We start from the raw sequence: 50,328 nt of genomic DNA, 5'->3' as shown, positions 1-50,328 counted from the left end.
GCAGGGGGGCAGAGAGAAACGGGGAAAGTTCTTTCCCCCTGCAAAGAACCCCAATTCTTCTTTTCCAATCCCCAATCAAGAGTCAAGAGTCCCCATTCCCGAATTTTGAATGAGAGAATTTTGAATTGATGTGTCCATCTAGGCCATAAAATTCTACACGGGGAGTATGTTCCCCATACACACTTAGATACCCAAAAGATTTTTATGGACTTATCCCGTATTCCAGCCCAGCCAAAACCCGGTGTAATCAACGTTCTGATTGAAATTGCCGGCGGAAGTAAAAATAAATACGAGTTTGACAAAGACTTACAAGCCTTTGCTCTAGACCGGGTACTGTATTCTTCGGTAAAATATCCCTATGATTATGGTTTCATCCCTAACACCCTGGCTGATGATGGTGATCCTCTAGATGGTATGGTTATCATGGATGAGCCAACTTTCCCCGGTTGTATCATTCCTGCAAGACCGATTGGCTTCTTGGAAATGGTTGACGGTGGCGATCGCGATGAAAAAATTCTGTGTGTACCAGACAAAGATCCACGCTACGCTCACGTAAAATCCTTGAAAGACATAGCACCACACCGTTTAGACGAAATTGCTGAGTTTTTCCGTAGTTATAAAAATTTGGAAAAAAAAGTTACTGAAATTCTCGGTTGGCAGGATGCTGACAAGGTAGCTCCTCTAGTCGAAACGTCGATCAAAGCTTATAAAGGATAGTGGGCAATTGGTAATGGGTAAGACTAAAGTAAAAAGTGAACCAGTAAAACACAAAATCCAGATAAATTTTACTGTTGACTTTTACTTTTGACTTTCCCAATTACCAGTATCTCAACTGATCATGAGTTGAGTTGAACAAGCCGAAACAGAACTCACTCCAGTCACATAACAGCAAACACACTTGTGCTGGTTGCGAATTCCACAAATTGCCACATAACCTCAAACCGAAATGCAGCGTACTATCCTTTTAGCAAAAATTCACAATTGCACCCTCACCGGAGCAAACATCAATTATGTAGGTAGTATTAGCATCGATAAAATTTTGTTAGAAAAAGCTGGCATCTTACCATACGAGCAAGTGCAAGTAGTGAATAGTGCTAATGGTGAGCGGTTCATTACTTATGCTATACCAGCACCAGCCCATTCAGGAATTATTGAATTAAATGGGGCTGCTGCCCGTCTAGGCATGATCGGCGATCGCGTGATTATAATGACTTACGGGCAGTTCACACCAGAAGAGTTAAAAAATTACACTCCTACAGTAGTCATTGTGGACGAACACAACCGACTTTTAGAAGTGCGACACTATGACGACCTGCTCACTAAGGTCTAAATTGAAAGAAAATGTCAAATCTTGAGCTGTCAGGTTCCCAGGTCTACCTATCTGAACAGTCTACTAAATCACCAAGTAACTTAGCGGGTGATTTTGTAGTCAAATTTTGGGGTGTCAGGGGTTTGATTCCCACCCCAGGTAGCAACACCGGCCGTTATGGCGGTAACACTGCTTGTGTAGAAATCCACGTAGCTGGTAAAAACTTAATTTTTGATGGTGGTACTGGTTTACGCATCCTGGGGAAAACTTGGCAGCACTTGCAACAGCCAATACAAGCCCATTTATTTTTTACCAATTCCCAGACAAATCGCATTCAGGGGTTTCCCTTTTTTGCACCCGCCTTTATTGCAGAAAATTCGTTTCATATTTACGGTGCGGCTGCTTCCAATGGAGCCTCTATTAAACAATGTCTGTATGACCAAATGCTGCAACCATATTTTCCCTATCCCCTACAGGTAATGCAGTCGGAATTACAGTTTTACTATCTCACTCCCAGTAGTGAAGTTAAGTTAGATGATGTCACAATTACCACAAAATTAATTAATCAGACTCACCGTTCCATTGGCTATCGGGTAAGCTGGCAAAACTATCATGTTGCTTATGTGACAGATTTAAGTAACCGCATAGAGCAAATAGAACGAGAGAATATTTTACAACTTGTTCAAGATGTGGATTTACTCATTGCTAATGCCACTTACACCCCACCAACATCCCATGATCATGACTGTGCGGATACCCTTTGGCAAGTTGCCGTAGAAATAGCTCAGAAGGCAAATGCGAAACAGTTAATTATTTCTCATCATCACCCAGATGACGATGATGATTTTCTCGACAAGGTACAAAAGGAAGTAAATCTAGCTTTCCCCAATACACTATTAGGCTCTGAAGGCTTAGTATTACCTATCGCTAAGTAATTCGCATCACAGCATCCTCACTGCTACCAGAAAACCGTTTCTCCTATATCTCTCCCCAATGACTTTTTGAATTATTCTGAAAGATAGAGGTTAACTTTTGTCAGGGTTATCTTTTTTTAATAAATTTTTTCTAAAAAAGTGTGTACCCTGTTACAATATTGTTAAGAAAAGTTGCCCGTTGCATTTTGGGAACTCGCAACCGGGTTTTAACTCTATTGAGAAGACAACGCGAATTAATTTTTTAAGACCAGCTGTGGGAAGCTGGTCTTTTTTTGTGTTATTTGGGAAAATTAGAAACTAAAGGTAGTTCTCAGCGCACCAATCACCACATTATCATTGTTATCGTTATGGTCTGGTGCTGTCAGCCAGATAACTCCGGGTGTGATAGTGATATTGTCACTGACCTTATATTGATAGAATGCCTCAATATGGTAGGAAGTATCTCTATCTTCTGGGACTGCGGCAACGTTGGAACTTGTGACTTTTGGCTCCATACCGACGATAATACCGCCTAAGTTACCTCTTTTACCCAGGTCGGGGAAGCCTAGAGTAACGGCATAGTTCCAGATGTCAATATCTCCACGTTGTCCTGTTAAGGTGCGGCTTGTTGTATAGCCAGCCCAACCACCTAGTACCAATTTATCACTGAGGCCGATGGATGCTTGAACACCGTAAGAATTGCTGGAATATGCTACATCTGTTAGTCCTTGGGCTGTTGCTAAATCTTGGAAGGTTGCAGCATTACTACCTGTGAGTAGTGGCTGTTTGTAGGAGTTGATATATGTTAATCCTACGGTGAAGCGATCGCTCGGTTTAACTGTCAGCTGTGCCAATGCACCATAAGCACCATCAAATAACCCATTCTTCGGTGTTGGGTCATTAGCTGTAGGAGTCAAATAACCTAAACTTAATGCCAATCTATCACCAAATTGATGGGTAACACCTAATCCTGTCCCACCGATCTGACTATAAATTGGGTTACGTGTACCAAAGGTAGATATAGCACCAAAACCACCATCTCCATCAAACAAGTTGACGGTGCTGGTGAGGTCGTCTGCTGCACCTGCGTTAGCAATTAATTTTACTTCCGTGTTCTGGCTTAAAGGAAATCCGTACCATAAGGCATCTATAGCAGCGTTATTATTGGGTTGAGCACTAGCAAAAAACAGGTTGCCTTCTGGGGTGTTAATGGTAGGAGTAAAGATATTATTCGCTTGGATTCTGGTGAACAGAGTATCTTTACCTGTAAAGCTGGTGACAAATTCTACCCTTGCCCTGTATCCCAGAGTCGTATTATTGTCTGTAATTTCCGCATTGTTAACGCGATCGCCTGACAATACATCACTCACCACGCCGACAACTTGTCCTTGTAGTTTGGTGGTGGTGGAAAATTGATTGGCTTCTAACTCAGAAGTTCTAGCTTCTAGCGCGTCTACTCTTCCTCTAAGTGTCGCCAGTTCTGCGGAAAATTCTTCTTGTAGCTTTTGCAGTCTCGCTAAATCTTCTCTTGTTACCAGATCAGCTGTAGCGGTAGCAATTAATTCATTCACCCGGTCAAGACAAGCGTTCAAACCAGCCGCGAACTCGTATCTTGTTAAGGCACGATTACCACGATATGTCTGATTCGGATAACCTGCTATACAACCATATCTTTCTACCAATGATTGCAATGCTTGGAAAGCCCAGTCTGTGGGCTGGACATCTGATAGTTGCGATACTGATGTCACTTGCGCCAAGTCTTGCTGTTGAGAGTTACTTTCAGACTTAATCTCTGGATTGGCAACGCTGGAGGTTGGATTTATTTCTGTATTAACAGATACTTCTTCGGCAAAAGATTGATTACCAAACAGCAGTATCATACTGCAAAATACTGGGCTAGCCAGCAAATATTTCCATGAAGTTTGCATTTTTCTCCTCACACCTATTTCAAACTTCTTTTAGCTTGGTTATACCTTTACCAAGCTATTGACAGCATCTATTTTTTTACAACTATTTTTCAAATATTACCAGCACTGAGCAAATTTTGTCACAAGAAAAATCAATAATTCATCATTTATTAAAAATATATAACTTAATATTTATTAATATTTTTTGGGGCAAATAGTCCAGTAGTCACCACCTACCAACCTTGTTGGTGGTAACAAACTTTTATGAGAATGAGAATTATTATAATTTACAGTATAATCAGTGTTGGCATTTTTGCGGGGGAAAACTGTGATTCGGAATCATGTCGGACTGAGAAAAGGTAGACTACAAAATGGGCTTCTATCCTTAATGACTTTGCTAATGTTGTCATTGGCAGTTGGCTGTAACCAATCAAATACCAATCAGGGAACAGCTACCGAACAGTCACCAACAGCCCAATCAGCCGCCCAGCCATCAGTACAACAGCCGAAGACTAAAGTAGTAGCGACAATTTTACCCATGTATTTGTTTACCAAAGCGGTGGCTGGGGATGCCGCAGATGTAGAACTTTTAATACCGCCAAATGTGGATGTACATGAGTATCAAGGGACACCAGCAAATGTCCAGGCGATCGCTCAAGCTGATATATTAGTCAAAAATGGGTTAGGATTAGAAGAATTTCTTACAGATATAGTCAAAAATGCCCAAAATAGCAAATTAAAAGAAATTAACGCCAGTGCTGCCATTAAACCGGTAAATGAAATCTCACCAGTTGTCAAAGCTACAAAAAGCGAACACAGCCATGACCATAACCATGCGGAAGGTAATCCCCATGTTTGGCTAGATCCGGTTTTAGCAAAACAGCAAGTCACAAATATTCGTGATGGATTAATTACTGCTGACCCAGCTAATCAAGCTACTTATGAAGCTAATGCGGCGGCTTATATTCAAGAATTAGAAAATCTGAATAACGAATTTCAGCAGACATTACAAAAAACGCCTAACTGTACATTTGTCACCTTTCATGATGCCTATCCATATCTAGCACAAAGGTATAACCTCAAACAAGTAGCTGTAGTAGAAATTCCTGAAGATCAGCTTTCTCCTGCCGATGTGCAGAATACCATCAATGCAGTTAGAAAGTACAATGTTAAAGCCTTGTTTGGCGAACCAGGAATAGACAATAAATTACTCAAGAGTTTATCCCAAGATTTGAAGTTAACTTTGCGATCGCTCAACACTTTGGAATCTGGCGAACAAAACCCACAATATTATTTCGAGGCGATGAGAAGCAACTTACAAAATCTAGCAGCAGCTTGTCAGTAACTATTAGTTCTTAATTATCCATCATCACAACCACGTCGCAGCAATTTGCATCTCAAAACGGCGTAAGCTAAGTTACCAACTAATCACCCAGGAAGATGACATCGCCAATTCTCAAAGTTGAGGGATTAACTGTATATCAAGGTAGTTATTTAGCTATTCGGGATGTTTCTTTTGAAATCATGCCAGGTACGGATACAGCTATAGTAGGGCCTAATGGTGCTGGTAAAAGCACTTTGGTAAAAGCAGTTTTAGATTTAATTCCCCGCAGTAGCGGTAGGATTGAAATTTTTGGTCGTCCCATAGCTAGGCTAGGAAGTTTACGCCATCTTTTAGGTTACATGGCGCAAAATTTGATTTTTGATCGCAGTTTTCCCATTTCTGTGAAGGAGTTGGTAGGGCTAGGATGGGTATCTCAAGACCAAAATCAGCATAATTATTTCTTTTTATCTAGACTAGGTACCCAAAACCGAGAGAAATCAATAGCAGTTACGGAAGCTTTAAGGCGAACTGATACTTACCATTTGCAAAATCAAGCTATTGGGACTCTCAGTGGTGGACAACTGAAGCGGGTGTTGCTAGCTTATTGTTTGGTGATGCCGAGAAAACTCTTGATATTAGATGAAGCCTTTGCTGGCGTTGATATGCAAGGTGCAGCAGATTTTTATGCTTTACTGCATGAATTAAAGCAACAAGAGGGTTGGACTGTATTACAAGTTTCCCATGATATTGATATGGTCAGTCGGCACTGCGATCGCGTCCTGTGCTTAAACCAAACCGTTGTTTGTACTGGGCAGCCAGAAGTTGCGCTTTCCCCACAAAACCTGTTAGCAACTTATGGGCCTGGATTTAGCCGTTACCAGCATCATCACTAAAGATTCTTCCCAGACTCTTGTAGGATGCGTCAGAGTAGATTATTTGCTAACTCTCGACAGATTTGTGACATCTGACGCACCCTACTAATGTACCAGTAGCGTCAGTCCTGATTCTGCAAACTTGATTATTCATCTTTTTCATCTAAGTGTTCAGCTACCGCCTGATAAAGATGAAAAATATGATTATCGTGCAGACGATAAAACACATTTCGTCCTTGTTTGCGGTAACTCACTAAACGCATAGCCCGTAAGTTGCGTAGCTGATGCGAAACAGCAGATTCACTCATTTCTAGTAATGCGGCTAAATCGCCTACACACAGTTCTTTTTTCGCTAAAAAAGACAGAATTCTCAGGCGATTTGCATCTCCCAAAAAGCTAAAAAAATCTGCCATGCGCTGGGCTTTGTCAGTAGTGAGAACCTCATCTGCTAATTTTTGCTCAATACTACTATCGATATCTATACTCCACCTGACTTTCGATTGAATCATTATGGTTAATTGAACTCAAATCATTTATATGAAAAAATGTGAAGAATAATTTGATTTTTTGTTGAGAAATTTGTGCTTAATCCTATAAACATAAATAATTATATACTCTATATTGACTATTAAAAATTGTAAAAATATAACTTGATGTATCGAATTTATGATTACCAGATGAATTGGTTAGCTGTAACCAGTGGGTCTGACTTGATGAGTTTGTTACAGTTTCCCTTTATGCAGCGTGCGATCGCCGGTGCGGTGTTGATGGGTGTGCTGGGGGGTTTGCTAGGCGGTTTTGTGATTTTACGACAGTTATCATTTTTCAGTCATGCTGTTAGCCATGCAGCCTTGGTAGGTGTAGCCTTGGGAGTGCTGCTACAGTTAAATCCAACTTGGATGCTGTTGCCCTTTACGTTGGTTTTTGGTGTGATAGTCCTGTACGTAATTGATAAAACCGATTTAGCCAGCGATAGCGTACTCAGTATCATTCTCTCAGGAGCATTAGCGATCGGTGTGATTCTCACCACTCTTATTCAAGGGTATCGCGGTAACTTAATGAGTGTGTTGTTTGGCGATATTCTGGCTATAGATACCACAGACTTGATTTTGACGCTGCTTGTGCTGGTAGCCAGTAGTATCTTCTTACTATCAACCCTCAGACAGCAAATTTTGTTAACCCTCAACCTAGATGTAGCAAAAGTCCAAGGTATTCCCGTCCAACTTTACCGCTATGGGTTTGTAGTCTTGCTGTCATTAGCTGTAGCTGTAGCGATTAAAGCTGTGGGGGTTTTGCTAGTCAACGCCTTTTTAGTCATACCTGCTTCCACAGCCAAATTAATGAGTCACCACTTTAGCCGCTTTCTCTGGATATCAATGATAGTCGGTTCGAGTAGCAGCATTGCGGGTATAGTCGTATCCGGTGCTTTTAACCTCGCATCAGGCCCTAGTATAGTGCTTGTCCAGTTTCTTTTATTCGTGGCTGTTTTCACCTGGGTTAAGTGGCGTTGGAAATCAGCATAATTTTTTTCCGCAACCCCTTGTCAAATCATTTTTAGTTCGCTAAGATTAGTAATCGTGGCAAGCAAATAACGCAAACAAAAAGCCCTCGCCGGGATAGCTCAGTTGGTAGAGCAGAGGACTGAAAATCCTCGTGTCACCGGTTCAAGTCCGGTTCCTGGCACTCCTCAAAACCCCTTGAAAATAAAGGTTTCAAGGGGTTTTTGATTTATAGTTAGTGGGGTTGGAAACCAAAATTGGGTGTAAATTGGGTGTAAATTGGGTGTAAAAGACTGAGATTTAGAGAACAGATGTAGTGTTTAGGCTGGCTGGAAAGCAAAATTGGGTGTAAATTGGGTGTAAATTTGGGTGTAAAAGAGTTAGAGTAGAAGCATAATTACACCTTTTAAAGCGATGTTCTCTCAGACTTCTACAGATCGGGCATCTAGGGGTTCTGTCTCCATCATTAACTCTCATGAGCGGTTGCAGTTAAGGTTCAGATATGAGGGGAAGCGTTATTACATATCTACGGGTTTAACTGATACACCAAGTAACCGAAAATTAGCTGAAACTAAGGCATCTGAGATTGAGCAAGATATACTCTGCAAGGAATTGGACTTAACTCTACAGAAGTACCAACCTCATTCTGTTCTGAGTACGATTACATCCATTACACCCATCAAGAAGCTCAAACCGGATTTAGACGAACTTTGGGAGAAGTATAGCGAGTTCAAAAAACCTCAAGTTAGTCCTAGTACCTTCGCTAAAGATTTTACCAAGAAACTGGGTCTAAAGCCTCGTCCTTCTAGGACGGCTTTTCTTCCTGAAGTCTATCAATCCAGTCTTCAATTAACTGAGTCATTGTTTTGCGTTTTTGCTTGGCAACCCTTCTGAGTTTTTCAAGCCTTTCTGGATTAACTCGAATACTTAATCTTTCTTTCATTGAATATATCTACCCAATGGCTATCCAGTTGTGCTATAAGGATAGCATGAAAACACTAAAGTTTAAGCTGTACGAACACAAAAGGAATAGATACCTCAAACGGATGATTAACACCGCAGGGGTAATCTACAACCATTGCATCGCTCTACATAAACGGTACTACCGGATGTGGGGTAAACACTTAAACTGTGCAAAATTTCAGTCACATATTGCCAAATTAAGAAAACATAATTCTTTTTGGCAATCAGTAGGTTCTCAAGCAGTACAAGATATTTGCCAGAGAATTGAAAAAGCATACCAATTATTCTTTAAACACAACAAAAAAGGAGTTAGACCACCGGGATTTAAAAAGGTCAAAAAGTACAAATCATTCACCCTTAAACAGGCTGGTTATAAATTTCTGGGTGGGAATAGAGTAAAAATTGGAAACCGGATATATCAATTTTGGAAGTCTAGAGAAATAGAAGGGAAAATTAAAACACTGACCATTAAACGGACTGCATTAGGTGAAATGTTTATGGTTATTGTAGTCGATAATGAGCCAGAACCAGAAATCAAATCAATGACTGGTAAAATAGCGGGGTTTGATTTTGGACTTAAAACTTTCCTAAACTGCTCTGACGGAACTAAGATTGATTCACCGGAATTTTTAAAACAATCTCTAAACACCATCAAGAAAGCCAGCAAAAATCACTCCAAAAAGATGAAAGGTTCAAACAACAGAGAAAGAGCTAGAAAGAATTTAGTTCGTAGACACGAAGATGTTTGTAACCGCAGACGTGATTGGTTTTGGAAGTTAGCTCACATCTTAACTAATAAGTTTGATATTTTGTGTTTTGAAACCCTGAACCTCAAGGGAATGCAACGACTTTGGGGTAGAAAAATATCAGACTTGGCTTTTGGGGAATTTCTGAAAATACTAGAATGGGTTGCCAAGAAGAAAAATAAACAAGTAGTTTATATAGACCAGTGGTATCCATCAAGTAAAACTTGTTCTTGTTGTGGCTATGTTCTAGAAAATCTAGATTTATCTGTTAGACAGTGGCGTTGTCCATCATGTAATTCCGTGAATGGACGTGATGAAAATGCTGCTAAAAATATTCAAATGGTTGGGGCATCAACCATTGGGTTAGGTGATGTGAGACTGGCTATGCCAGCAATCGCTGTTTGACCCCAGAATCCCCACCCTTTTAGGGTGGGGAGTATGTCAACAGTCCAAAAGGAAAATTTCTCGACCAACACAACTTTTCTAATCGTGCATGGAAGACAATCTTAGCTAAATGTGGGATTTCCTATCGTAAGAGCTACCAGACACGACATACTTTTATCAGTTTGTGCGTAGAGTCACATATTAACAGCACAGCAATCGGGCGATGGACTGGAACATCCACAAAGATGATAGACAAGCACTATGCTGCTACTAACTTTACAAATTTGAGACCACCTGAACTTTCCTGAAGTACCCCGACCTGTTTAGCTAAACTCGCTAACCTCAAGCAGCAGTATCAAGGCGATCGCTTTCACTTCGCACCACTCCACTAGAATAGATATATATTGCGAATTGTATAGTTAGGGATTAGCTGTGATGGCTCCCGCCGTTTTAATTCAAAATCTACAAAAACGCTACGGCACTGTTGAAGCTGTCAAAGACGTATCCTTTCAAGTAGAGTCAGGAGAAATCTTTGGTTTACTAGGCCCTAACGGTGCTGGTAAAACAACCACTCTGCGTGCTTTGTGTACCCTCACAACTCCAGATGCAGGTAAAATCGAAGTATCTGGGATTTCTGTATTGGATAACCCCAGAGTAGCCAGACAACGGCTAGGCTATGTAGCTCAAGAAGTCGCCTTAGATAAAGTGCTGACTGGAAGAGAACTGCTGCAATTGCAAGCCGCCCTTTATCATCTCCCAGGCGCAGTAGCCAAACAGCGAATTGAGACAGTTTTAGACTTACTCGGTTTACAAGAATACGCCGATAAAAAAACCGGAACTTACTCAGGCGGTTTACGCAAGCGTCTAGACTTGGCGGCTGGGTTACTTCATGCACCGGATGTTTTGGTGCTAGATGAGCCGACTGTGGGACTTGACATAGAAAGCCGTTTTGTGGTATGGGAATTCCTGCGGAAGTTGCGGGCGGCTGGGACAACAGTAGTGATTACCAGTCATTATCTCGAAGAGATTGACGCATTAGCCGATCGCGTCGCCATTATTGACCGTGGTGTTGTCATCGCCAATGGTACACCCTCACAGTTAAAAGACAAAGTAGGGGGCGATCGCATCACCTTACGTATCCGCGAATTTTCCCCCACCCAAGAAGCAGAAACAGCCAAAGCCCTGCTGCAAACCTTGCCATTTGTGCAAGAAATCATCATCAACACGGCTCAAGGTAATTCCCTCAACTTGGTAGTCCAACCGCAAAATGATGCCTTGATTACCATTCAGCAATCGCTCAATGATGCAGGTTTACCCATTTTTGGCATTGCTCAATCCCGTCCCAGCCTAGATGATGTTTATCTGGCAGCTACAGGACGCACCCTTTTAGATGCAGAACTAGCAGCAGTCGCCAACCGTGATCCTAAAGCTGAGAAAAAGCAGAATATGAGATAGGGATTGGGGACTGGGGACTGGGGACTGGGTGATCAATACCCTATTCCCTATTCTCTATTCCCAATGCCCAATGCCCTATTCCCAATGCCCTATTCCCAAAATCATTATGAGTGTAACCCCTAAATCTGATATCAATTGGCAACAAATTACAGCACCTCAAGACTACTCACCTGCTGCACCTAACTTTTTGGGTGAAATAGTCCAAGAAACCCTGGCTTTAACTCGTCGTTTATTTATTCAATTACAACGCCGCCCCTCTACTTTGTTGGCTGGAATTGTTCAGCCTGTAATGTGGTTGGTGTTGTTTGGTGCGTTGTTCCAAAATGCACCTAAAGGTTTATTTGGCAGTACGACAAATTACGGACAGTTTTTAGCGGCTGGTGTCATCGTATTTACCGCCTTTGCTGGGGCTTTAAATGCTGGCTTACCTGTGATGTTTGACCGGGAATTCGGCTTTTTGAATCGCTTGTTAGTCGCTCCTTTAGCTTCCCGGTTTTCCATTGTCTTCGCTTCGGCAATCTTTATTGTCAGCCAAAGCTTACTGCAAGCAGCCGTAATAGTTGGTGCAGCAGCATTTCTCGGCGCAGGACTACCCGATGTAGCCGGATTGGGTGCGATCGCACTCATCGTATTTCTGTTAGCCTTGGGTGTAACAGCAATTTCTTTGGGTTTGGCTTTTGCCCTACCTGGACACATTGAATTAATTGCTGTAATTTTCGTCACTAACCTGCCCTTACTGTTTGCCAGCACAGCCTTAGCACCTTTATCTTTCATGCCCAAGTGGTTGCAAGTTGTCGCTACCCTCAACCCTCTGAGTTACGCCATTGAACCAATTCGCTATCTCTACACTCACAGTGAGTGGAGTTTAGGAAACGTAGTCATGCAAGCTCCTTGGGGTGATATTACCTTTGGTGGCGCATTATTAATCTTGTTCGGCTTTGCTGTAGTAGCTTTGTTGAGCATTCAGCCCCAACTTCGCCGAACTCTTGCATAAGATAAAAGCAGGATGGTGTGAAAGGAATCTATGCAAAAATCAATTTCAACAGTTACTAAACTTTTCTTAGCCAGCATCGCTGGTATTACCTTTGCTTCCCAGCCTAGCTTTGCTCAACTAGGCACTGTCGATGCTGGTGGCAATAATTCAGAGCAACAAAATAATCTCGACTTTAGCTCTGGCAATTTCAATATGTTTAACCTGATACATCAAGCCACCTTCGGCACTAGCTCATGGAATGCTAGTCAGCAAGGTGAACAACTTGATGAAGCAGCAAAAGCATTCCGAGAGAGGCAAAATCAAGCCATTGGCAATAATCAGCAGCAGGGACAGACACCCGCTATTTTGCCCATCATTATCAAGCCCAGCGTTACCCAACCAGTCGTTACACCCCCAGCCCAGTGATGAGTAATGAGTGCTGAGTCAGAAGTAAAAATACTACTCAGCACTCACCACTAATTAATTCAATCCCAAAGCAGCTAACACATCGCTAGCATGGGTGGATGTATTGACACTGGCATCAACATGAATGATTTTGCCATCAGGCCCGATAACGTAGGTGACACGCTTGGCATAGCCACCACCATCAACATCATAAGCTTTGATGAGAGTTTGGTTGGTGTCAGCCAATAGGGGGAAATTCAGATTATATTTTTGAGTGAATGCCTGATGAGAAGCTTCATCATCAGCACTGACTCCAAACACAACTACATCTTTATTTTGATAATCTGCTTTGGCATCCCGGAAGCTACAAGCTTGCTTAGTGCAACCAGGGGTGTCATCTTTCGGGTAGAAATATAAAACAACAGTCTTTCCAGCAAAATCAGATAACGAGACGGTGTTACCGTTGGTATCTTTGACGGTAAATGCAGGTGCATCTGTACCAACCGCTAGAGGCATAATGAACCTTTCCTGTTTTAAATGTTTGATGACTCTGAAATTTTACAATAATTTACAATAATTAAATAACTTTATGAAACAACTAGAGGCGGGAGAGGAAGCAGAGGAAACAGAGGAAGAAATTCTTTCCCAGTCCCTTCCAGTCCCCAATACCCAAAACTATGTCTATTGTTGACTCTCAAAATTCCAAAATCCTCACCTATCCACCCAGCAGCGTAGCTAGAGCCGAGCGATCGCTGATTTGTTCTCCGTTCAAGCTAGAATTATTTGAAACCATGCGTCGCCAGAGTGTACCTTTAGGTGCGATCGCCTCCGAAAATGGTGTAAAAAATAGTTACAGTAAAAAACCACTCTCAGAATTGGCTTGCGATAACGCCTTGGGTTGGTTAATCGAAGTCGGTATATTAAGGCGCGAAGTTGACGGACAGGGTATTACAGATAGTTTTCGCCTCACACCTTTAGGACATCAAATCGTAGAAAAATACCAAAGTCAAAACTTGCCTAATCCCTCATGGCGCGATCGCCTATATAATGCCATCACTCGCTGGTTGCGATCGCCATTTTAGAACTAACCACAAAAGAGTTAGGTTGAAGTATTTTCAGGGAAAGAAATCTTCAGAGAAACATCAACTTATGAATAAATTCTCTACCATATTCATCTAACTGCATGGGTGAGATTGTGCAACTGGGTTGCGTAGTTGATTCAATTTGAGGCAGAATTTCCGCCTTCGGATTAAGATAGTAGCTGCCCAACTTCTATATTATCCCCCAAATATCTCACCCAATCTTCTGAATAACTCAAAGTAGCTATGAAATCAATTATGGTAGTGGGGACAACCTCCCACGCAGGGAAATCACTGATAACTACAGCTATTTGTCGCATTTTGTCGCGGCGTGGTTGGCGAGTGGCTCCCTTTAAAGGACAAAATATGGCTTTAAATGCCTATGTTACAGGCAGTGGGGGAGAAATAGGCTACGCGCAAGCAGTCCAAGCTTGGGCGGCAGGGGTGATACCTTGGGTAGAAATGAATCCAATTTTGCTCAAACCCCAAGGTGATATGACATCCCAGGTAATCATCAAAGGGAAATATGTAGGTAAAGTGAATGCGGCTGACTACTATGAGCAATATTTTCAACTAGGTTGGCGAACCATTGAAGAATCACTACAGCATTTAAGCACAGAATTTGATTTAGTAGTTTGTGAAGGTGCGGGTAGCCCAGCAGAAATTAACCTCAAGCACCGAGACTTAACTAATATGCGGGTAGCAAAATATTTGAATGCCCCCACCATATTAGTAGTTGATATTGACCGTGGTGGTGCTTTTGCCCATGTAGTCGGTACCTTGGAATTATTAGATCCAGAAGAACGCCAATTAATTAAAGGTATAGTAATTAACAAATTCCGAGGACAGCGATCGCTCTTAGAACCGGGGATTAAATGGTTAGAAGAACGGATAAAAATACCTGTAATTGGTGTTATACCTTACCTGCAAGAAATTTTTCCCGCAGAAGATTCTCTAGATTTGTGGGAACGTAAAACATCGAAAACCCAGGGCGATGTTAACATCACTGTGATCCGCTTACCCAGAATTTCTAACTTTACCGACTTTGACCCCCTAGAAGCAGAACCAACAGTTGCCGTAAAATACGTTAGTCTCAAGCAAGATTTAGGACACCCAGATGCAGTCATTATTCCTGGGACAAAAACCACAATTGCAGATTTAATACTGCTGCAAAAAAGCGGCATGGCAGAAGCCATACAAAACTATGCAGCTTCTGGGGGTACAGTTTTGGGAATTTGTGGCGGCTACCAAATACTAGGACAAATGATTGCTGATCCTGAAGGATTAGAAGGGCAAGCTGGTAGATTTACGGGTTTGAATCTCTTACCAATTAAAACAATCATTACAGGACAGAAAACTGCCCGTCAGCGTCAAGTTAGCTCAAATTTTCCGCAAATGGGCTTACCAGTTACCGGGTTTGAAATTCATCAGGGGCGATCGCGTGTTGAGTTACAAGCAGATAATCAAGCCTATCAACCTTTATTTGATGATGCTAACCTAGGCTTAGTGGATAGCTGTCAATCAGTTTGGGGTACATATCTCCACGGACTCTTTGATAATGGCCCTTGGCGACGTGCTTGGCTAAATCGGCTGCGTCAACAACGAGGCTTAAAATCATTACCCACAGGCGTGGCTAACTACCGAGAACAACGCGAACAAATGCTAGACAATCTCGCCACTGAAATTGAAAACCACCTAGACTTAAATCCCTTGTTATCCTAATTGGACTGTATTTCATGAATGTTCGTGTCCGCTTTTTACCAGATGATGTCACCGTTGATGCAGAAGTAGGAGAACCCCTATTAGATGTAGCTGAACGGGCTGGAGTTTTCATTCCTACTGGTTGCCTCATGGGAACTTGTCATGCTTGTACAGTAGAACTAGATGATGGAGATACCATCCAGGCTTGCATTACATCTGTACCACCCCAAAACCCAGAATTAACCATCAATTTATTCAGTGATCCTACTTGGTAATTTTTCTCAACTCGCAGCAAACCCTCAGCGTACCTCTGCGCTTACCTCCGCGCTCCTCTGCGTTTAAATTTCCACTGAGAAAATTGTGGTAATTAGTGAGAGGGTTGGGTCTGATACTTTAACCCAACCCTCAAAATTATCCTGATTCCGAGTCAACTAATTCGCTGTTTGCTTGAGAGCATATTCCCGAAATCTCTCTAAATCTTCCTGAATTGTCGATTCCACGGCTCGCCCCAAAAACAGGTTATCCATAATTTTGCCAAGAATACCGGGAATAGCATAAGAAACGGTCATCTTGACAATACTGCTACCGTGGCGATCATAAAAGCGGATAGCTCCCTGATTAGGCAACCCATCCACTGATTCCCATTGAATGATTTGATGGGGAACTACCTTGAGAATGCGAGATTTCCAGGTAAATTCTAAACCACCAGTATTCAGTTTCCAAAGGGAAATGTCGGGATTTTCTGGTGGCACCTTGACTGAATCAATCCACTTCATCCATTTGGGCATTTGTTCCAAGTCAGCCCATAGACTCCAAACTAAATCTATGGGTGCTTCTACTTCTATCTGTACGCTATGTTCTAGCCAGTTAGCCATTACTTTTTGGTGTTGAGATTTGGTTGGGTTAGTAGCTCTAACTCTATTGTTTAATATTTTCCAGAATGGCTTTTGCTGCCCGTCGTCCTGAAATTGTCGCTCCTTCCATGCTGTCGATGTAGTCTTGTTGAGTGTAACTACCTGCGAGGAAGAAGTTAGGTACTGGGGTTTTTTGGTTAGGACGATACAAATCCATTCCTGGTGCTTCTCGGTAGAGAGACTGAGCTAGTTTCACCACGCTATACCAAGTCATGTTTAATTCCCGTGATGAGGGGAATAATTCATGCACTTGTTTAAGGACGTGTTGGGCGATCGCTTCGTTACTTTCTTTAATAAATGGATCTCCCGGTGTCAGCACTAACTGTAACAATGACCCTTGTCCCGGCCGATAATAATCACTGGGGCTAGTTAAAGCCAAATCAGCAAAACAAGAAAAGTCAGCATCAGCAGTATAAAGCAAGTTATCTATGCCCACCGCATGATCCAGTTGTTGACGCTGCTGGGCATCTTGCAGTTCTGTCACCCAACCATCAAATCTTAACTGTACAGTAGCAACTGGTACTGCATCTAATTTATATATATTGTCGAATTCTGACCACTTACGCCATTCCTGTGGCAAAATCCGTTGAATTCCTGGCACATCGCAAGCGCAAACGTAAGCATCAGCTGTAATTAATTCTGTAGTCTCCCCTTGGGCAACTACTATGCCAGTTACGTGAGTTTTTCCCTCTACTTCCGTAAACTGAATTTCCCGGACTTGGCGACGAGTATAAACTTTTGTGCCTCTAGCTTCTAAATATTTCAGGATGGGTTTGTGTAGATATTCGTCGGGGGAACCTTCCAACATTCGCAGTACAGACGCTTCGCTTCTGACTGCGAAGAATTGGAAGATGGTTAACATACAACGGGCAGAAATGTTTTCACAGTCAATAAATCCCAAAGCGTAAGCGATAGGATTCCACATTCTTTTGATACTGCCCTGACTGCCGCCGTGGCTGCGGAACCAATCCGCAAAACTTATTTTATCTAAGTCGCGGATGGTTTTCATCGCTCCTTCAAAGTCTACTAACCCCCGAACAATGGGGCTAGTACCGAGAGCGATCGCATTTTGGACTTTATCTTGTAAAGAGAGTTGAGAAGTCGTAAAAAATGCTTTCAACCCATTAAAAGGCGCGCCCGTAAAAAAGCGAAAATCTAAAGCACCAGTACGCCCGCCTTTGTTGATAAAAGTGTGGGTATGTTCTTTGAGGCGTAAATGGGAAAACGCTCCCACTTTTTGCATTAGCTCAAACAGTTGGTAGTAGCACCCAAAAAATACGTGCAATCCCATTTCTAGATGATTGCCATCGCTATCAACCCAACTGCCAACTTTACCCCCAACAAACGGACGGGACTCAAAAATCTGGACTTCACAGCCAGCATCAGCTAAATCCATTGCGGTTGCTAGCCCAGCCAATCCCGCACCTACAATTGCAACGCGCATTCCGTTCTTCCTTATCAGTTTCTTTACAAATTGTAACTGGGTTGGTGTCGGAATTTGCTACTGATATCTCGTAACCCTGTATTTACAGGGACGGCAAAGTTATGCGCCTGATGCTCAATCTACTTGTCTTACTGCTACACAAAGCTTGGCTAAACTTATTTGAGTCTCACCATTCCTCTAGAAATGAATCACTTCTAGAGACAATCTTGTTAGTCAAAGCAGACTAAAAAGCATGAGTAAGTCTTTATTCACAAGTCAAAAGTTGTGCAGCCATGACATCAAAACACCTCCTATCTACATACCTATTTGTTTTCATCTGATATCGGTAAGCTTCTAATCAGTTCGCGAATCACATCAGTTGCTGGTCTACCTGTCTGTTGACAATATTTTTCCAGCTTTTCTGCTTCTTGTGCTGCTAAATTAACGGTGATGCGTTTAACGGCCCATTTTTTATTAGTCATTATCATGCTATTTGCTGTGTATTGACATCATCAAAAAACAACTAACTTGAAGATGAAGACGATAAGATTAACAGAATTTGCCGCAAGAAACAAGTGATACCGTTCATACGTAAAATCTTTCTTTTGTGAAGTTTTGCCGGTTTTTTCAAGGAAATAGAATAACTCTCTACGAATGTCACGAGTTTAATCGTACAGACTCCCTATTTAACGGGATGACTTTTGTCGTATGATTTTTAAGTCTGACTATATAAACTTAAGCAATGAATTTTAGCTAATTAGTTTGCATATCATCTATCTCTCCCAAGTTTTTGCTGTTCCCAAGCTGGTGGATTGTGATTCTCTCAAATCATATAGAGACACTGGAATAGAAACATATTCTAGAAGTCATTCCTTAAAAGTAAATCCCAACAGAGCGATTACTCAGTTGGCTGGTAGTGTCTAATCTGCATATCCCCCTCATCGATGACTGCTTCTGAGTAAATACTGTTTGCTGCTTCTTGGGCGATTTTTTATCAGTTTAGACAACTGATTATAGCTCTGCATCCAGGTACTATTTAAAACTGACAAACTCATTGGAACACAATGTTTTGCACTTAGATAGCCATGATGAGTTTTTTTAGCTTTTGTTCCTGTTGTTTTGGCAAATTTCTGCGGATTTTTGAGGAATTCGCGTTGATTAAATTGCATCAGTATGAAGATAGCCAAAAAAAGACTAAAAATCTCTTCGTCTTTGCTGGCTATTCCCTGGTAGATGCTCAACCATAATTGTCAGTTACTTGTGCAACTAAAGTTAAATGGTTGACTTTATTTATTTATCTATAACTAGCTGCCGAATATCGCCATTCACTTTCATCATTAAATTCAGAAATTAGAAAAATCCAGTATCATGGTTTTAGGTGGTTGTTATATAGCTATTATAGCCATAATTTTTGGGCTTGAGAAAATATTTATGAACAGAGAAAATTGTAATTTGTGGGAATTTGCTCCGTAAATATCCAGATAAAAAGAGTTATTTTTATCTAAATTTCACAAATTCTTAGTTTAATCATCTCAGTTTCCGGTTAAATACTGAATATAAATTTATGAGTAGTTTAAAATTAGCTACTGACTGAGATATTTCTGAAGCAGTTCAGTTACTATCTAGCTACTGAAGTTACCCAAATAATTGGCAAAAATAACTAGAAAATGGGTAAGTTTATGAAAATTTTATGAAGTCATTAGATGATTAAATGGCCTATGTATTGAGGAAATAGTGTTGATTTTTGGGGAAAAATAATCAATCCTCCCACATCTATCACTCAGGGTGACAGATATTAGTCATATAACTAAGGCTAAAGCTGCTTGTGGGACTGAAATCAACTTGTAGGCCGCGTCAAACTTACGTGATATATACCACGTAAGTAGTTTTTCAGAGCATACAGTAACTATAAGGACAGTGATAGCGGCTAAGAGTCAGTTAGCCGCTATCACAGATGAGGTAATTAAATTTAGCGATCGCTTTCCCCCGCATCCTATTCCGTTTCAAATTGAGGCATGAGTTGGAAAGTACCAATACCTAAATCTTTGGGGGAGAGCGATCGCGTCTCAAATAAAGCCATCATATCTCGCAATTGGGGATTGCCACGAGCCGCACCTGTCAAACCTTTGGCAATAATTAAACCACAATAACCCTTGGTATTCTTACAACGTTGATTCCATTTTTTTCTGGCTCCTATATGCACAGGATCATCGTCTAAGAATTCGCCAAACAAGAACAATTCACCATTGTGAGTTTGTAATAAACCTAAGTCGTAGCGATCGCCATCAAAAGGATCTGTCCCTGGATTAAAGCAAATCGCTTTTAACCCCCCAGCCGCTTCCAGATTTTCGATCACAGTCTTAGCCTTGGGGCGGGAAGTTTGGATTAATACCACTGGCAAGCCATCCCCCACTTGTTCAATGTCACCGACTGGATGATAATTCACACTTTCACGCAAATACTCCAGCATTTCCCAAGAAATCACGCCCAAGCTGAGAAAAGAGTCTTCTGGGATTAAGTCATCTCGCAAAGAATGAAACAGGGTTGAGCCTACACCATCAAGTTCTGACTCTGCCCCTTCCACCTCTGCCATCTCCTCTAATTCTGCTGCGAGTTCTGGCATGGTGGAGATAGTCACAGCCACCGATTTTGTAGATTCCTTGGGTTTAGGTAGAGAAATACGATAGCGATGACTGAGGCTAGGAAATTCGTCACTATACAGTTGACTACCGTGATCACGAATAAAGCGACAAATACTTTCTAAAGCCAGGAACATCACCTGGGCTTCTTCTTCATAGAGAACAGCACGTAGACCTTCTAAGGGGTGAATATTACCGAAATTTGGCGTAACTTCCGAGACATCCACATCAGCTAAATCATCAAATTCATCCTCATCATCAAAATCATCCTCACGTTCAAAAGTGAGAAACAAACAATCTTGCTTGAGAAAAGCTTCTTCTAAATGCGCTGGCGATTCGCCATCCTGTAAAACTGCCGACCGAAATCGTTTGAGGGAATCTTCGGAGCGATATAACAAAATGCCATACTCCATCCCCAGCATACCCATTATGGAGGCGTAGAGTGTGCCTACATCCCACTTATTAATTTCTATTGACAAAATTTGCTGTTCTTGTATGAATTCCCAAGGAGCAGTTTGCCAAATAGCTAATGCTTTATCTTCTAAAGCCTGGGCGTACTGTGGCGGTAAATCAGGGGTTTGACTGTCGATAATTTCGGCAAAAGAGCGAAATAATTCATCAATCAACGGTAATTCGGGAACATAGTCAATGGCGATATCTAAATCTTGCAGGACACCACGCAAGTAAAACTGGATTTCCCGATCCCTGACCACAATTCTTTGGGGTCGTGCTGGTTTAGCTGGACTGTGGGGGTTTTCCATTGCTCGCATCAGTGTGCGAACAATTGCTTCAGGGCCAGCGTCAGGAGATATTACGTCCATTCCCCGGACAATACCTTGTGAGCCATCTACCCAAAGAATACATTCGCCCTTGGCCTCTGAGTTGGTAGTTTCGGCAGCTGATAACAACGGACGGCGATCGCCCTCCCATATAGAAGGAATTTGGGTTAATTTCTTCAGCCGACGACTGGTAGAGCGATTCAAACTTGTCATAGAGTAAAATTAATCAAAAGAAGCAATTTAGGAGTAACCTGGTGGGAACGGCTAGCCAAGAAGCAAATTTTCCTAGCTTGACCTGAAATTGGTTGCGACTCAGGTTGCCACAGGGATGGATCTTTAAAAATACCGAATCTATAAACATACCGAGTCTCTCAATTCTAGAATAAAAATCTTTCAGTGCTTTGGCGCGAGTGTTGACAATTTCGCAATTAGCAACATCATTCTCGCTAGAATAAGTACAAAAACGCCAAACCAACCCACGGCAATCACCAGCCCCAAACAGGGTATCTTAGACTACTTAAGGAGTTGAAAACAAAATGACACAAGCAACCCAACCTCAACAACGCGGTATACAGTTGAGTGAAGCAGCTCTACGCCAAGTCAAGACTCTCCAACAGAAGCAAGGCTCAGACTTATGCTTACGGGTAGGAGTGCGCCAAGGTGGCTGCTCTGGGATGTCTTATATGATGGACTTTGAACAAGAAAGTAAAATCACTTCCCAGGATGAAGTTTTTGATTACGATGGCTTCAAAATTGTCTGCGATAAAAAGAGCCTACTATATCTTTATGGCTTAATGCTCGACTATAGCGATGCCATGATTGGCGGGGGTTTCCAATTCACTAACCCTAATGCTAACCAAACCTGTGGTTGTGGTAAGTCCTTTGGTGTATAGTCAACTGTCCACAGTTAAGAGTTTGCAGTCAATTTTGGCGGAATTTTTGACTGTAGACTCTTGACTTATGCCTAGTATTGACTATTGACTATTGACTATTGACTATTGATGAATATTGTATGACTCAAACAGTAGAATCCTTGTTTGATACAGGTTTGGAACGTTATAAAGCCGGAGAACCGGCGGCTGATTTAATTCCTGTGTTTAAGGAAGTGTGCGATCGCTCCCCTAAAGCCAGTGCTGCTTGGATTTGTTTAGCGTGGTTGTACCTACTGGAAAATAAACCCAACTTAGCCCTGAAAGCTGCCCAAAAAGCGGTCAAGTTAAATCCACAAGACCCCCAAGCCAGAGTCAATCTCGCTATAGCTATGCTGGAAACCAAAGAAAAAGGTGTGCGCCAACATATTGATATTGCACAGCAATTAATCACCATCAATCCAGAATGGCAGGAGGAAGTGCAAAATAGTATTGCAGATGGTTTCAGCCGTAAACCAGATTGGCAAAGTTTAGCAAAAGTTAAAGGCTGGTTGTTTGGGGAGTAGAAGCTAGGGGTTAGGGGGACAAATCAATTCAAAATTCAAAATACCCTGCGGGAACGCCAAAGGCGTACAAAATTCAAAATTAAATAAATAAATTTTCCACAGAATTCTTGACTTTTGACTTGTTTATACCCAGTCCCCAGTCCCCAATACCTGATGAATTATGAAAGATAAACTCTTAAACTGGCTGAATTTGATTTTAGTCGCGGATGTATTTTTGGTGTTGTTTGGCTTTGCTTGGTTTGCGATCGCAGTTATGGGTGATGCAGCCGGAGTCAATCTCGGTCTGGATTTGTGGCACAAACTCTGGCAACCTGTGTTTAACCCGGCTATTGGTATCCTCATGGGCGGTGCGCTGCTGAGTGGGTTAATCAGTTGGGTATCCAAAAAGTTTCTTTCTAGTCAGTAGTCATTAGGCATTGACAAGAAATAGATCCCCGACTTCTTTGAGAAGTCGGGGATCTGGTTATGCGCGACACAAATATCACTTGCCGAACCACCGCAGAATTTGCCACAATAAAGCCAAATTCCCTGCTACTAAGTCAAAAATCATGCCTAGCAATGGTGACATCCTACGTAACCGCTATCAAATCATCAAGCTCCTGGGAAGTGGTGGATTCGGTGACACCTATTTAGCTGAAGATTTGGGAATACCTATTAATCCTAAGCCTAAGTGCGTGGTTAAGCGGCTGAAAACTCACAACCTCACAGCCGAGCAATTAGATTGGGTGAAAAACTCCTTTGAGCAGGAAGCGGTAGCTTTGTACACATTGGGTAATCTTCACCCCCAAATTCCCAAGTTATCAGAATATTTTCAGGTAGGGAATGAATTTTATTTAGTCCAAGAGTTTATTGACGGGTATGATTTAACAAAACTCATTACCCTTGGGAAAAAACTCTCTGAAACAGAAGTTATCCAGCTTTTAGCAGAAATTTTAGAAGTGTTGGCTGTTGTCCACCAACAGAATATGATTCACCGGGATATCAGCCCCAAGAATATCATGCGTCGTCGTCTGGATGGGAAAATCATGTTGATAGACTTTGGCGCAGTCAAGCAGATAGTATTTCAGAAGTCTGGGCAAACTAGCTTGACTATGGGGGTAGGGACACCTGGTTTTATGCCTTTAGAACAATTTAATGGTAAACCGAAATTAGCCAGTGATGTCTACGCCGTCGGGATGGTGGGTATTCAAGCACTCACAGGTATACCACCACATTTATTAGAAGATGATGAAGATGGTGAAGTAATTTGGCAAAAGCACGTCAGTATTGATCAGCGATTTGCACAAATATTGAACAAAATGATCAGTCGTCGTGTGGCTCAACGTTACCAAAATGCAGCAGAAGCTTTACAAGCCATACGCTTATTAAATCAACCTCTTGCTCCCACAATTCTCAAACCAACCCTACCCCTCAAAAGTTTTTCTTTTGAAGTGGTAACGGTAAATGCAAGCGGAAACATCACCAACCGCCGCAAGCAGGAAGCAAAATATTTTGCAGAAGACTTGGGGAAGGGTGTCACCTTGGAAATGGTGCAGATACCAGGGGGAACTTTTATGATGGGTTCACCGGAAAGCGAAAAAGACCGACGTTCAAATGAAAGTCCTCAGCATCAGGTGACAGTTCCCGGTTTCTTCATGGGGAAATATCCAGTCACCCAAGCACAGTATCAAGCAATGATGGGGAAAAATCCTTCTTATTTCAAAGGTGATAACAGACCTGTAGAAACAGTGAGTTGGGATGATGCGGTAGAATTCTGTAAAAAACTGAGTCAGAAGACAGGAAAAACCTACAGACTACCCAGCGAAGCCGAATGGGAATATGCTTGTCGAGCAGGAACAACCACGCCGTTTTATTTTGGCGAAACCATCACCACAGATTTAGTTAATTACGATGGTAACTATACCTACGGTGCTGCACCCAAAGGTAAATATCGTCAACAAACAACAGATGTAGGAATTTTTCCGCCGAACTCTTGCGGTTTATATGATATGTGTGGTAATGTATGGCAGTGGTGTCAAGATATATATAATAGTAGTTACCAAGGTGCGCCGACAGATGGTAGTGCGTGGTTAACAGGTAGAGATAATAACTCAAGGCTGCTGCGTGGCGGTTCTTGGCTCAACCATGCTAGGAGTTGCCGTTCTGCCTTTCGCTTTAGCTATGCGCGCCACTATCGTCCCTTCGATGTTGGTTGTCGGGTGGTGGGTGTGGCGGTGGACTGAGGATTCCTTACCCTTTACACTTCTTATTATTTTCCCTTCTTTTCTTATTCCGCCTGACGGCGGATCGAAATTTTTTCAAAATCTGGTGTCTTGATATTGAGAATATTATACGCTTCATTCTGGAAATTTGTCAACTAAACCGAGTGGCGGTGAAAGATGGTAGGGGTGGGAGCAATGCTCATCTGAAGGAGAATCAGCCCAAATTTATATGACTTACGCAATATTTCACCAAACCCCTGATGATTACGTAGGGGTAATACCCTACGGAAAGCCTTCGGCTACATGAATTACCCCTACTGACGTGGCAAGCTTAAAATGTTGCATTAAAACTCTCTTGTGGGATGGGCATCTTGCCCGTCCGGTGCGGGCAAGATGCGCCCACACCACAAGAACTATATTTCTGCACTACTTTAGCCTTGCCACGCCAATACTTTCATGATGTTTTGGGTAAGTCCTGATTTACTTCAAAATTTCTTTGAGTGCTGGTTCTAAATTCGGGTATTGATACTGAAAACCAGACTCTAAGGTGCGTTTGGGTAAGACTTGCTGACCTTCTAATACTACACGCGCACCGTCTCCCAACATGGCTTCTAATGCAAAGCCAGGAACAGGTAGCCAAGAAGGACGATTCATGACTTTACCCATTGTTTGGCTTAAATCATTCATCCGTACAGGATTAGGGGCAGTAGCGTTATATACGCCTTCCATTTGGGGATTTGTTAAGGCTTGAATAATCAAGTTTACCACATCTTCTAGGTGAATCCAAGAAAACCACTGTCTACCGCTACCAATAGGGCCGCCAGCAAACAGTTTAAACGGGGTAATCATTTTACCCAAAGCACCACCTAAACCCAACACAATACCGAAGCGTAAAATTACTAAGCGGACACCAGCTTGTTTGACTTTTTCGGCTTCTGCTTCCCAAGCTTGGCAAACTTGAGCCAGAAAATCATTGCCTGGGGTGCTACTTTCATCAAAGGTAGCTGTTTCACTCGTACCATAATAGCCAATGGCAGAGGTATTAACTAACACTCTAGGCTTGGGGTTAGCTTTAGCTATGGCTTCGACTATTTTTTGTGTGCCTAATTTCCGACTGTTGAGAATTTCTTGTTCTTGTTGTGGTGTCCAGCGTTTTTCGGCTATTGGTTCTCCGGCTAAATGTACCACACCATCACACCCGGCAATTGTATCTTGCCAAGCACCGGATGTAGTGGGTGTATAGGCAACAATTTCTACATTGCTAAAAGCTTCTGCTGGAAACACTTTGCGAGCAGAAGCGGTGTTACGGGTTAATACTATTATTTGATGACCGTCTTTGTGGAGTCTTGCTACTAATTCACTACCTACAAATCCTGTTGCACCAGTAATTGCTATTTTCATCATGCACCTCAGCTTAACCCTTATTTTAAAGTTTTTTATCAAATTTTAAACTTATGTTGCACTATTGGGCATTGGGAAATGGGCATTGGGCATGAGGAATAGGACTATGCTGTTTACTTTTGGCGTTTAGTAGTAAAGATGGTGGTAAACATCATTAACATCCCACCAACCAGGATAATGGCTGCTAGTCCTCCTGTCACCCAGTCCAGTAGATTTTGATTTTCCATCAATGATTCCATAGTTCAGTAGTCCATAGTCAATAGTCCATAGTCAATAGTTTATAAGCTAATGACTAATGACTAATGACTAATGACTAATTTAAAAATCTACTCCGCGTTTGAGTTCTACACCGTGGTTAGCATAGTGTTTGTGACAGTAAACTTCTGAGTGAACGCTAGCTAAGTCAAAGTAGGCGGGGTGATTTTGGCATCGTCCGGTAATAATCACCTCGGTGTCGCGGGGTTTGCGAAGTAAAGCTTCAACTATGGGTTCAACGGGTAATAGTTCTAAGTCAACGGTGGGATTTAGTTCATCGAGGATGATGGTTTTGTAAAGTCCAGATGCGATCGCAGTTTTGGCAATTTCCCAACCACGTTCCGCTTCTACATAGTCTAATTCTTGCCGAGAATTACGCCAGACTATGGCATCTCGACCACAGCGTTGATGATCGACGACTTCAGGATATGATTGTCGCAAGGCGGCGATCGCTGCATCTTCTGTGTAACCGCTACCACCTTTGAGCCACTGCATAATCAATACACGGGTAGAACCAGGATGGTTGATACCTCTACCAATGGCTTGTAAGGCTTTACCTAAAGCACTGGTGGATTTTCCTTTACCTGCACCTGTATAAATTTCAATCCCGTTAATCAAGAGTTCTTGGGCTTTGGCGTGGTGTTGCGGTTTCATTTCGGAATGCAAATCCGCAATATCTAGTAATTGTTGCGGTGCAGCGCGTCCGGTGGCGATGATTTCTAACTCTTGGGGTTTAGATTTAAGTGTCCGTACTACTTCATCAACTGAGAGTAAACCTAAATCTAGAACGGGGTTAAGTTCATCCAAGACGACGACGGAATATAAACCAGAGGCGATCGCACCTTTGGCAACATCCCAACCTCGTGCAGCTTCGGCGCGATCGTAGGCTGTAATTTCTTCTGGGCCGAAAAATTCGGCTCTCCCTGTCCGTACTTGATCGATTAAATGAGGAAAACCGCGTTGTAAAGCAGCGATCGCCCCATCTTCATCATAATCCCGTTCTGGCCCTTTTAAAAAGCGCAGTAGTAAAACTCGGTTGTAATTACTCTGTGTATTGATTCCTAAGCCAATTGAGCGCAAAACCACGCCTAAAGCCGCTTGGGATTTTCCTTTACCCAAGCCATCATATACGTGTATTTGGCCAGTAAGCCGTTCTGAACGCACTTGCGCTGTGCGAATACCGATGCCGTTCCTTGTCATCTGTTGAAAAGCTATAACGTGGCAGTCTCTCATCTTACCGGAGGTGCTGCACAATCAGCCAGCATATCCAGTTGTACTCTTTGTGCGTGTGTGGGTATTTTAAGGATAAATTAGGGTATACTGACACACCAAGATAGCAAGCAGCACAGTCAGATAAATACCCCTAGTTTTCTCAATAGTACAGCTATCCTCTTTATAGTTTATCTTGGCTTTTGTATTTTTATGTTTGACGATTTGATTCTGCCTAGAATTTGGCCTATTGGTTTAATTTTGTTTAACTTTCTCTTTTTCTTGATTGCTATTCCCATTGAGGCTTATGTTTATCATAAAAGATTAAATTTTGATAAAAAAACCAGTGTATTTTATGCCATCGCTGTCAATCTCTTTTCTGGTGTTTTTGGTTGGCTATTATTCTTTTTTGTAGAACCTAGATTACCAATTCAGCTTCAAACCGAACTCATAAACTTTGTTTTTTTTAATAGCTTAAAATCAACTAACACACAAGGTGTATTAATTTTTACTACAATTACGATTTTCTTCTTTACCTTCTTAGTGAAGTTTTTTCTGTTAAGGTTTTTTGTGTTTCTCCTCAATGAAGATTTTACTAAAAAGCGAGAAGAACAACCAACATCTCCCCGTGCTAGATTGCGCTTCTTAACTAAAGCTCAATTCCAAAATACCAATTTAGTTACTACTACTATCATAGCTAATTCATTGAGTTACACTGCTATTACTATAGTTCTAGTGTTACGTAATAGGTAAAAATGTTTATCTTTTGCTCAAGGGTATCTCCATGAACTCATTTATCAAAGATATTTTCGGGATATTTAAAATATTTGAAGATGTTTACGCGCGCATCAAAAAGATATTAATTCCACCTAAAGCTTACTCCTGGCAAACCTTAATGTATTTAAGTGTTTTTTCCTGGGCATTATCTTATTTTGCCATAGGTTATGTCAGGGATATAATAGCATTGTGTGGCTGGTTATTTTTAATTGCGGGTACAGCTTGGTATACTACTGATGATCCTGTGAAAGTACCTGGAACTTATATGCCTCTAGGCGCAGTAATTACAGGGTTTTTAGTCAGTGTATTTGCCTTGGGAAATCAAGAAACTGGAATTACACCAATAGCAATTGTTTTTTGGCCGACAATAGCAGCATTAATTACAGCTATTCCTGAATTTATTGAAGGTAATGATATTGATTCTAAAGCGCGAGTTCCTAAACCAGAATCACGGCAAAAAATTATTATTTTAGTTGGTAGCTGTATGATTATTAGCTGCTGGCTTCAGTTTTATTTTGTTATGGATAAATGGTTACAGCAATATCCGAGTGTACTGGCTGATGATTTTCGGCGTAGTACCTTTGTAATTATCAGTGAAAAATCAGAAGAAATCCCAAAAAATGGCGTTTTGATTCTGAATAGACTGCAACCATTAGTAGAAGAACAAATAGCTGATAAACGTTGGTCAGAAGTTGAAAGATGGTTGCTAGAGGCAAATGTCAGATTAGCACAATTAGGTAAGCAAGTTTTAGAGCAAAATTTAGCCCAATATCAAGAAAAAGAAGTATGGCGTATTGAACCACGCGTAGTTAACACTAAGGCTGGGTATAGATTAGATTTATTAAGTATCTGGCTAGGGCCAAGTTCTAATGCCAATGGGTATTATTTGAAAAAATCATGCCAAATCGAACCAGTGGCTATAAGTACAGGCAATCGACGTACAAGTAATAGATTACCGGAAGATAAACCTACTGTAGCAGAAATCGATTGCGATCGCTTAAGTCAATTGATTCCAGGTGCGCCTCCACCGCAGCAGTAGGTAATAGGGAATGGGGGAGATGAGGCAGAAAACTAATGACTAATAACTAATGACTAATGACTAATAACTAATAACTAATAACTATGACGAGAACTTTTGTAATTGCCAAAAATGTCTTTCAGGAAGTGATACGCGATCGCATCCTCTATATTATCGGTTTTTATGCTCTACTCTTAGCTGTGGCTATCCGCGCTTTCCCTGAGTATGCAGCTAGTACCGAAGACAAAATGTTTTTAGATTTCGGTTTGGCGGCAATGAGTGCTATTAGTCTAATTGTGACTATATTTATCGGTACTGGACTTGTTAACAAAGAAATCGAAAAACGCACGATTCTATTATTAATTGCTAAACCTGTCAGCCGTGGGGAATTTATCGCGGGTAAGTTTTTGGGTTTATCGTCGGTTTTGGTTGTCTTACTTGCTAGTATGACAGCTATTTATATTCTGTTTTTGCAGTTTGGTAATATCGCTTATTCCATCACCAGCATTTTAATTGCATCGGTGTTTTTATGCTTGCAATTAGCTTTGATGGCTGCTGTGGCTATCACTTTTGGTGTATTTACTAGCTCTTTGTTAGCTGTATCTTTAACCTTTGCTGTATATTTAATGGGGAATATTACTGAGAATTTAGTACAACTGAGTCGGATGAGTCGCAATCCTGTAATGGAACGAATTACTAATATTTTGTATCTGATATTGCCAGATTTATCGCGACTAGATTTAAAAAATGATGCGGTTTATGGTTTGCAAGCAATACCGAATGCTACTACATTGATTGCCAATGCTGGTTATGGCTTAGTTTATATGATTATGTTGTTAGCGATCGCAATTTTTATTTTCTCACGTCGGGAATTTTAAAGGCTGAAAATCATACCAAGCTTATGTAATTTTATTCAAGCACATCAGGGCGGACTTTCCTGCCCACCCTACAAGATTTATTATTATCTACATTAGGAATATATCCTAGTGCATCATTGAACAATGGCTATTTGAGGGTTGTGAATTTTGCCATCTGGCATAATTGTATTCCGCAACTTAGCAAAAATAATTTTGGTGTCTCGCAGGGTTGCATCACTCAAGTTAGCCTGGGTTAAATTTGCCCATGTCAAGTCAGCAGCAGTTAAGTTTACCTGAGTTAAATCAGCTTCGAGTAGGTTAGCCCCGCATAACTTGGTGGCTGTGAGATTGGCTTGAGTTAAATTAGCTTCAATTAATGATGCTTCTATTAACTTAGCCTGACTTAAGTTGCTTTCCCTCAAATCAGTCTCACATAAAGAAGCACCCCAGAAATTTGTACCACAACATTGCGATCGCCACAAAAAAGCTCCGCATAAATTTGCAAATGTTAAATCAGCATCATTTAAATTAACTTCTGATAACGAAGCTTCATCTAACTTAGCTTCACGCAAATTAGCTTGCTTTAAATTCGCACCGTTGAGGTTAGCACCTGTCAAGATACAACCGCATAAATTAGCGTAGCTTAAATCAGCACCAATCAAATTAATCCCAGTTAAATCTACCCCGGCTAAATCAATACCGCTTAAATCACAGCCACTAAAATCTCGACGCTGACAAAATTTGTCTTTGATTTGACTCAATACTGATTCTTGTTTGTCAGCAAAATTCTTCATTGTGTTTACCTCAAAGTGTCAATGTTTACAAAAATCAGTTATTAAACTTGCTGTTTACCGAGATGACACCCACAAAAAAAAGTCAGTCTTACACTCAAAAAAATCCCAAGTGATTAAAAAATTTGGCAGTACGAAAAATTATCCTTGACAAGCTATTTTAGCGACATACAACGCTGATTTAAGTCAGGAAAAATTGATAATGTCAAAGAATTATATACTGAGAAATCATTTAATTAATGCAGTATACAATTTTTAGCAGCTTGCAAGCGGTTAATTTGGCAAACCTTTGAAATATCAAAGCTGCGTGTAATTATTACTTGTATTGAAAAAAATAATTTTTACTTAAAATCTTTCTTGAGAGGGATTGCTTTTTTGTGGAAATAAGTTAACAGTCCTACAAAAATTCTAGTAGCTGATAAAACATTAAAAAAACGTGAATTCGATGAACCTCTCCCCAACCCCTCTCCGACGCGGAGAGGGGCTAAAATCTGCTGAGGTTTCAACGAAAAATAAAGCTTTGAAAGCCTCTCTCCTTGTAGGGGAGAGGTTTGGAGAGGGGTTTTTCAATTCGTCGAACTCACATTAAAGAAGACAGGAAAATATCTAGAGACGGTTGTTTATTCTTCTTCCCAGGTTTGTAATTGCCAATAAACAAGTACAAGAGTAATGCCTAACAGCACTGTAGCGGCTGCGGCTGCATAACCAAAATCGAATTGAGCAAAAGCTTCTTGATAAATATAATACACGAGTAAATTAGTAGTATTCAGGGGGCCGCCACCTGTGACTACATAAACTGTTTCAAAACTCCGTAAGGTAAAAATAGAGGTGGTAATTGTGGCAAAAATTAAAGTCGGTCGCAAACCGGGTAAAGTAATATGCCAAAATTGTTGCCAACCGTTAGCACCGTCGAGTTCTGCGGCTTCGTAGCGACTGGGGGGAATAGTCTGTAAACCAGCCAAAAACACCACCATATTAAAACCCAGTTGCTTCCAAATAGTCATAATAATTATTACAGGCATTGCCCAAAATGTATCTCCCAACCAAGAAATTGGCGCAATACCAAATAAATTTAACAATTCATTCACGGGGCCTGATGTTTGAAATAACCAACGAAATCCTAAACCGGCGGCTACTAGAGAAATAATAGAAGGTAAAAAATAGGCACTGCGGAGAAAACCGCGCAAGGCTAGAGAACGATTTAATAAAGCTGCCAAACCGATGGGAATAACTAAACTCGGAATTAAACTGGCAAGGGTAAAATAAACTGTGTTGCCGATAACTTGCCAAAAATCAGGGTTGAGGATTAAACGCCAATAGTTTTTCAAACCTACCCAATAAGTACCTCTAGAGGTGAAACTCCCAGCAGTAAAGCTGAGGTAACACAAATAGGCAATCGGCCAAATCACAAATAAACCTAACAAAATTAGGGCAGGTGTGAGAAAAGTCCAGGCGGCAAATGTATCATTGTCTAACCATGAGTTGGTGTATTTTTTTGGCATGAGCATTTTCCTCTTGGCGATTTAGCTACTGTATTGACAGCTTTGTAATTTTGAGTTTTGATTTTTGAATTGTTGAATTGCTTATGAACCTCCGCCTTGATTCTACTTTGAGCCTTGTTTCTCCCAGCGTTAATACTCATCACCTAGCTCAAGACGCTCCTTTAAAATTGGGGATAATGGCTTCTGGTAGTGGCAGTAATTTTGAAGCAGTTGCTCAAGCGATCGCCGATAAACAACTTAATGCCCAAATTCAAGTTTTAATTTACAATAATCCCCAGGCTAAAGTCGCAACTAGAGCCGCCGACAAGGGCGTAAAGGCGGTTTTGTTGAATCACCGCGAATATAAAAGCCGTGAATCTTTTGATCAGGAAATTGTCAATACTTTACAGCAATATGATGTAGATTGGATAGTTTTAGCGGGTTGGATGCGTGTTGTGACATCTGTTTTGATTGATGCTTTTCCCAATAAAATTATTAATATTCACCCCAGCCTATTACCTAGTTTCAAAGGCATTCACGCTGTTGAACAAGCTTTGCAAGCTGGGGTAAAAATTACTGGTTGCACAGTGCATTTAGTTTGTTTAGAAGTCGATAGCGGCCCGATATTAGTGCAAGCAGCCGTGCCAATACTACCAGACGACACAGCCGAAACCCTCCACGCCAGAATTCAAGTCCAAGAACATCAGATATTACCACAGGCGATCGCGATCGCAGCAGGTGTAGCAGTGTAGGGGAGCAGAGGGAGCAGGGAAACTAACAACTAATGACTAATGACCAATGACCAATGACTAATAACTATGAATTCTGAAGTTTCCACAAACAGCTAGAAACCCAATTTGTCATCATATGAGCAACAATTGGCACTAACAAGTTACCACTCAACAATGCGCTGTATCCCAGTATTATACCAATAATGGTAGCCCAAATTACATAAGGCCATTGTTGAGAACCGCTCAGATGCAAAATGCCAAAGCACACACTAGAGCCAATTACAGCGAAATGATCCAGCCCTAAAGCGGGTAACATCACACCGCGAAATAATAATTCTTCACTTAATCCCGGTAGCAAACCTAACCAAATTAAATCCGGCCATACTAAAGGTTTCAGCACTAATTCTAAGTAATAGTCTGCACTTTGGCGGTATGGCGGGTATAAGCGATAAGCCAGCCCACTCAAAACTGTAATCATTACACCCACACCCAACCCTAAAGCAAAGTCTCTTGGATACCAATGCCATTCAAATAAGAGAAAATTGCCCAAGCGTAACCACACTTTGGCAACTATCCATAACAGGGTTGCAGTTGCTCCCATCGCCACTAGCACTTGGGTGCGGGTTAAGTATGGAATTTCTGGATCTTGTTTTTTTTGTTCAACCACGGGAGTTTGGGGAATGGGGGAGATGAGGGAACGGAGGAGAGAAACTAATGACTAATAACTAATGACTAATGACTAATGACTTTCTTCTAAAGGAGATATTTTAGGAATTAGGGAAGCTGGGTTTATACCTGCTTTGTGGGCAACTAAAACACCTACGGCTTCTAAATATGAGTTTACTTGTATAGATTTTATGCCTAAGCTTTGGGGTGTGACTTTGACTTGGGTGTGATTTTCCTCAACGGTGATGATTTGACATGGCTTTTGGCTGAGGCTGAGTAATGCACTACTGCCGCAAGCTGTGGCTGGCATAATTATCGCATCTACTTGTCCCGCCCAAATATCAGCAGCGTAAGATGCAGTTAATTCCTTTTCTAATATAAATTGTGGGGCGCGACTCAATCCTACAAGTACGCTTGGTAAAAAAGTATAACCTATTTCTTCCGCAGCCGAACGGGGGGCTAAATTTGGCTCTGGAGGTTCAGCAGCTAGGGCGGGTGCATGGGCGCAGGGAATTTGCCAGTTTTTAACTACTAAATGGCTAATTACGGCTTCTGCTCCGGCAATGGGGTCTACACCTTCACCAAGGCGGTAGTTCTGCACTGCTTCCTCATCCATATTATCAGGGAAACGGGCGACGACTGCGATCGCCTCTGCTCCTGCTTGTTTAATTAATGTTTCCGCCCCCCGCAATAAACTATCTGGGTTGCCTATTGTTCCCCAACTTGCCCCCGATGGTGCGGTGCGTAATTCTACGTTTAAGGGGGCATCGGTAATTACATAATCTGTTAAAGTTAAGCCCAAAGTCGCCCGTGCTGCGTCGGCTGTTTGTAGGTGTCTGAGCCTTAACTCTGGTTCAATTCCCTGGTCTAAAAGTAAACCGATTTTGTTGTTGCGGACAGGACGCAACCCCCAGCATCCGGCGGCGAATTTGTCAAGCCCGTAGCCTTCCACATAGAAAGCGTTGGGAATATTCCAGTACAAACTTGCACCATTGAGGACATTGGGATGAGTGATCAGGCGATCGCAAACCTGTGCTATTAATCTAGCAACGGGTATACCATCTCCTGCATAACCACCAATCGCCGCACCAACGCCAGTTGGTATAATCAGGATAGCTGTGTAGGGACGATTCATTTTGAGACTTGAGTGCTGAGTTAATCTAGGTTAAAAATTATTACGGATTAATTTATTTAATTCAAGTTCTAGTTACTCAGCACTCTTGTAAACGAATTATTGCGCTTGTGTAGTCACCACAGCTTCCACAGTCGCCTTTTCCTTTTCAGAGTCTACAGCAGTAACAGCCCAGCGTAGGGGTTCTCCCTGCTTTTTCAACTCTGCTTCAATCACTTGTTGTAACTCGGTGGGTGTTTCTTGAAGGTCAATTTCTGCGGTAATAAAATGAGTAGTCATGGCTATCAATCAAGTTGATTTGTAGATTCTAGATTAACCGATTTCAGCCGCAGTGAAACACTCTTCTGATTGAGAGGCAGCAGGTTTGATTTTTCCATAAAATGTATTTGTAGTAGCGTGGCAAGGCTAAAGTAGTGCAAAAATATAGTTTTTGTGGTGCGGGCTTCTAGCCTGCACCGGACGGGCAAGATGCCCATCCCACAAAAGAGTTTTAATGCACAAATTTAGCTGTGTCAGTCCAGTAGGGTGAGTTAGCCACAGCGTAACGCACCAGAATCTCAACAAGGGTGCTGTACTTTCCGCGAAAAAGAACTCTCCGTATCTATGAAAAATCAAATAGTAATCATATATCTTATTGATTTGTAACAGTAATTGGTAATGATGACAATCAGTAATTTGCATTTTAGGCAATTAATCCTGACAGTAAAAAATTACCAATTACCGACATCAAACCATTGGTATTACTTACCGAATTGCAACTGATAAACAGTGTCTTCTTTTTCTGTTTCAATTTTCAAATCAGAACGGGGATAGGCGACACAGAGCAAAGTATAACCTTGTTTTTGTAAATCAGGACTAACGCCCATACCATCAGTTTGATCTACAGTTCCGCCGTTAATAATTTTCGCTGCACAAGTGGTGCAAACACCTGCATGACAAGAACTGGGCAACTCTAAACCAGCAGCATCAGCTACGGATAAAATGGTTTCGTTTTCAGGAACTTGTAATATGTAAGTTTTGCCTTGGTGAAGAATTTCAACAGTGTAAGTTTGAGACATATACCAAACCAGAGTGAAGCAGACAAATGTAATATTTTATCGTAAATTTTGCCGAAAAATCAAATTCAGCAAGGCAACTAAAGGAATAGTTTTCAAATAGCTATAAACGCAAAAGTAGCTATACAGTAATAATTATATAGCGTTTTCTAGTCTCACGAGGTACAAATTTATCTGCGTTTATCTGCGTGCATCTGCGTTTAATTCTGACTGACTGTACCGCACGGGAATGGAAATTGCTATAAGTCCTTGCTAGACACAAAAAATCAAGTCAGGAATCTCACTTTCTATCTAGTTCGACTGGGGAAGAGTGATGAGGTGGTATTCTCATCCTACATAGGAAGTGATGATAAATTTTGACGAACCTTTGCTTGAATAACTTGGAGAACACAATGCTGGAATTATATCGTCAACAAGTGGCCCAAAGAGCAGCCCTAGGTATTCCTCCCTTACCGTTAGATGCAAAGCAAACCTCAGAGTTATGCGAATTGCTGAAAAATCCACCCCAAGGGGAAGAAGATACATTATTGCATTTATTGCGCGATCGCGTACCCCCTGGTGTAGATGCAGCAGCTTATGTGAAAGCTGGGTTTCTCACAGGTATTGCTAAAGGCGAAATTACCAGCCCCTTGATTTCCGCCGTAAAAGCGGTAGAATTACTCGGCACAATGGTAGGCGGTTACAATGTGCAGTCTTTAATTGAGTTGCTAGCATTCCCCGTTGCTGAACAAGCTGCCACCGCTTTAAGCAAGACTTTGTTAGTGTATGATGCTTTCCATGATGTGTTAGAGTTAGCGAAAACTAACCCCTACGCTAAACGGGTAGTTGACTCATGGGCTGCGGCAGAGTGGTTTACAATGCGCCCCACAGTACCAGAAGCTATTACCGTCACCGTGTTTAAAGTACCTGGGGAAACCAACACCGATGACTTATCCCCAGCCACCCACGCCACTACTCGCCCAGATATTCCCTTACACGCCCTAGCAATGCTAGAGACACGCCAACCGGGAAGTTTAGAAACCATTGCCGAGTTGAAGAAAAAAGGACATCCTGTAGCTTATGTTGGGGATGTGGTGGGGACTGGTTCTTCGCGGAAATCAGCGATTAACTCGGTATTGTGGCATACAGGGCAAGATATCCCCTCTGTTCCCAACAAACGCGCCGGGGGGTATATTTTAGGTGGTGCGATCGCTCCCATCTTTTTTAACACAGCCGAAGATGCCGGTGCTTTGCCTATTCAGTGCGATGTCACCAAACTCGAAACCGGCATGGTAATAACCATCCATCCCTACAAAGGCGAAATTACCAACCAAGCCGGCGAAGTCATCTCCACCTTCACCCTCAAACCCGACACCATTCTTGATGAAGTCCGCGCCGGGGGACGTATTCCCCTACTAATTGGGCGTACCCTCACCGACAAAACCCGCCAAGCCCTTGGTTTAGAACCCAGCACCGTCTTTATCCGTCCCCAGCAACCCAGCGACACAGGTAAAGGCTACACCCTCGCCCAAAAAATGGTCGGTAAAGCTTGCGGTTTAACCGGTGTACGTCCCGGTACATCCTGCGAACCCATCATGACTACCGTTGGTTCTCAGGATACCACAGGCCCCATGACCCGCGACGAACTCAAAGAACTCGCTTGTCTCGGCTTCAGTGCTGACTTAGTAATGCAGAGTTTCTGTCACACCGCCGCCTATCCCAAACCCGTAGACATCAAAACCCACCAAGAACTCCCCGATTTCTTCGCCTCCCGTGGTGGTGTAGCATTGCGTCCCGGCGATGGTATCATTCACTCATGGCTCAACCGGATGTTATTACCCGACACCGTAGGCACAGGCGGCGACTCGCACACCCGCTTCCCCTTGGGAATATCCTTCCCGGCTGGTTCTGGTTTAGTAGCATTTGCTGGCGCGTTGGGTGTGATGCCTTTGGATATGCCAGAATCAGTTTTGGTAAGATTCAAAGGAGAATTGCAACCAGGAATTACCTTAAGGGATATTGTTAACGCCATCCCTTACGTTGCCATTCAACAAGGTTTGCTCACCGTCGAGAAAGAGAACAAGAAAAACATCTTCTCCGGTAGAATTATGGAAATTGAAGGCTTACCAGATTTAAAAGTAGAGCAAGCCTTTGAACTTACCGACGCTACCGCCGAACGTTCTTGTGCAGGTTCTACAATTAAATTGAGTGTAGAAACAATTTCCGAATATCTGCGTTCTAACGTTGCGTTGTTAAAGAACATGGTAGCCAGAGGCTATCAAGACGCGCGGACTATCATGCGTCGCGTCGCCCAAATGGAAGCATGGTTAGCCAACCCTGTGTTATTAGAAGCCGACGCAGATGCAGAATATGCGGCAATAATTGAAATTGATTTGAACGAAATCAAAGAACCAATTGTAGCTGCACCAAACGACCCCGATAATGTTAAGTTATTATCGGAAGTTGCCAATGACCCAGTACAAGAAGTATTTGTTGGTTCTTGTATGACAAATATTGGTCATTATCGTGCCACAGCGAAAGTTTTAGAAGGTGCAGGTGCAGTGAAAACTCGCCTGTGGATAGCACCCCCCACCCGCATGGATGAACACCAATTAAAAGAAGAAGGTGTGTATGGAGTGTTTGGTGCGGCTGGTGCGAGAACAGAAATGCCAGGATGCAGTTTATGTATGGGAAATCAGGCGCGAGTTGCTGATGGTACAACAGTGTTTTCTACCTCTACCCGCAACTTCAACAACCGCATGGGTAAAGGTGCAAGAGTGTATTTAGGTTCTGCGGAATTAGCCGCAGTTTGTGCGTTGTTAGGACGCATTCCCACAGTGCAGGAATATCTGGATATTGTGGCGAATAAGATTCATCCTTTTGCTGATAATTTGTATCGGTATTTGAACTTTGATCAAATTCTTGGTTTTGAGGATGAGGGTAGGGTGATTAGTAAGGAGGAACAGGCTTTGTTGGTATAGTTTAGGTTAGGGTGGGTCTGTATGGACTCACCTGAAATAAACAGCAAAATCTTGTGTGTGGAACAGGCATCCTGCCTGTTATCTATTAAATTGAATTAACACTATTCATTTCACAGGTTTGATGTTCACATTTTCACAGGCTAGAAGCCTGTGCCACTTAATTAGATGCCAACCTGTTAAAAGATTTTAAATATATTTTCACAGGCTAGAAGCCTGTGCCACTTAATTAGATGCCAACCTGTTAAAAGATTTTAAATATCAATCATGAACAACATCATATTAATAAAATTATGAAAATAGAACAATCGAAACTTTTATCAGTGGAAAATAATCCAGAAATAGACATCAAAAAAAGATGTTTACCCCACTGGGAATTAGCGGGATCTGTTTATTTTGTGACTTTTAAAACTTGGGATAAGTTAGAATTAACTAATGAAGGGAGGCAAACTGTTTTAAACTGTTGTTTGTTTTTTGATGCTAGTCAAAATAAAAATCAAATTAGATATCGTACTTTTGCTTTAGTAATTATGCCTGATCATGTTCATTGGTTAATGCAGCCTTTACCTAAATCAGACAATGAACATTGGTCTTTAAGCAGTATTATACATAGTATTAAAAGTTATAGTTCTAAGCAAATTCCCACAGTTATGAAGCATATTGGCATTGTGTGGCAAGATGAAAGATATGATCGAATTATGAGAAATCATCAAGAGTTTTTGAATACTTGGAACTATATTAGGGAAAATCCTGTCAAGGCTAGTTTAGTAGAAACTCCTGAAGATTATCCTTTTTTATGGGAGGAATTTTAGTTAAAATAATTTTACTGTGAATTGTGGAACAGGCATCTTGCCTGTTATCCACTAAAAAGAATTAAAACTAATCATTTTATAGGCTTGATTTTTTACTTTTTAAAGTTTTGTTTTTGAGAGTTTCACAGATTTTATTTTAAGACTTTCACAGGCTAGAAGCCTGTGCCACTATTTATATTTATGAAGCATCGAAAACTAACATTTTATTATCAAAATATTTCTTAATTGTAATATAATCTTCTGCTATCTCAGAAAAATCTTTTTTTTTGTCTATTTGTTTAGACCTTTGAAAATATTCTTCTTGTATAACCTCCCATATTTCTTCATTAACAAAGTAAAACCGTGATTTCGGGTGTAATATAATTTTTGAGTTTTTCCCCAGAAATTTTTCTATCTCACCATAAGCATTTAGACTGGGAAATTTAGTTTCTATATTTTCAATAAATTTACTTTCCAACGTTTCATCAACTTTTTCTTCTTTTTCTAAAATCTTCTTTAACTCCTGCAAAACTTCGTCATGCTTTATAGTTTTAGTAAATTCTTCAGAAAAATACTTGAGTCTTGCAAAATGAACACCTTGAGACATAAATTTTAACTCCTAGCTTGTTGAATGTATTGAACTAATTCAGGTAAGCTGTTTACTTTTTGCAAAGATTTTACAAGGCGATCAACTGATTCACAATCATAATATTGTATATCTATATTAGGAAATTCTGCCTTCAGTTGTTCTAAAATATTTTTGTTCTTTTCGTCTAAACGATTCACAGGAAATATATAACGAAAGCCACTAGGTTGTTTTCTTTGTAAGACCTTCTTCAAGTCATTTATCCATTTTCTGAGACTACTTTGATTGATAGGACAATTTAAATAATCAGGAGAAGATTTACACTCGTAGATAAAATTTCCATCTTGAAAATATTTTGGCTTTTCTGCAAACATGGATATTACCTGTTAAGTTGTTGCAATATAGTGTGGTTTAAATTGTCTAAAATATCAGACAACAAATTGAATGAATAACTTTATTCAAGCTGACTTTCTCAAATCACGGAAATGAGCTTTAACAGTAAATTGAGTACCTAATTTACTAATTCTACTATGCTCTGAAATAGCGACTATCTTACCAGTTAATAATCCTTGAATTAAATCATCTGCTTTTGGTGACAAGGCTACAAAATCTGTAATTGGTTCAGTATCACCTAAATTATCAACATAATCAATACCAGGCTTCATATTGAATTGTTCCATTAAATCTTTCAAAATAGATTTAAAAGATTTATCAATTTGCTGTCCTTTCTCAAAGGGGTTTAGACTGTTCCAATCTGGTAAAGATTCTAAAGCTTTGCTTAAAGCATTTTTAATATATTTAAATCCAAAGTTTGACATTCAATACTTCCTGATAGCTTTTTTGGCGTTAGATATAACTTCTTAAATATATGTAAATGTAATTTAATTGTCAATTTTTTTGAAGAATTCAGTAATTGTACGCAGAATTTTTTCCCTAATATTCCACACAGACCTAACCCCCCAACCCCCTTCTCTCGTAGGGAAGGGGGAGAAATCATACTCCCCTCTCCGCGTCGGAGAGGGGCTGGGGGAGAGGTCAGCCATAATATTTAGATAAGTGCAAATTTTGAGATTTTTCGCTTCTGCACCTCAGATACAGACCTAACCCCCCGGCCCCCTTCCCTACCAGGGAAGGGGGAGAAATCATACTTCCCTCTCCGCGTCGGAGAGGGGCTGGGGGAGAGGTCAATCTCGACAATGTTATAACAAACCTTACTTTTTAAAATATCTTAAATTGTGAGTGTCTTGATATCTGCCAATATAAACTGCATTTCGCATTTCTACATTTGAAAGCAATTTTGTAGGAAATTCCTTTGCTGAATATTTAGCATCATACCAAGGTTGCTGATTAAAATAATCCTGGATACCAGCATTGTCAAAACTGCGACCGTGACGAGCGAAAATTGTATTTCGCATAATATCTAATTCAAAACCTGTTTTACCTTGTAAATCTGCATCGGTAACAGGTCTTTCAGATAACCAAAAATAATTGTCAGTAGTTGTAACTAAATTTGGCGATTTGCTAATATCTGGTGATGCTGTCACCTCTGCTGGTGTTGTCACGTCATCAGGCGCGATATTTGAGTCTTTGAGCGAAGATTTACTGTTTTGTCCGACTGTGGTTTGAGGAGAATTCGTTAATACCTGACCTATAATTACAGAGCTACCAATTAACCCACCTGCAATCAAACCTCCTAAGAGAATAGCCTTCTGATTATTACCTGAAGTTTTTGGTGGAGTAGTAACAGGGACTTTGGTAAGTGTTGGTGGAACTCCTACTTGTGTCGGTGGTATGGAGTAGATTGTACTCTGCAAAGCCTCAAGCATGGCTCTAGCGGTGGGGTAGCGATCGCGCGGATGATAAGCGATCGCTCTTTCAATTACACTAGCCATAGCAGGACTAATCTCATTCACATAATTACGCCAAATAATCTCTCCCGTCTGCGAGTCCGTTGCTAATTGTTGCGGTTGCATCCCAGTCAGCAGATATATGGCTGTCAACCCTAAACTATATAAATCACTCGAATAAACTGGTCTACCTGCGGCTTGTTCACTTGGCATATACCCAGGTGTGCCAATTACAATTGAACTGGTAGCATTACCCTGGGAATTCATCACTGTTCCCATTGATTCCCGCACAGCACCAAAATCAATCAGTACAGGTTTGCCATCACTGTAACGCAAAATAATATTGTCTGGTTTGATATCTCTGTGAATAATGTGCTTTGAGTGAACATACTCTAAAATCGGTAACAAGTTCACCAAAAGTTCTTCGACAGCATTCACACTCATCAAACCTTGCTGTTGCACTTTTTTGGTGAGTGTGTCCCCTTCTATAAACTCTTGCACTAAATAGAATTGCTCATCAGCAGAAAAATAAGCGTACAATTGAGGAATTTGGTCAGTAGCACTACCTAGTTCTTCCAAAATCGCTGCTTCGCGTTGAAATCTGTCTTTTACTATATCGTAAATTTGCGGATTATTTTGAATGGGTCTGAGTTGTTTAACCACACATCGCCGTTTTGATGGCATATAGCTGTCTTCTGCTAGATAGGTTTCGCCAAAACCCCCAGACCCCAACGTGCGAATAACTTGATAGCGGTCATTTAATAGATTTATCGTCATGACAACCCTGTGGCTATCTACAAGGTTTATTGCATCTTCTGATACAACCTTGCTCAATATATATTATTTCACCTTAGTATAATTTATATTGTTTGTTATCCCAAAACTATTAACTTTTAATTCAGAAGTTCCAGAGGTAAGGAAACATAGATGTATATCCTTACCGTGTCTTGTCATGCAAATAGATAAGTAATTATTTATGGTGTAATTATTTCAAATCAAGTAATCCTTGTTCTTTTAACTTAGGATTAAAGCGCATTTGTGTTTTTAACCCACGATTTTCTAAAACTTGGAAAATTTCTGCTTCTACTCGTCGGGCGACATTTTTTAAAATTGCAATTTTTGCTAACTCATCATTAGCCGGATTTTCATAATTTTCCTGTTCTTCAGGTGTTATGAGATTTTTAACATTAATGGGTTGTGTCCATTGTTCTTTATTTTCCCCATTGCCCACAGGAATACTGCCATTTTCACTAATCCAAGCTTTCTCGATATTTTCTAAAACTGTCCGACTGGGACGTTCAATAGTTTCAACTTTCACCCAATAGCATTGTTGTGGCTGACGAACTAAATGCTGTCTCAGACTTAGATAAACATCACGAGAATAACCGACAAATTGCAGGATTTTTTCTTGATTAAAAATGGCATATACTCCAATTTTTCCCTGTAAGTATTCCGGTAATTGACCGTTTTCATCAATATAGGGAATATATTCTAAGCTGCTGAGGTTAGTCATATTTTAGAGAAATAATTGAACGCAGAGAGAAGTCTGAGCGGCGGCTTCCGCCGATCAGAACTTCGGTGTAAATGCAGATAAACGCGGATGATTTGATGATTTATCCGGTTGCAATCTGCTATAAAATTGTACTTTGTTGAAGAAACATTAAATTATATTCAACTTTATGATTGAAAGCGATCGCTCTCTTCTTCTTCTTGGTACAAATCTTGTAAAGCTTGCACTTGAGTGCGTCGAGAAGTACGGCGATATTTTTTACTTTCTAATTTAGGTTCGTATTGGCTTTGACCTTTACCTTTGGTTTTGCGCTTTAAAGTAGATTCGGGATCAGCTTGTTGTTGAAGCTGAGTTTGTCTGGCGATCGCTTCCTCCAAAAACACTAAATAATGTTCATATCGTTCCCAGTCACCCCGCACCGCACAATCCGGTTCATCTCGATGTAGACAATCATTAAACCGACATCTAGCATCGGTGAGGCGTTTTCGTACTTCTGGGAAATAATGAACTAATTCCTCTGGACTACAATCTAAATCAGGTTGATTAAAACCCGGAGTATCCGCCAGCAACCCACCACTGGGTAATTCAAATAATTCTACATGGCGCGTAGTATGACGACCACGCGCTAATTTACCGGAAACTTCACCCACCCGCAGGTTAACGTCGGGAATTAGCGCATTAATCAAGCTGGATTTGCCCACACCGGAAGGGCCAGCCACCACGGTAATTTTATTTTCTAGGTGTTGGGCTACTTGGTCAATATTGATTTGATTCTGGACGCTAATAAATAGCGGTTGATAACCCCAAACTAACAGGCGATGGCGAATTTCTTGCTGTTCCTCTGGGGTAACTAAATCACTTTTATTCAAACATAAAAGCACATCTAAACCAGTAGACTCAGCCTTAATTAAAAATCGACTAAGTTGGTAGGGTTCTAACGGAGGGTCAGCCACCGCAAAAACCAGCAGGATTTGGTTCGCATTGGCGATTGGCGGGCGGTCTAATTCAGTTTGACGGGGTAAAACCTCCGCGATCGCTCCCCGTCCTCCAGACCAATCTGGCTCTTCTACAAGCACGCGATCGCCAACCATCACCTGCTGCCCGATTTTCTTCAACCGCGTTCTGCGAGTACAAAGGAGGAGAGGATGAGGCGGATGTGGAAGATGAGGATGATTTAGCTCCCTCATCTCCCTCATCTCCCCTATCTCACCCTCTCCTTGGTCTAACTGTACCCTGTAGAAATTAGCTTGCACGGCTAACACCGTACCTAATAACTGTTCAGTAGCATCAAATCTCATGAGACAGTCACAGGACGGCGAATTAACAAAGAGAAATAACCAGAGCAGTCTGTAATTTCTTCAACCTGATAACCTGCCATCGTCAAGCTATCAGGAACCTGCTCAATTGGCTCGCCAGGGTCTAACCAGACTTCGAGTAATGCTCCTGGGGGCATTTTCTCCAAATAAAGTTTTGTCCGCACAAAATTAATCGGGCAAGGAGTGCCACGCAAGTCAAGTTGAGCATCAGGTGTTGATAGAGGAGAGAGCGTCATTACTTAAACAGATTTCCCAAAAATCCTTCCAGACCGCCTTTACCAGTACGGTCTCCTTTAATTTTAGCTAGCTTCTCCAACAATTCTCTCTCCTCTGGTGTCACCTTCGTCGGAATATCAATTAATACGGTTAATAGATGATCACCCCGACTCACAGGGTTGCCTAAGCGCGGAACACCTCGATTTTCCAACTTCATCACCGTATTCGGCTGAGTTCCGGGGGGAATAATTAATTCCACAGGCCCGTCTACCGTCTCTACCTCCAAACGACAGCCTAAAATCGCTTGTAAGTAGCTAACTTGAATTTCCGAGAGAATGTTAATGCCATCGCGCTGGAATTCGGCATCTTCATTCACAAACAAATAGACGTACAAATCTCCAGGTGGGCCACCACGTTGACCAGCATCACCTTCTTGGGATATGCGTAAGCGTGTACCATTATCCACACCTGCGGGAATGGTAATTTTCAGTTTCTTGGTAACTTGATTTGTCCCTTTACCATCACAAACATCACACTTGTCTTCAATTACCATGCCAGTACCATTGCAGGTAGGACAAGTTGATACCTGAGTGAAACTACCAAAAGGTGTTCTAGTCACACGGCGGACTTGACCAGAACCACTACAGGTTGAACAAGTGCGGGGACGAGTGCCTGGTTTTGCTCCCGAACCACTACAAGCTTCACAGGTTTCTAGATGGGAAATCCGAATTTCTTTTTCTCCACCAAATACTGCTTCGCGAAAGTCTAACTTTAGGTCTAGCCGTAAATCATCACCTCGCACCGGCCCGCCGCGCCGTCTTTGCGTTGGGCCGCCCATACCACCAGCAAACCCACTAAAAATGCTTTCAAAGATATCAGCAAAACCACTCATATCGCTCATATCTTGGAAGCCGACACCAGCACCACCAGAGACACCAGCTTCACCAAAACGGTTATAACGCTCTCTGGTTTCCGGCTCAGACAGGATTTCATAAGCGCGGTTAATTTCCTTAAAGCGTTCTTCCGCTCCCGGTTCTTTGTTCACATCTGGGTGATACTTCCGGGCTAACCGGCGGTATGCTTGTTTGATTTCTTCTTTGTCAGCGTCACGAGAAACGCCCAAAATTTCATAATAGTCGCGGGCCATATAGCAAAGGTAAAAGTAGGGGGAAGAAAGCAGTTCGGCTTAAGCCGTTACAAAAGGTAAAAGTTAATTTATTGTAATATTCGATTTTACCTTGTTCTCTTTTACTAAAGATCACCAGCAAGTTTCAAGCAATAGCTGCTTTACTCGTGGAAAACGAAAAAAGCTACCGAAGTTGGGAACAGAGGCAGCATAGCTGTAAACCTCTCACTTCCTGCTCGACAGTCTCTTTTATCATTGTGCTACGTAGCAGACCAAAGCCCTGCTGATCAACCAGAGGGGCTAGCCGCACTATTAGGTGTGGAAAACCACCCATGTTGGGGATTGGGGATTGGGGATTGGGGATTGGGGACTGGGGATTGGGAAATAATTTCTGCCTCCGCTTCCTCCGCTTCCTCCGCACCCTTGCACCCCTGCCCTATGCCCTATGCCCGAATTCCTAATCTATCGCTTCATAATCAGCTTGTGCTGTACTTTCTTCATCAAAATCAAAATTAAATTGTGGAATCAAGGTGCCATTCATCGGCTGTTCTAGTTCTACTGAGAGAGAACTATCTGAAACCATGTCAATTTCCTCTGCATTTTGGTCAGTGGCTCGTTCGTAAACATTCGCACCAATAGCAAACAGAGATTGTTGGAAATCATCTAAACATTGTTGGAATTCTTTGAGAGAAATGGCGGGATTTGTCATTACACTCTGGAGGATAGCCGCTTTTTCGTCGGCTAAGGCTTTCATTTGCTCGTCTATGAATTCGCCATTATCCTTCAAGGTGGATTCGTAACTTGATAGTAGATTATCTGCTTGGTTTTTCAGTTCAACTAATTCTCTACGTCTTCTATCTTCTTCCGCAAACACTTCGGCTTCTTGCCGCATCCGTTCTACTTCATTGTTACTCAAACCACCTGTATTAGTAATCCTAATACTCTGCTCTCTACCAGTGCCTTTATCTTGGGCAGCAACTTTGAGAATTCCATTAACATCAATATCAAACGATACTTCAATTTGCGGCACACCACGGGGGGCTGGAGGAATTCCTGCTAACAGAAATTTGCCCAGACTTTTGTTATCTCGTGCCATTGCCCGTTCACCTTGGAGAACGTGAATTTCTACTGAGGTTTGCCCATCCACGGCGGTAGAAAATACTTGAGATTTACTGGTAGGAATTGTGGTGTTACGTTCAATAATTTTGGTGAATACTTCTCCCAAGGTTTCAATTCCCAAGGATAGAGGCGTAACATCTAACAGCAACAGATTCTCGACTTCGCCACCCAGTACACCCGCTTGAATCGCCGCACCTAACGCCACAGCTTCATCCGGGTTCACGGAACGGTCGGGGGCTTTGCCGTTAAAAAACTTAATCAAGGCATTTTGTACCGCAGGAATGCGGGTCGAACCACCGACTAAAATAATGCGGTTGATGTCTTGTGGTTTCAGGTCTGCATCTTTGAGGGCTTGAATCATCGGCTCGATAGTAGCTGCAATTAAATGCCCTGCCAACTCTTCAAATTTAGAGCGGCTGAGTTCCATCTCTAAATGTTTTGGCCCGGTTTCATCAGCCGTAATAAAAGGCAAGTTAATCGAGGTACTTGCCATGCTGGAAAGTTCAATTTTGGCTTTTTCTGCCGCTTCTCGCAGGCGTTGCAGTGCCATTTTATCTTGTGCCAGGTTGATTTTCTCTTGCTGTTGGAAGCGTTCAATCATCCAATTGACAACACAGCTATCAAAATCATCGCCACCCAGTTGGTTATTACCGCCAGTGGCTTTGACTTCAAAAACTCCGTCTCCTAACTGCAAGATAGATACATCGAATGTTCCGCCGCCCAAGTCAAAAACCAAAATTAGCTGTTCTTGGTCTTGTTTATCTAATCCAAAGGCTAAAGCAGCCGCAGTCGGTTCATTAATAATTCGTAAAACTTCTAGCCCAGCGATTGTGCCAGCGTCTTTAGTAGCTTGTCGTTGGGCATCAGTAAAATATGCTGGTACGGTAATTACTGCTTGCGTCACCGCTTCACCCAAAAAGTTTTCCGCATCCTGCTTAAGCTTTTGCAGGATCATGGCGGATACTTCTTGGGGTGTGAAGTTGCGTCCGCGAATTTGCACATCAACGGTATCGTCTCGACCTTTCACACAGCTATAAGGTACACGCTCGCGCTCTGTGGCTGTATCATCCCAGCGACGACCGATGAATCGTTTAATACTATAAATCGTGTTTTCCGCATTCGTGACACCTTGGCGTTTTGCTAATTGACCAACTAAGCGATCGCCACTTTTACCAAATCCTACAATACTCGGTGTGGTTCGTCCGCCTTCGGAGCTAGCAATTACTATTGGTTTGCCACCTTCCAAAACTGCAACACAACTGTTTGTAGTGCCTAAGTCGATCCCAATAACTTTTCCCATAATTAAGTATTTTTACTGAGGGCTTTTGCCGTGATGTTGCACGGACTATTTTTATTTAACTACGGACTCAGGCAAAACACAGGGCGCAAGGGGACAGGGGGCAGGGGGCATCAATCAATTCAAAATTCTCTCATTTAAAATTCAAAATTCAAGAATTGTTGGGAAAAAACCTCCCCTGCCTCTCTGCTTCCTCGGCTTCCCCAGTCAAGAGTCAACAGTCAAGAGTCGCCGATAGCCAATCCCTCATAATGCTCGCCTTTACTATGACCTAGGCACTATTGGTCAGCGAGGCGAGCTTTAGACAGGTTAACTATCGGCTGGACTCGACTGACTTTCTGGTGCTGGTGGTGCATCTTCTTTCGGAGCAGCCACTTTGACCATAGAATGGCGTAGCACCCGCTCGCCCAAGTAATATCCGCGTATTAACTCTTCTAACACTGTTCCTTCAGGATGTTCATCCGTAGGTTCCCGCATTACTGCCTCATGAAGGTTGGGATCGAACTGCTGGCCTTCCGGACGCATGGGCGATACACCTAATCGCTTCAGGGAATCTACGAGTTGTTTGTAAACTCCTTGATAACTTTTGTGAATTGTCATCTCACCTTCGGTTTGTGGCTTGAGGTGCGCTCTTGCCCGTTCAAAATTATCGACTACAGGCAGCAATTCCATAATGGTATTCCGCTTTGCCTGTATGTCTAGTTCTTCTTTTTCTTTTTGTGTGCGTTTGCGGTAATTCTCAAAATCAGCCGCAATTCGCATATATTGCGTACTGCGTTCTTCTAGTTGCGCTTTGAGCAACTCAATTTGTTGAGTCAATTCTGCCAAAGCAGCTGTTTCGACTGGAGTAGTCTCTGGTGCAGCGATGTTATTTTCTTCTGTGAGTACAGTGTCTCCCGCTACATCAGTTGGGGCTGCCACTTGCTCAGTAACCTCGCTGCCAGATTCATGAGAATTGATTGGGGCTTGGGAGTCGCTCATCATTGCTTGATTTACCTCTGTTGATTCACCCAATGGCTGGCTTGTATAGTGTACCTGTTTATTTTCGTCCATTATAAGAATGTTGGCACAGGGAACAGGGAACAGGGGACAGGTAACAGCTTTGAAAGTCTCTTAGCATAAGACTTTGTTCCTCAAATTTGTACCTTATTTACCCCAAATCTGCTGTATTAGTTATTAGTCATTAGTTTTTCTCCCCTGCTCCCCTGCCTCCCCTGCCTCCCCTACTCCCCTGCTCCCCTGCCTCCCCTGCCTCCCCTGCCTCCCCT

General features: G+C 41.7%; 50 protein-coding genes, 1 tRNA gene and 1 pseudogene. 25 read left to right on the top strand and 27 right to left on the bottom strand.

Annotated elements, in window-relative coordinates:
• The first annotated feature begins 204 nt into the window (after positions 1 to 204).
• From AACS98_RS00655 to AACS98_RS00645, 3 genes are all read left to right on the top strand, one after another.
• The gene (locus tag AACS98_RS00655) at positions 205 to 717 is read left to right on the top strand and encodes an inorganic diphosphatase (RefSeq protein ID WP_066375063.1); all 513 of its coding nucleotides are present in this window, start codon (positions 205 to 207) and stop codon (positions 715 to 717) included.
• 229 nt (positions 718 to 946) lie between these two features.
• Entirely contained in the window at positions 947 to 1,330 is a 384-nt protein-coding gene (panD, locus tag AACS98_RS00650) for an aspartate 1-decarboxylase (protein ID WP_066375058.1), read from the top strand.
• An 11-nt stretch (positions 1,331 to 1,341) separates the two neighbouring features.
• Complete coding sequence (locus tag AACS98_RS00645; protein ID WP_066375057.1) at positions 1,342 to 2,244, top strand: MBL fold metallo-hydrolase; 903 nt, start codon at positions 1,342 to 1,344, stop codon at positions 2,242 to 2,244.
• A 290-nt stretch (positions 2,245 to 2,534) separates the two neighbouring features.
• On the opposite strand, the gene AACS98_RS00640 is transcribed toward AACS98_RS00645, so the two are convergent.
• The gene (locus AACS98_RS00640; RefSeq protein WP_066375055.1) at positions 2,535 to 4,151 is read right to left on the bottom strand and encodes an iron uptake porin; all 1,617 of its coding nucleotides are present in this window, start codon (positions 4,149 to 4,151) and stop codon (positions 2,535 to 2,537) included.
• Between the two features lie 307 nt (positions 4,152 to 4,458).
• Between AACS98_RS00640 and AACS98_RS00635 the strand changes: the two genes are divergently transcribed.
• Complete coding sequence (locus tag AACS98_RS00635) at positions 4,459 to 5,475, top strand: metal ABC transporter substrate-binding protein (protein WP_066375450.1); 1,017 nt, start codon at positions 4,459 to 4,461, stop codon at positions 5,473 to 5,475.
• Between the two features lie 95 nt (positions 5,476 to 5,570).
• Positions 5,571 to 6,347 carry a metal ABC transporter ATP-binding protein gene (locus AACS98_RS00630; protein ID WP_066375054.1) on the top strand — a complete coding sequence of 259 codons (777 nt, stop codon included), beginning with the start codon at positions 5,571 to 5,573 and terminating at the stop codon, positions 6,345 to 6,347.
• Between the two features lie 125 nt (positions 6,348 to 6,472).
• Here AACS98_RS00630 and AACS98_RS00625 read toward each other — a convergent pair whose 3' ends face one another.
• Positions 6,473 to 6,835 carry an ArsR/SmtB family transcription factor gene (locus AACS98_RS00625; protein ID WP_066375052.1) on the bottom strand — a complete coding sequence of 121 codons (363 nt, stop codon included), beginning with the start codon at positions 6,833 to 6,835 and terminating at the stop codon, positions 6,473 to 6,475.
• A gap of 144 nt (positions 6,836 to 6,979) precedes the next feature.
• Here AACS98_RS00625 and AACS98_RS00620 point away from each other — a divergent pair, with 144 nt between their 5' ends.
• The 3 genes and pseudogenes from AACS98_RS00620 to AACS98_RS00610 form a co-directional block, all read left to right on the top strand.
• A complete protein-coding gene (locus tag AACS98_RS00620) occupies positions 6,980 to 7,849 on the top strand; it encodes a metal ABC transporter permease (protein ID WP_157087475.1) in 870 nt (289 codons plus the stop codon).
• Between the two features lie 87 nt (positions 7,850 to 7,936).
• Positions 7,937 to 8,009: transfer RNA gene (locus AACS98_RS00615), tRNA-Phe, on the top strand.
• 230 nt (positions 8,010 to 8,239) lie between these two features.
• Positions 8,240 to 8,461, top strand: a pseudogene (locus AACS98_RS00610) (Arm DNA-binding domain-containing protein); the annotation flags it as partial.
• A 169-nt stretch (positions 8,462 to 8,630) separates the two neighbouring features.
• Here the strand turns inward: AACS98_RS00610 and AACS98_RS00605 are convergent.
• Positions 8,631 to 8,768, bottom strand: coding sequence for a hypothetical protein (locus AACS98_RS00605; protein ID WP_197480180.1), 138 nt, complete (start codon positions 8,766 to 8,768; stop codon positions 8,631 to 8,633).
• Positions 8,769 to 8,814: 46 nt separating this feature from the next.
• Between AACS98_RS00605 and AACS98_RS00600 the strand changes: the two genes are divergently transcribed.
• The 4 genes from AACS98_RS00600 to AACS98_RS00585 all read left to right on the top strand — a co-directional run bounded on the left by AACS98_RS00600 (position 8,815) and on the right by AACS98_RS00585 (position 12,772).
• On the top strand, positions 8,815 to 9,939 hold the full coding sequence (locus AACS98_RS00600) for an RNA-guided endonuclease InsQ/TnpB family protein (protein WP_066375044.1): 1,125 nt from the start codon (positions 8,815 to 8,817) through the stop codon (positions 9,937 to 9,939).
• 414 nt (positions 9,940 to 10,353) lie between these two features.
• On the top strand, positions 10,354 to 11,373 hold the full coding sequence (locus AACS98_RS00595) for an ABC transporter ATP-binding protein (protein ID WP_066375042.1): 1,020 nt from the start codon (positions 10,354 to 10,356) through the stop codon (positions 11,371 to 11,373).
• Positions 11,374 to 11,479: 106 nt separating this feature from the next.
• A complete protein-coding gene (locus AACS98_RS00590) occupies positions 11,480 to 12,367 on the top strand; it encodes an ABC transporter permease (RefSeq protein ID WP_066375039.1) in 888 nt (295 codons plus the stop codon).
• Positions 12,368 to 12,397: 30 nt separating this feature from the next.
• Complete coding sequence (locus tag AACS98_RS00585) at positions 12,398 to 12,772, top strand: hypothetical protein (protein WP_066375036.1); 375 nt, start codon at positions 12,398 to 12,400, stop codon at positions 12,770 to 12,772.
• A gap of 54 nt (positions 12,773 to 12,826) precedes the next feature.
• On the opposite strand, the gene AACS98_RS00580 is transcribed toward AACS98_RS00585, so the two are convergent.
• Positions 12,827 to 13,267, bottom strand: coding sequence for a peroxiredoxin (locus AACS98_RS00580; protein WP_066375034.1), 441 nt, complete (start codon positions 13,265 to 13,267; stop codon positions 12,827 to 12,829).
• 161 nt (positions 13,268 to 13,428) lie between these two features.
• Between AACS98_RS00580 and AACS98_RS00575 the strand changes: the two genes are divergently transcribed.
• From AACS98_RS00575 to AACS98_RS00565, 3 genes are all read left to right on the top strand, one after another.
• Positions 13,429 to 13,833, top strand: coding sequence for an Npun_F0494 family protein (locus AACS98_RS00575; RefSeq protein WP_066375026.1), 405 nt, complete (start codon positions 13,429 to 13,431; stop codon positions 13,831 to 13,833).
• Positions 13,834 to 14,076: 243 nt separating this feature from the next.
• The gene (gene cobQ / locus AACS98_RS00570) at positions 14,077 to 15,552 is read left to right on the top strand and encodes a cobyric acid synthase CobQ (RefSeq protein ID WP_066375023.1); all 1,476 of its coding nucleotides are present in this window, start codon (positions 14,077 to 14,079) and stop codon (positions 15,550 to 15,552) included.
• 14 nt (positions 15,553 to 15,566) lie between these two features.
• Entirely contained in the window at positions 15,567 to 15,806 is a 240-nt protein-coding gene (locus AACS98_RS00565; protein ID WP_066375014.1) for a 2Fe-2S iron-sulfur cluster-binding protein, read from the top strand.
• Between the two features lie 156 nt (positions 15,807 to 15,962).
• Here the strand turns inward: AACS98_RS00565 and AACS98_RS00560 are convergent, their stop codons facing one another.
• The 4 genes from AACS98_RS00560 to AACS98_RS00545 all read right to left on the bottom strand — a co-directional run bounded on the left by AACS98_RS00560 (position 15,963) and on the right by AACS98_RS00545 (position 21,499).
• Positions 15,963 to 16,406, bottom strand: coding sequence for an SRPBCC family protein (locus AACS98_RS00560; RefSeq protein ID WP_066375012.1), 444 nt, complete (start codon positions 16,404 to 16,406; stop codon positions 15,963 to 15,965).
• A gap of 43 nt (positions 16,407 to 16,449) precedes the next feature.
• Complete coding sequence (zds, locus tag AACS98_RS00555; RefSeq protein WP_066375010.1) at positions 16,450 to 17,889, bottom strand: 9,9'-di-cis-zeta-carotene desaturase; 1,440 nt, start codon at positions 17,887 to 17,889, stop codon at positions 16,450 to 16,452.
• A 302-nt stretch (positions 17,890 to 18,191) separates the two neighbouring features.
• Complete coding sequence (locus tag AACS98_RS00550) at positions 18,192 to 18,356, bottom strand: ribbon-helix-helix protein, CopG family (RefSeq protein ID WP_066375008.1); 165 nt, start codon at positions 18,354 to 18,356, stop codon at positions 18,192 to 18,194.
• Between the two features lie 1,505 nt (positions 18,357 to 19,861).
• On the bottom strand, positions 19,862 to 21,499 hold the full coding sequence (locus tag AACS98_RS00545; RefSeq protein WP_066375003.1) for a DUF6930 domain-containing protein: 1,638 nt from the start codon (positions 21,497 to 21,499) through the stop codon (positions 19,862 to 19,864).
• Between the two features lie 323 nt (positions 21,500 to 21,822).
• Here AACS98_RS00545 and AACS98_RS00540 point away from each other — a divergent pair, with 323 nt between their 5' ends.
• The 4 genes from AACS98_RS00540 to AACS98_RS00525 all read left to right on the top strand — a co-directional run bounded on the left by AACS98_RS00540 (position 21,823) and on the right by AACS98_RS00525 (position 24,943).
• Positions 21,823 to 22,179, top strand: a complete 357-nt coding sequence (locus tag AACS98_RS00540) for a HesB/IscA family protein (RefSeq protein WP_066374998.1) — start codon at positions 21,823 to 21,825, stop codon at positions 22,177 to 22,179.
• 119 nt (positions 22,180 to 22,298) lie between these two features.
• Entirely contained in the window at positions 22,299 to 22,721 is a 423-nt protein-coding gene (locus tag AACS98_RS00535; RefSeq protein ID WP_066374996.1) for a tetratricopeptide repeat protein, read from the top strand.
• 160 nt (positions 22,722 to 22,881) lie between these two features.
• Positions 22,882 to 23,127 carry a hypothetical protein gene (locus AACS98_RS00530; protein WP_066374993.1) on the top strand — a complete coding sequence of 82 codons (246 nt, stop codon included), beginning with the start codon at positions 22,882 to 22,884 and terminating at the stop codon, positions 23,125 to 23,127.
• Positions 23,128 to 23,269: 142 nt separating this feature from the next.
• Positions 23,270 to 24,943, top strand: coding sequence for a bifunctional serine/threonine-protein kinase/formylglycine-generating enzyme family protein (locus tag AACS98_RS00525; RefSeq protein WP_066374986.1), 1,674 nt, complete (start codon positions 23,270 to 23,272; stop codon positions 24,941 to 24,943).
• 459 nt (positions 24,944 to 25,402) lie between these two features.
• On the opposite strand, the gene thyD is transcribed toward AACS98_RS00525, so the two are convergent.
• From thyD to AACS98_RS00515, 3 genes are all read right to left on the bottom strand, one after another.
• Positions 25,403 to 26,323: a thylakoid membrane protein ThyD gene (gene thyD / locus AACS98_RS00520; RefSeq protein ID WP_066374983.1), complete on the bottom strand. Its 921-nt coding sequence runs from the start codon at positions 26,321 to 26,323 to the stop codon at positions 25,403 to 25,405.
• A gap of 113 nt (positions 26,324 to 26,436) precedes the next feature.
• Positions 26,437 to 26,562, bottom strand: a complete 126-nt coding sequence (locus AACS98_RS23555) for a hypothetical protein (RefSeq protein WP_255362681.1) — start codon at positions 26,560 to 26,562, stop codon at positions 26,437 to 26,439.
• Positions 26,563 to 26,641: 79 nt separating this feature from the next.
• Positions 26,642 to 27,778 (bottom strand): cob(I)yrinic acid a,c-diamide adenosyltransferase, encoded by a 1,137-nt coding sequence (locus AACS98_RS00515; RefSeq protein ID WP_066374981.1) that lies wholly within the window; start codon positions 27,776 to 27,778, stop codon positions 26,642 to 26,644.
• Between the two features lie 222 nt (positions 27,779 to 28,000).
• Here AACS98_RS00515 and fraC point away from each other — a divergent pair, with 222 nt between their 5' ends.
• From fraC to AACS98_RS00500, 3 genes are all read left to right on the top strand, one after another.
• Positions 28,001 to 28,540, top strand: a complete 540-nt coding sequence (gene fraC, locus AACS98_RS00510) for a filament integrity protein FraC (protein WP_066374978.1) — start codon at positions 28,001 to 28,003, stop codon at positions 28,538 to 28,540.
• Between the two features lie 31 nt (positions 28,541 to 28,571).
• Entirely contained in the window at positions 28,572 to 29,603 is a 1,032-nt protein-coding gene (fraD, locus tag AACS98_RS00505; RefSeq protein WP_066374976.1) for a septal junction protein FraD, read from the top strand.
• Between the two features lie 83 nt (positions 29,604 to 29,686).
• Positions 29,687 to 30,460: an ABC transporter permease gene (locus AACS98_RS00500; RefSeq protein ID WP_066374974.1), complete on the top strand. Its 774-nt coding sequence runs from the start codon at positions 29,687 to 29,689 to the stop codon at positions 30,458 to 30,460.
• A 113-nt stretch (positions 30,461 to 30,573) separates the two neighbouring features.
• Here AACS98_RS00500 and AACS98_RS00495 read toward each other — a convergent pair whose 3' ends face one another.
• Entirely contained in the window at positions 30,574 to 31,233 is a 660-nt protein-coding gene (locus tag AACS98_RS00495; protein WP_066374972.1) for a pentapeptide repeat-containing protein, read from the bottom strand.
• 617 nt (positions 31,234 to 31,850) lie between these two features.
• A complete protein-coding gene (locus tag AACS98_RS00490) occupies positions 31,851 to 32,732 on the bottom strand; it encodes a carbohydrate ABC transporter permease (RefSeq protein ID WP_066374968.1) in 882 nt (293 codons plus the stop codon).
• Positions 32,733 to 32,815: 83 nt separating this feature from the next.
• Between AACS98_RS00490 and purN the strand changes: the two genes are divergently transcribed.
• Complete coding sequence (gene purN / locus AACS98_RS00485; protein ID WP_066374965.1) at positions 32,816 to 33,463, top strand: phosphoribosylglycinamide formyltransferase; 648 nt, start codon at positions 32,816 to 32,818, stop codon at positions 33,461 to 33,463.
• Positions 33,464 to 33,527: 64 nt separating this feature from the next.
• Here purN and AACS98_RS00480 read toward each other — a convergent pair whose 3' ends face one another.
• The 4 genes from AACS98_RS00480 to AACS98_RS00465 form a co-directional block, all read right to left on the bottom strand.
• The gene (locus tag AACS98_RS00480) at positions 33,528 to 34,109 is read right to left on the bottom strand and encodes a CPBP family intramembrane glutamic endopeptidase (protein ID WP_066374964.1); all 582 of its coding nucleotides are present in this window, start codon (positions 34,107 to 34,109) and stop codon (positions 33,528 to 33,530) included.
• Positions 34,110 to 34,181: 72 nt separating this feature from the next.
• On the bottom strand, positions 34,182 to 35,243 hold the full coding sequence (locus tag AACS98_RS00475; RefSeq protein ID WP_066374961.1) for a DUF3326 domain-containing protein: 1,062 nt from the start codon (positions 35,241 to 35,243) through the stop codon (positions 34,182 to 34,184).
• Between the two features lie 96 nt (positions 35,244 to 35,339).
• Complete coding sequence (locus AACS98_RS00470) at positions 35,340 to 35,519, bottom strand: hypothetical protein (protein ID WP_066374959.1); 180 nt, start codon at positions 35,517 to 35,519, stop codon at positions 35,340 to 35,342.
• Positions 35,520 to 35,980: 461 nt separating this feature from the next.
• Positions 35,981 to 36,298 carry a 2Fe-2S iron-sulfur cluster-binding protein gene (locus AACS98_RS00465; protein ID WP_066374955.1) on the bottom strand — a complete coding sequence of 106 codons (318 nt, stop codon included), beginning with the start codon at positions 36,296 to 36,298 and terminating at the stop codon, positions 35,981 to 35,983.
• Between the two features lie 389 nt (positions 36,299 to 36,687).
• Here AACS98_RS00465 and acnB point away from each other — a divergent pair, with 389 nt between their 5' ends.
• Positions 36,688 to 39,255 (top strand): bifunctional aconitate hydratase 2/2-methylisocitrate dehydratase, encoded by a 2,568-nt coding sequence (acnB, locus tag AACS98_RS00460; protein WP_066374953.1) that lies wholly within the window; start codon positions 36,688 to 36,690, stop codon positions 39,253 to 39,255.
• A gap of 290 nt (positions 39,256 to 39,545) precedes the next feature.
• Entirely contained in the window at positions 39,546 to 40,064 is a 519-nt protein-coding gene (locus AACS98_RS00455; protein ID WP_066374952.1) for an REP-associated tyrosine transposase, read from the top strand.
• 178 nt (positions 40,065 to 40,242) lie between these two features.
• Here the strand turns inward: AACS98_RS00455 and AACS98_RS00450 are convergent, their stop codons facing one another.
• From AACS98_RS00450 to grpE, 10 genes are all read right to left on the bottom strand, one after another.
• A complete protein-coding gene (locus AACS98_RS00450) occupies positions 40,243 to 40,650 on the bottom strand; it encodes a hypothetical protein (RefSeq protein ID WP_066374951.1) in 408 nt (135 codons plus the stop codon).
• Positions 40,651 to 40,655: 5 nt separating this feature from the next.
• Positions 40,656 to 41,003 (bottom strand): hypothetical protein, encoded by a 348-nt coding sequence (locus tag AACS98_RS00445; RefSeq protein WP_066374950.1) that lies wholly within the window; start codon positions 41,001 to 41,003, stop codon positions 40,656 to 40,658.
• An 84-nt stretch (positions 41,004 to 41,087) separates the two neighbouring features.
• Positions 41,088 to 41,447 carry a hypothetical protein gene (locus AACS98_RS00440; RefSeq protein WP_066374948.1) on the bottom strand — a complete coding sequence of 120 codons (360 nt, stop codon included), beginning with the start codon at positions 41,445 to 41,447 and terminating at the stop codon, positions 41,088 to 41,090.
• Positions 41,448 to 41,840: 393 nt separating this feature from the next.
• A complete protein-coding gene (locus tag AACS98_RS00435) occupies positions 41,841 to 43,253 on the bottom strand; it encodes a protein kinase domain-containing protein (RefSeq protein WP_066374946.1) in 1,413 nt (470 codons plus the stop codon).
• A gap of 208 nt (positions 43,254 to 43,461) precedes the next feature.
• Entirely contained in the window at positions 43,462 to 43,989 is a 528-nt protein-coding gene (locus AACS98_RS00430) for a GIY-YIG nuclease family protein (protein WP_066374944.1), read from the bottom strand.
• 164 nt (positions 43,990 to 44,153) lie between these two features.
• Positions 44,154 to 45,284 (bottom strand): small ribosomal subunit biogenesis GTPase RsgA, encoded by a 1,131-nt coding sequence (rsgA, locus tag AACS98_RS00425; protein ID WP_066374942.1) that lies wholly within the window; start codon positions 45,282 to 45,284, stop codon positions 44,154 to 44,156.
• A complete protein-coding gene (locus AACS98_RS00420) occupies positions 45,281 to 45,538 on the bottom strand; it encodes a sulfurtransferase TusA family protein (RefSeq protein WP_066374940.1) in 258 nt (85 codons plus the stop codon). The genes rsgA and AACS98_RS00420 overlap by 4 nt, the downstream gene beginning before the upstream one ends.
• A complete protein-coding gene (gene dnaJ, locus AACS98_RS00415) occupies positions 45,538 to 46,665 on the bottom strand; it encodes a molecular chaperone DnaJ (protein ID WP_066374938.1) in 1,128 nt (375 codons plus the stop codon). Before dnaJ ends, AACS98_RS00420 begins: the two co-directional genes overlap by 1 nt.
• Positions 46,666 to 47,101: 436 nt before the next feature.
• Positions 47,102 to 49,063, bottom strand: coding sequence for a molecular chaperone DnaK (gene dnaK, locus AACS98_RS00410; protein ID WP_066374936.1), 1,962 nt, complete (start codon positions 49,061 to 49,063; stop codon positions 47,102 to 47,104).
• 306 nt (positions 49,064 to 49,369) lie between these two features.
• Positions 49,370 to 50,116 (bottom strand): nucleotide exchange factor GrpE, encoded by a 747-nt coding sequence (gene grpE / locus AACS98_RS00405; RefSeq protein ID WP_066374933.1) that lies wholly within the window; start codon positions 50,114 to 50,116, stop codon positions 49,370 to 49,372.
• Positions 50,117 to 50,328 lie beyond the last annotated feature (212 nt).

Source organism: Anabaena sp. CA = ATCC 33047, assembly GCF_963870205.1.
In the GTDB taxonomy this organism is placed as follows: domain Bacteria; phylum Cyanobacteriota; class Cyanobacteriia; order Cyanobacteriales; family Nostocaceae; genus Trichormus.
The sequence above is the reverse complement of the archived record's forward strand: the minus strand, read 5'-3'. Positions and strand labels throughout refer to the sequence as shown.

Excerpts from the sequence above, each read along its gene's own strand:
- AACS98_RS00605 (WP_197480180.1), bottom strand. The coding sequence starts at position 8,768 with ATGAAAGAAAGATTAAGTATTCGAGTTAATCCAGAAAGGCTTGAAAAA.
- AACS98_RS00625 (WP_066375052.1), bottom strand. The coding sequence starts at position 6,835 with ATGATTCAATCGAAAGTCAGGTGGAGTATAGATATCGATAGTAGTATT.
- AACS98_RS00620 (WP_157087475.1), top strand. The coding sequence starts at position 6,980 with ATGTATCGAATTTATGATTACCAGATGAATTGGTTAGCTGTAACCAGT.
- AACS98_RS00500 (WP_066374974.1), top strand. The coding sequence starts at position 29,687 with ATGACGAGAACTTTTGTAATTGCCAAAAATGTCTTTCAGGAAGTGATA.
- fraD (WP_066374976.1), top strand. The coding sequence starts at position 28,572 with ATGAACTCATTTATCAAAGATATTTTCGGGATATTTAAAATATTTGAA.
- AACS98_RS00435 (WP_066374946.1), bottom strand. The coding sequence starts at position 43,253 with ATGACGATAAATCTATTAAATGACCGCTATCAAGTTATTCGCACGTTG.
- AACS98_RS00515 (WP_066374981.1), bottom strand. The coding sequence starts at position 27,778 with ATGACAAGGAACGGCATCGGTATTCGCACAGCGCAAGTGCGTTCAGAA.
- dnaK (WP_066374936.1), bottom strand. The coding sequence starts at position 49,063 with ATGGGAAAAGTTATTGGGATCGACTTAGGCACTACAAACAGTTGTGTT.
- AACS98_RS00450 (WP_066374951.1), bottom strand. The coding sequence starts at position 40,650 with ATGTCTCAAGGTGTTCATTTTGCAAGACTCAAGTATTTTTCTGAAGAA.
- AACS98_RS00475 (WP_066374961.1), bottom strand. The coding sequence starts at position 35,243 with ATGAATCGTCCCTACACAGCTATCCTGATTATACCAACTGGCGTTGGT.
- panD (WP_066375058.1), top strand. The coding sequence starts at position 947 with ATGCAGCGTACTATCCTTTTAGCAAAAATTCACAATTGCACCCTCACC.
- AACS98_RS00465 (WP_066374955.1), bottom strand. The coding sequence starts at position 36,298 with ATGTCTCAAACTTACACTGTTGAAATTCTTCACCAAGGCAAAACTTAC.
- AACS98_RS00525 (WP_066374986.1), top strand. The coding sequence starts at position 23,270 with ATGCCTAGCAATGGTGACATCCTACGTAACCGCTATCAAATCATCAAG.
- AACS98_RS00560 (WP_066375012.1), bottom strand. The coding sequence starts at position 16,406 with ATGGCTAACTGGCTAGAACATAGCGTACAGATAGAAGTAGAAGCACCC.
- AACS98_RS00595 (WP_066375042.1), top strand. The coding sequence starts at position 10,354 with ATGGCTCCCGCCGTTTTAATTCAAAATCTACAAAAACGCTACGGCACT.
- AACS98_RS00580 (WP_066375034.1), bottom strand. The coding sequence starts at position 13,267 with ATGCCTCTAGCGGTTGGTACAGATGCACCTGCATTTACCGTCAAAGAT.
- AACS98_RS00455 (WP_066374952.1), top strand. The coding sequence starts at position 39,546 with ATGAAAATAGAACAATCGAAACTTTTATCAGTGGAAAATAATCCAGAA.
- AACS98_RS00445 (WP_066374950.1), bottom strand. The coding sequence starts at position 41,003 with ATGTTTGCAGAAAAGCCAAAATATTTTCAAGATGGAAATTTTATCTAC.
- AACS98_RS00535 (WP_066374996.1), top strand. The coding sequence starts at position 22,299 with ATGACTCAAACAGTAGAATCCTTGTTTGATACAGGTTTGGAACGTTAT.
- AACS98_RS00545 (WP_066375003.1), bottom strand. The coding sequence starts at position 21,499 with ATGACAAGTTTGAATCGCTCTACCAGTCGTCGGCTGAAGAAATTAACC.
- acnB (WP_066374953.1), top strand. The coding sequence starts at position 36,688 with ATGCTGGAATTATATCGTCAACAAGTGGCCCAAAGAGCAGCCCTAGGT.
- AACS98_RS00565 (WP_066375014.1), top strand. The coding sequence starts at position 15,567 with ATGAATGTTCGTGTCCGCTTTTTACCAGATGATGTCACCGTTGATGCA.
- AACS98_RS00585 (WP_066375036.1), top strand. The coding sequence starts at position 12,398 with ATGCAAAAATCAATTTCAACAGTTACTAAACTTTTCTTAGCCAGCATC.
- rsgA (WP_066374942.1), bottom strand. The coding sequence starts at position 45,284 with ATGAGATTTGATGCTACTGAACAGTTATTAGGTACGGTGTTAGCCGTG.
- AACS98_RS00430 (WP_066374944.1), bottom strand. The coding sequence starts at position 43,989 with ATGACTAACCTCAGCAGCTTAGAATATATTCCCTATATTGATGAAAAC.
- fraC (WP_066374978.1), top strand. The coding sequence starts at position 28,001 with ATGTTTGACGATTTGATTCTGCCTAGAATTTGGCCTATTGGTTTAATT.
- AACS98_RS23555 (WP_255362681.1), bottom strand. The coding sequence starts at position 26,562 with ATGGAATCATTGATGGAAAATCAAAATCTACTGGACTGGGTGACAGGA.
- AACS98_RS00495 (WP_066374972.1), bottom strand. The coding sequence starts at position 31,233 with ATGAAGAATTTTGCTGACAAACAAGAATCAGTATTGAGTCAAATCAAA.
- thyD (WP_066374983.1), bottom strand. The coding sequence starts at position 26,323 with ATGAAAATAGCAATTACTGGTGCAACAGGATTTGTAGGTAGTGAATTA.
- AACS98_RS00490 (WP_066374968.1), bottom strand. The coding sequence starts at position 32,732 with ATGCCAAAAAAATACACCAACTCATGGTTAGACAATGATACATTTGCC.
- dnaJ (WP_066374938.1), bottom strand. The coding sequence starts at position 46,665 with ATGGCCCGCGACTATTATGAAATTTTGGGCGTTTCTCGTGACGCTGAC.
- zds (WP_066375010.1), bottom strand. The coding sequence starts at position 17,889 with ATGCGCGTTGCAATTGTAGGTGCGGGATTGGCTGGGCTAGCAACCGCA.
- AACS98_RS00530 (WP_066374993.1), top strand. The coding sequence starts at position 22,882 with ATGAAAGATAAACTCTTAAACTGGCTGAATTTGATTTTAGTCGCGGAT.
- AACS98_RS00575 (WP_066375026.1), top strand. The coding sequence starts at position 13,429 with ATGTCTATTGTTGACTCTCAAAATTCCAAAATCCTCACCTATCCACCC.
- AACS98_RS00590 (WP_066375039.1), top strand. The coding sequence starts at position 11,480 with ATGAGTGTAACCCCTAAATCTGATATCAATTGGCAACAAATTACAGCA.
- AACS98_RS00600 (WP_066375044.1), top strand. The coding sequence starts at position 8,815 with ATGAAAACACTAAAGTTTAAGCTGTACGAACACAAAAGGAATAGATAC.
- cobQ (WP_066375023.1), top strand. The coding sequence starts at position 14,077 with ATGAAATCAATTATGGTAGTGGGGACAACCTCCCACGCAGGGAAATCA.
- AACS98_RS00440 (WP_066374948.1), bottom strand. The coding sequence starts at position 41,447 with ATGTCAAACTTTGGATTTAAATATATTAAAAATGCTTTAAGCAAAGCT.
- purN (WP_066374965.1), top strand. The coding sequence starts at position 32,816 with ATGAACCTCCGCCTTGATTCTACTTTGAGCCTTGTTTCTCCCAGCGTT.
- AACS98_RS00550 (WP_066375008.1), bottom strand. The coding sequence starts at position 18,356 with ATGATAATGACTAATAAAAAATGGGCCGTTAAACGCATCACCGTTAAT.
- AACS98_RS00420 (WP_066374940.1), bottom strand. The coding sequence starts at position 45,538 with ATGACGCTCTCTCCTCTATCAACACCTGATGCTCAACTTGACTTGCGT.
- AACS98_RS00645 (WP_066375057.1), top strand. The coding sequence starts at position 1,342 with ATGTCAAATCTTGAGCTGTCAGGTTCCCAGGTCTACCTATCTGAACAG.
- AACS98_RS00470 (WP_066374959.1), bottom strand. The coding sequence starts at position 35,519 with ATGACTACTCATTTTATTACCGCAGAAATTGACCTTCAAGAAACACCC.
- AACS98_RS00630 (WP_066375054.1), top strand. The coding sequence starts at position 5,571 with ATGACATCGCCAATTCTCAAAGTTGAGGGATTAACTGTATATCAAGGT.
- AACS98_RS00540 (WP_066374998.1), top strand. The coding sequence starts at position 21,823 with ATGACACAAGCAACCCAACCTCAACAACGCGGTATACAGTTGAGTGAA.
- AACS98_RS00640 (WP_066375055.1), bottom strand. The coding sequence starts at position 4,151 with ATGCAAACTTCATGGAAATATTTGCTGGCTAGCCCAGTATTTTGCAGT.
- AACS98_RS00655 (WP_066375063.1), top strand. The coding sequence starts at position 205 with ATGGACTTATCCCGTATTCCAGCCCAGCCAAAACCCGGTGTAATCAAC.